Below are 56471 nucleotides of genomic sequence, written 5' to 3' on the forward strand. Positions count from 1 at the left end.
ATCGAACTCCGCCAACCTGGCGGGTTACATGATGATTGACCTTGTTGCGCTATCGCGCCGCAGAACACGGCTAACAGTCGAAGTTTCGGTCAAGCCCAAGACACTGACTGCGCGGCTTTTACTGCAATCGCTGAAGCTTGCGCGCACCAACATGACGCGGCGATTTGCGCTTCGCGTGGCGGAATACGCCAAGGATGTTGAGGATCGCTTCAAGGCAACTGCATAAACAAAAAGGGCCACCCGCAGATGGCCCCCTTAGTTCTTTTTTACCCGTGAGTGGATAACGTTAACCGATCTGCGTATTTCGCACGGTGTCGAACAAAGGCGCGCGCCCTTTCTTCGATTTAGAGCCACCCCTACTCTTCAGCTTGGAAAACTGGTCTTCACGTTCCTGAACGCTCAGTTCGCTCCCTGGGGTGGAGTCGGTCATTACTTTTACGATCGACAAAGCTGCTGCTGGTGTGGCGAGGACGGCTGTTAGAACAATAGCGGTTAGGGTTCGCATGGTATGCTCCTGTTCCTATCTGTTGAGACGGATTTGGTCCGTCGACCATGGACATGAAATGGAGGTTTAAGCGGGGCGGCGTTAGAGGCTGTCCGGTCTTCGTGAACCGCCAATCACGGCAATGCACAGCGCCGTGACCATCGCAGACAGATCACTCACACCTCTACGATCTGATCGCGCTAAAATAAGGCTAAATATCTGAAAAATATCACTTAAAATTGTTATACAACTTGCAGAGCCACGACATTGGAAAACCGCACCATGTCCGAAGAGCTTGTAACAAAAGGCACAATGCGGAGTGGCCCCAGTATATCTCTTACGCCAAGTATCAGTGTCGGCGCGGATCTGCGGGATAAACCCCCAGCATGACCACCTCGGACGTGAAATATTCCAATTCTTCCAAAGCGCGCTTGACCTCTGGATCCTCCGGGTGCCCTTCGATATCCGCATAGAACTGCGTCGCAGAAAAACTGCCTCCGACCATATAGCTTTCCAGTTTGGTCATGTTGACGCCATTCGTGGCAAACCCGCCCATCGCCTTGTAAAGCGCGGCGGGGATGTTGCGCACCTGAAAGACAAAGCTCGTCATCATGCCATCAGACCCGCGGCGCGACAGATCAGGGTCGCGAGACATCACCAAAAACCGAGTCGTGTTGTTGCCTTCATCCTCAATATGACGCGCCAGCACGTCGAGACCGTAAATCTCGCCTGCCAGTTCACTGGCCAAGGCCGCCATTTCCGGATCGCCCGACTGCGATACCTCTCTGGCAGACCCTGCGGTATCCGCCCCAGTGACACGTTGAATGGCGTTCTGCGCAAGAAAGTCACGGCATTGTCCCAACAACATCGTGTGGCTTTTGGCGCGTTTGATCTTTTCGAGCGGCGTACCGGGCAAAGCGAGCAGATTGATGTGAACCCGTACAAACGCCTCATCAATGATATGCAAACCCGAAAATGGAAGCAGGTGGTGAATGTCCGCCACACGCCCGAAAGTGGAATTTTCTACCGGCAACATGGCCAATTCTGCATGGCCTGTTCGCACCGCCTCTATCGCATCCTCAAAGGTGCGGCATGCATGGGGCTCCATGTCTGGATAAGTCTCTTTACAAGCCTGGTGCGAATATGCGCCTGGCTCGCCCTGAAAAGCGATGCGATTGGTCATCTTCTCTTGCCTGTTCTGTCCCATGCCGAAATGCGGTCGATTGGTCGCGGAAACTACACCTTGCGCCCTTCAAGGGGAAGCGGATAGATACGCGACGAGAGATTCACATGGAAAACGGGCCAATGCTTGACACAATGACGTTTACAAAGATCCTTGGCGGCTTTTGCGGCGCGCTGCTGATCTTTCTTTTGGGCAAATGGGTGGCGGAAGAAATGTACGCCATGGGGGGCGGTCATGGGGATGACCATGGCCCGGCCTATGTCATCGACACCGGCGATGGCGGCGCCGAGACCGCCGAAGTAGAGGAAGGCCCAAGTTTTGCGGAACTTTACGCGTCAGCAGATATCGCGGCTGGCGAAAAAGTGTTTGGCAAATGTAAAGCATGTCACGCTGTGGACGGTTCCGACAAGACTGGACCGCATCTTGATGGCGTGGTTGGCCGTGACGTAGACGCGGTGGCAGGGTTTGGCTATTCCGGCGCGCTGAGCGCCGTTGTGGCAAACTGGTCGCCTGAAGAACTGAACGCGTTCATCGAAAACCCAAAAGGCTATGCACCGGGCACAACAATGGGGTTTGCGGGTCTGAAAAAAATTCAGGACCGTGTGAACGTGATTGCCTATCTCGACAACACGGACGGTTCCATGACCGAATTGGTGGTACCTGCTGCCGCCGAGGAAGAAGCGGCGGCGGAAGAAGCCGTTGAGGAACCGGCAGCCGAAGAGGCAGCGACCGAAGAAACAACTGAAGAAGCTGCGACCGAAGAGGCAACCGAGGAACCCGCAGAGGAAGAAGCCGCTCCTGAGGCAACCGAAGAAGAAGCCGCGGCTGAAGAACCTGCCGCGGAAGAAGCAACCGAAGAGGCAGCAGCCGGTGACACCGGCTTTGCTGCCCTGGTCGCTGCAGCCGACATTGACGCAGGCGCTAAGTCGTTCAAGAAATGCGCGGCCTGCCATGTTGCCGACAAAGAGCAAAACCGCGTCGGACCTCATCTTGTTGGTATCGTTGACCGCGAGGTGGCATCGGTAGAAGGCTTCAAGTATTCTGGAGCGATGACTGAAGTAGGCGGCGTCTGGGACCTGGACCGCCTGAGTGCCTGGCTGGAGAACCCACGTGAATTCGCGCCTGGCAACAAGATGAGCTTTCGTGGTGTCTCAGACGAGGCGGAGCGCGCCAACGTCATTGGCTACCTTCGATCACTCAGCCAGTAAACGTTACTCTCACTAGCAAAAAGTTGAACCGCTCGTTCCTGACGGCACGGGCGGTTTTCTTTTGTTTGATAGGGCCGCAGCCTCACAGCGGATGATCTGCGCTTGAATCCCGGCATGGCCCTCCGTTAGCTTGCCAGAGGCGAATAAAATCCCACATCAGGGTGAGTATAAGGAGAATGCGCATGACCCGATCCCGCAGCCGGGCCAAGTCCCGAGCGCTTGACGGCCAAAAACCTCGCTTCGTTGCGACAACCCTGATGGTCCTGTCCATCCTGATCCTCAGCGCATGGACGGCATTTGCCGAAGACCAGAAGATCATCAAAAGCCACGGCTATTCATTCTTTGGCGACCTGAACTACCCCGAGGATTACACGCATTTTGACTATGTGAACCCTGACGCGCCAAAGGGTGGCGAGATTTCCATAGCACTCGCGGGCAGTTTTGACTCCATGAACCCCTACACGCGGAATGGGCGTGCCTCAGCACTTTCCACGGTGATGTATGAAAGCCTTTTGGGCGAGATACTTGCCGGCGCAGGCAGCCTGCCCTCGGATGATTACGACGAAGGGTACGGTCTTTTGGCGCATACGGTCGAATATCCAGAAGACAAGTCCTGGGTCATTTTCCACATGCGCCCAGAAGCTCGGTTTTCCGATGGAACCCCGGTCACAGCGCATGATGTTGCTTTCTCTCACAACCTGCTTCTAGATCAGGGCCTCAAAAGTTATGCCGAAGCGGTGCGCAAGCGCATTCCAAGTGTCGAGGTGATCGACGATCACACCATCAAGTTTACATTCGCTGACGGCATCTCCCGCCGTAGCCTCATTGACCAGGTCGGTGGCGTGCCGGTCTGGTCCAAAAAATGGTACGAAGAGACAGGCGCACGGCTGGACGAACCACGGCTTGAGATTTCGCCGGGATCTGGCCCGTACATTTTGCAAGAAGTAGAGCCAAACCGACGGGTGGTTTTCAAACGAAACCCTGACTACTGGGGTTGGGATTTGCCCATCAACAAAGGGCGGCACAATTTCGATACGATCCGACTTGAGTATTTTGCCGATTCCACGGCCGCCTTTGAAGCCTTCAAGGCCGGAGAAGTAACGTACCGGACGGAGTCTGATCCAAAACTCTGGGCCAGTTCTTATGATTTCCCCGCGGTTCAGCGCGGCTGGGTCAAGTTGGAAGAACTTGCCGACGGCGCGCCGCCTGCAATGTCGGGCATCGTATTCAACCTTGGCTCGGAACCGCTCAAGGACAAGCGGGTGCGCGAGGCTGTTGCACTCTTGTTCAATTTTGAATGGACAAACAAATCACTCCTTTACGGTCTCTATGAGCAACAACGTTCCTTCTCGACAGGCACAGAGTTAGAAGCAACAGGCACACCTGAAGGCCCTGAACTGGAATTTTTGCAGTCCTTGGGAGACTTGGTACCTGCTGAAGTTCTGGAAACAGAGCCGTGGGTACCACATGTAAGTGACGAAGACCGCCTCATCACACGCAAGAACAAGCGCAAAGCGCTGAAACTGCTGGAAGAGGCGGGCTATACTGTCGATGATGCGGGCAAAGTTCGGTCTCAAGACGGAAAGCAGCTGAGCCTCAATTTCTTGCTGAATTCATCTGGCTCACCTACAAACCGCGCAGTTGCCGAAAACTTTGTCTCCAGCCTGAAAGACGCAGGCATCGACGCGACGGTCGAGTCTGTCGACAGCGCCCAATACACGGACCGAGAGCGCGACAGGGATTATGATCTGGTGTTCGATGGCTATCCGTCTTTGCTGGGCACCGGCACGGGTCTGGCACAGCGTTTTGGCTCAGAGGCCGCTGAATTCAGCCTCTTTAATCCTGCGGGGCTTGCCAGCCCTATGGTGGACGAAATCATTGCCAAATCCCTGCTGACCGAAAGCAAAGAAGAAGAAAACATGACAATACGGGCCTTGGACCGGGCATTGCGCCATGAATTCTTCCTCATTCCCGATGGCTACGCCCCCAATCATTGGGTCGCCTATTGGGATCAATATGCCCATCCTGAAGAAATACCGCCTTTTGCGCTGGGGACACTGGATTTCTGGTGGTATGACGCAGATAAGGCACAAAAGCTGAAGGAGGCGGGCGCGCAGTGAGCCAGCACGGGGGCGACAGCACAGGGCCACGTATTTTGCGTGCCTCTCAGAGAGGCGCGTAGCACCGCATGGGCGCCTATATCCTCAGACGTCTGCTCTTGGTGATCCCGACGCTCATTGGGATCATGATCATCAATTTTGCTTTGGTGCAGTTCCTGCCCGGTGGCCCGGTGGAGCAGGCGATTGCCGAAATTCAAGGGCAAGGCGACGTCTTTGGCGGTTTCGCCGGGGCCGAGGATGATGGCGGGTTAGGCACAGATGAGGTCGAGGGTTATGTCGGCGCGCGCGGTCTGCCGCCAGAATTCATTGCTGAGCTTGAACAGCAATTTGGCCTCGATAAACCGCCCCTCGAACGCTTTCTCAATATGCTCTGGAACTACGCGCGGTTTGACTTTGGCGAGAGTTACTTCCGCAAAACCGAGGTCGTGGACCTTGTGCTCGACAAGATGCCGGTCAGTATCACACTGGGCGTCTGGACCCTGCTGATCTCTTACCTCATCTCGATCCCCCTAGGCATCCGCAAGGCGATGCGCGACGGCACGCCGTTTGACACATGGACGAGCGGCATCATCATCGCCGCCTATGCCATCCCCGCCTTCCTCTTTGCCATCATGCTCCTGGTGCTTTTCGCAGGCGGTTCTTACTATCAGATCTTCCCGCTGCGGGGCCTGACCTCGGATGGGTGGGAGGACTTCACCCTTATCGGAAAGGTGCTCGACTATCTTTGGCATATCATCCTGCCCATCACGGCGCTGTCCATTGGCAGCTTCGCGACGCTCACCTTGCTGACCAAGAACTCGTTTCTCGATGAGATCAAGAAACACTATGTCATGACCGCCCGCGCCAAGGGTTTGTCCGAACGCAAAGTGCTGTATGGGCATGTTTTCCGCAACGCGATGCTGATCGTCATTGCCGGTTTCCCGGGTGTTTTCATCGGTGTCTTCTTCACCGGCAGTCTGCTCATCGAGACGATCTTTTCGCTCGATGGTCTGGGGCGGCTCTTCTTTGAGGCGGCGATTGGCCGGGATTACCCCGTGATGTTCGCCACGCTCTACCTCACCACACTGATCGGACTTGTCGTCGCGATCCTTGGGGACCTGATGTATGTCTTCATCGACCCCCGGATCGACTTTGAGAAGAGGGCCGGGTAGCCATGCCAAGCCTTTCGCCCCTCAACCAGCGCCGCTGGCGCAACTTCAAGCGCAACCGTCGGGCCTATTGGTCTCTGATCCTGTTTTCGATCCTGTTTCTGATCACCCTGCCTGCTGAATTCATCGCAAATGACAAGCCCCTGCTGGTGCAATACCGGGGCGAATACTACACACCGATCCTGAAGTTTTACCCTGAGACCGCGTTTGGCGGCGATTTCCGCACCGAGGCACCTTATGGCGACCCCGAAGTGGAATGCCTGATTGTCTCGGGCGGATTGGAAGACTGTTTTGACGATCCCGAGGGCATCATTGAGGATGCGCAGGACGGCGAGGTGAATGGCGAGGCCATCGCCAAAGGTTGGACCTTCTGGCCCCCTGTTCGCTACAGCTATGACACACCCGTAGATCGTCCCGGCGCAGCCCCCTGCCCCCTAATGAACAAAACCTCTTGGGCACGGATGGCACAAAGCGCGATGTCCTGGCGCGCGTGATATACGGGTTCCGGCTTTCGGTGCTCTTCGCCCTGATCGTGACGGCACTCTCGTCAGTTATCGGTGTATTTGCTGGCGCCATTCAGGGCTATTTCGGGGGCAAGACCGACCTGATCTTTCAACGCGTCATCGAAATATGGGCCTCCACACCCCAGCTCTATGTGATCATCATCCTCTTCGCGATCCTGCCGCGAAGTTTCTGGCTTCTGGTCGCCATAACGGTCGCCTTCGGGTGGATGGGACTTGTGGGCGTGGTGCGTGCCGAATTCCTGCGCGCGCGCAACTTCGAATATGTGCGCGCCGCCAAGGCGCTTGGCGTGAGCAACATGACCATCATGTTCCGCCATATGTTGCCCAATGCGATGGTAGCCACGCTCACCTTCCTGCCGTTCATCATCACCGGCACAATCGGCCTTCTGGCCACGCTCGATTTCCTTGGCTTCGGTCTTCCGGCCTCGGCCCCCTCGCTGGGCGAACTCACGCTACAGGCCAAGAACAATCTGCAGGCGCCGTGGCTGGCCTTCACCGCGTTCTTCACCTTTGCCATCATGCTGTCGCTTCTGGTCTTCATCTTTGAGGGGGTACGCGACGCCTTTGACCCAAGGAAGACCTTCGAATGAGCCTTCTGGACGTCAAAGACCTGCGCATCAGTTTCCGTCAGGATGGCGAGGTAAAACCATGCGTGCATGGCGTCTCCTTCACCGTAGACCGTGGAGAAACAGTTGCTCTTGTGGGTGAGTCCGGAAGTGGTAAGTCCATCACCGCACTCAGCACGGTTTCTTTGCTCGGCGGTTCCGCCATGGTCGAAGGCAGTGTGACCTATGACGGCCAGGAAATGATCGGTGCTGATGAAAAACGCCTGATGACTGTGCGCGGCAACGACATTTCCTTCATTTTTCAGGAACCAATGACCTCGCTCAATCCGCTGCACACACTGGAAAAGCAGCTGCGCGAGAGCATTGAGCTGCATCAGGGTCTGACCGGCAACGCGGTCCGCACGCGCATTCTGGAGCTTCTGACACGCGTTGGCATTCGAGACCCCGAAACCCGATTGGGCGCTTATCCGCATCAGCTTTCCGGTGGGCAAAGACAGCGCGTTATGATCGCCATGGCCCTGTCAAACAAGCCCGATATTCTAATCGCGGATGAACCGACCACCGCGCTTGACGTCACCATTCAGGCGCAAATCCTAGAGCTATTGGCCGAGCTGAAGCGCGAAGAGCAGATGGGACTCCTGTTCATCACCCATGATCTGGCCGTCGTGGAAAAAATCGCTGACCGGGTTTGCGTGATGAAAGATGGTCTTATCGTTGAGACAGGCCCGACCAAGGACATTTTCGCCAACCCCCAGCATGACTATACCAAGAAACTGCTGAGCGCGGCCCCGTCCGGCGCGCCTGATCCGGTAGAGGAAAAGGCGCCGGTTCTAGTAGAGACCGACAAGCTGAAAATCTGGTTTCCCATTCAAAAGGGATTTCTCAAACGCACCGTCGGGCATGTAAAGGCCGTCAATGAGGCGACAATCTCGGTGCGTGCTGGCGAGACGCTGGGCATTGTTGGCGAAAGCGGATCAGGCAAGACCACATTGGCGCTGGCACTCATGCGGCTCATCGAATCTGAGGGCGTGATGCGTTTTGACGGGCAAGACATGCGCGACTGGTCCACCAAGGAACTGCGCCGCCGCCGCTCGGACATTCAGATCGTCTTTCAGGACCCATTTGGAAGCCTCAGTCCGCGCATGACCTGTGAACAGATCATTGCCGAGGGGCTGAGCGTACATGGCAATCCTGATGGCCGCCCGGTACGTGAACTTGTGGCCGAAGTGCTTGGGGAGGTCGATCTGGACCCTGACATGATGGACCGCTACCCGCATGAATTTTCCGGCGGACAGCGTCAGCGTATCGCAATTGCCCGCGCCATGATCCTACGCCCCAAACTGGTGGTTCTGGACGAACCGACCTCTGCCCTTGATATGACGGTGCAGGTTCAGATCGTAGACCTGCTGCGCCGCCTGCAGGTCAAATACGGGCTGGCATATCTTTTCATAAGCCACGACCTCGCTGTGGTGCGCGCCATGAGTCATAAGGTCATTGTCATGAAACAGGGCGATATTGTCGAATACGGCTCGGCGCAGGATATCTTTAACAACCCGCAAACCGAATATGCCAAGACACTTTTGAGTGCGGCCTTGGATCTGGCGGTTTAACCCACCCAACATTTCTGAACACAGCTGTATTGATCTGCGTTAGGCTGCGACTCTGACAAAGGAGAGGGCGATGTCTAACGCTTTGAATGGATTTTTCGACGCATGGTCAGAAACTGACCCGGCAGGGCAACTCATCTTGATTGCCAAGGCCGTTGCCAAAAATGCACGCTATGCCGATCCCAGAACCGATGGCGTTGAAGGCGTGGAAGACATCGCTGCCTATGTGGCGCAGTTTGCACAGATGGCTCCGGGAGCAACGGCCGAGGTGATCGCCTCAGAAACACGTGACGGCGTTACGCGCGCCACAGTGCGGTTCGCCATGCCCGGAGGCATGGAACAGCTGGGCCAATATTTCGCAGAAACGGACGCAGCGCGCCTGTTGACCCGGATTGTGGGCTTCAAGGGGACCGGCGGCGAGTGACGGATCTTCTTGTCTATCTGCCTGGCATTCTGGCGGCCTATGCCATTCTGGTGGTTGGTGCGTCCTCTCCGGGGCCATCCGTCGCCTTACTGATCGGTATCGCGACATCACAAGGCCGCGCCCCGGCCATGGTCGCCACACTTGGAATTGCGACGGGCAGCATGGCGATCAATCTGCTGACGATGCTCGGGGTTGGATTGCTCATCTCCCAAGCGGCATGGGCCATGACAGTGTTGCGCATCGTGGGTGCCACCTACCTGCTTTATCTGGCCTATGGCGCATTCCGAAAGGCGCTTGACCCACCAACTCTGACGTCCATGGAAACGCAAGCCAAGTCGATGAGACGACACTTCGTAACCGGCTTCCTGTTGCAGGTGACCAATCCCAAGGCCATTGCCTTCTGGCTGTCTATTGCCTCAATCGGCGCAGTTGAGGGGGCAACCCTCGATGTCGTGACGCTCTTTGTATTGGGCGCTTTCACGATTTCCTTTACCTGCCACGGGGCCTGGGCGCTGGCGATGTCAACCCGTCATATCCGGGCAGCCTATGCCAAAGGGCGGCGCTGGATCGAAGCGGGGCTTGGCGTTTTCTTTGTCTTTGCGGCATGGAAACTGGCCAGTTCAGAGCGGTGACAACACCTCCAACCGGTACAGCCAACCAATCACGCGCTGTAAGACCAGTTCACATAAATTGATCAGGCCTGACGCGATCTAGGCGTTTGCTTGGGTTGATTATCCCAAAGGCACAGGTCTATGACGTGCCATGCAAATCTACCTTCCCATCGCCGAGGTTTCGGTTAACGCGTTTCTCCTGCTTGGACTGGGTGGGTTGGTTGGCGTGTTATCAGGCATGTTCGGCGTCGGTGGCGGCTTTCTCATGACGCCGCTTTTGTTCTTTATCGGCATCCCCCCGCTGTTGCCGTGGCCACCGAGGCCAATCAGATCGTGGCTTCCTCTTTTTCAGGTGTCCTGGCACATCTGCGGCGAAAGACGGTGGATCTCCGAATGGGCACGGTCCTTCTGATTGGCGGCCTCATCGGTGCCGCCCTTGGGGTTGTGGTCTTTAACTATTTGAAATCCCTCGGGCAAGTCGATCTGCTGGTCAAGCTTTGCTATGTGGTTTTCCTCGGCATCATCGGTGCGATGATGTTCGTCGAAAGCCTCAACGCCATTCGGCGCAGCAAGTCGGGCACGCCCCCCAAGCGCAAGAAACACAACTGGATTCACAAGCTGCCCTTCAAGATGCGCTTCCGCACATCGGGTCTCTATATCAGTGTCATTCCCCCCGTTATCGTCGGTATTTGCGTCGGTATCCTTGCCGCGATCATGGGGGTTGGTGGCGGGTTCATCATGGTCCCGGCTATGATCTACCTGCTGGGCATGCCAACCAAGGTTGTTGTGGGCACGTCGCTTTTCCAGATCATCTTTGTGACAGGCTTCACCACCTTGCTGCACGCAACAACAAACTTCACGGTCGATGTCGCGCTTGCGGTTCTGTTGCTGGTGGGCGGCGTCATTGGCGCGCAGATCGGCACGACAATCGGCACCAAGCTGAAGGCCGAACAGCTTCGTATTCTGCTGGCCATCATGGTGCTGGCAGTGTGCTTTAAACTAGCGCTCGACCTTCTGATCATGCCCTCCGAGCTCTACTCTATTGGCGCAGTGGAGGGGCATTGATGCGCAGGCTGATGACCCTTCTTTTCCTGGTGCTTGCGCTGCCTGCTACAAGCGAAGAAGTGGTGCTTGGCCTCAGCAAAGACAAGGTGGCCATCACCGCCACGTTTGATGGCTCAGAGATCCTCGTCTTTGGCGCTGTAAAGCGCGAGGCCCCGATCTCCGAGGAGCCGCTTGATGTCATCGTCGCCATTGCCGGGCCAACCGAACCTGTGGTCGTTCGCCGCAAGGAAAAGCGGTTCGGTATTTGGGTCAATACAGAGGCTCTTGAGGTGGATGAAGCCCCAAGTTTTTATGCGATTGCGACCACCGGGCCCTTGGATCAGGTGCTGTCGAATGTTGAGGATTTGCGGCACAAGGTGACGATCCCGCGGGCTATCCGGTCGGTGGGGGCACCCAGAAGCGTGGCGGATGCGCAATCCTTTACCGACGCGATCATTCGTATCCGATCCGACAATGGGACTTACGCACTTCAAGAAGGGTCCGTGGCGCTTGACGAGCAGACGTTGTTTCGCACGTCCATCAAACTTCCGTCTAACCTGACCGAGGGGATCTATCCGACGCGTATCTTTCTGACTCGACAGGGAAAGGTGGTCTCTCTCTTCGAGACCACGATTGACGTGCAGAAAGTCGGGCTGGAGCGCTGGCTTTATAATCTCTCGCGTGAAATGCCTTTGATCTACGGCTTGATGTCCCTGGCCATCGCCATTGCCGCAGGTTGGGGCGCGTCGGCGGCGTTTCAGGTTTTGAGACAGCGCTGAACAAAGACCGCCGCGTCCGAACTTCTTCAAGTTACAGCCTCTCTTGAGATAAGCGTGATCCCGCAGTCTTTTTGACCTTTTCAAGCAACTCATTGACTCAAATCTCAAAACTCGAACCGATATGCGGACGTTTTGGGCAAGAGAAAGCAACGTGTGGACTACGAAATACTCCGAGCACTGAATGCGTGGGCGGCTTCGAATTCAGGCGTGTCATGGACCTTCTTCCTGTTCACACGTGAAGTGCTCAAGAACCTTCTGCCGATCGTGCTGTTCTGGGGACTTTGGTTTTCCTTTGACGCCGAGACGCGCCAGACCGCGCGTGAGAAACTGGTAGGTGTCCTGCTCATCGGGGCAATTGCCATTGGAGTGGCACGTGGGCTGGCGACGGTTCTGCCCTTTCGCACCCGGCCCATGCATGACCCGGAGGCTGGCATTTCGATCATGGGATGGCTCAACACCAGCTTGCTGGAAGAATGGAGCGCTTTTCCATCGGATCATGCCGTACTGTTCTTTGCCCTTGCCGTTGGGTTATTCCAGGTCTCGAAGCGTGCAGGTGTTGTGGCGCTTTTGCATGCGGGGTTGATCGTGTGCCTGCCAAGGGTCGCGGTGGGCCTGCACTGGCCTAGCGACATTGCTGTTGGCATTCTGATTGGTATTGCCCTGTCAGTTCTGTTGTTTCGTCCTGTGCAAGCGTTGGTCCACAAATCGGGACTTGTCCCGTTCTTTGAAGCGCGCGAGGCAATTGGGTATCCGCTTTTGTTTCTGGCCACCTATGAACTGTCACGGATGTTTCATTCCGTGCGGCAGGTGATGCAATTTGTCTGGGAGTAAGGCGGGATTTCACTCGCCCGGTCTTGCGCCATGCGGCTCAGTAATTTCGAATGAACGCAGTGCCCATCTCGCAGGCCTTTTTACAATCTGTAGCATCGCGGCCAAGTTCATCAGGCAGCATAACAGAGTCTGTCCCAGGACCTTCAAATCGCGGGTCGTCGCAGGTGCCGTCCCGTGCATAGTCTGATGTGTCGTTGCCATAGCTAATGGCACTGCACTGGGTCGCGGCGCTTGCTTTGGACTGGTTCCACAGCTTTATCGTTCCAAGTTCATAGGCATGGCGGCAATCGGTTGCATCGTGACCGGCATCGTCCCAATCAAGACCGGTTGCCATGCCGTTGCCTACAAATCGCCGGTCATCGCATTCAAAATCGTTGGCATATTCCGAACTGTCGTCGCCGAAATCGATAGATTGCGCCATGGCCGGGGAGATAAAACGAGTGCAAGGAAAAGACAGCACTGCATCTTCATTAGGTGTTCCCCTCTCGTCGGCTTTGTGGCCCAGGTTGACCACCCAGCGATGTTACATCGCTGGGTGTCACATTGTCTCAGGCCGCTTTCGCAAGATTGCGCAGCACGTAATGCAGCACGCCACCATGTTCGATATATTCGATCTCAATTGCCGTATCGATCCGGCATTTGAGCTGGATCGTCTTCTCGCTGCCATCGGCCATGGTGATCGTACAGGGCACCTCTTGCAGCGGCTCGATTGTATCCAAACCAGAGATCGACACCGTTTCCTGACCCGTGAGGCCCAGTGACTTACGGCTGTCTCCACCGGTGAACTCAAACGGAATCACCCCCATGCCCACAAGGTTGGAGCGGTGAATACGCTCAAAGCTTTCCGCGATCACAGCTTTCACACCCAGAAGTGCTGTACCCTTGGCCGCCCAGTCGCGGGATGAGCCTGCGCCGTATTGCTCACCGCCAAAGACCACCAACGGCGTGCCATTGGCCTGATGCGCCATGGCCGCTTCAAAGATTGAAGTCTGCGCGCCATCGGGTCCTTTGGTATAGCCGCCTTCGACGCCGTCCAGCATTTCGTTCTTGATGCGGATATTGGCGAAGGTGCCGCGCATCATGACCTCGTGATTGCCCCGGCGAGAGCCGTAGGAGTTAAACTCGCGCACCGGCACCTGACGCTCGGTCAGGTATTGACCGGCTGGCGTGGTGTCTTTGAAGGAACCGGCAGGCGAAATGTGGTCGGTGGTGACCATATCGCCCAAGAGTGCGAGTACTTTGGCACCCTCGATATTCGTGATGGTGCCCGGCTCTTTGCCCATGCCCTGAAAGTAAGGAGGGTTTTGCACATAGGTCGATTGCGGAGGCCAGTCGTAAGTCTCCTCCGAAGAGGTTTCCACTCCCTGCCATTTCTCGTCGCCCTTAAAGACATCGGCGTATTTTTCGATGAACGCCTCGCGGGTCACTGTTTTCTCGACCAGTTCTGCAATCTCTTGCTGAGTGGGCCAAATGTCTTTCAGGTACACATCCTTTCCATCCGGCGTTTGCGCCAGTGGTTCAGTTGTCAGATCAATATCCATGGTTCCGGCCAGCGCATAGGCCACGACAAGCGGCGGCGACGCAAGATAGTTGGCACGGACATCAGGTGAGATACGCCCTTCGAAGTTACGGTTACCCGACAGAACCGACGTGGCCACAAGATCACCCTCAGCGATCGCCTCTGACAGTTCCTTTTGGATTGGACCAGAGTTACCGATGCAGGTGGTGCAGCCGTAGCCGACCAAGTTGAACCCGATCTTGTCCAGATCCTCCTGCAGGCCAGCCGCCTCAAGGTAGTGCGAGACAACTTGTGATCCCGGTGCCAGCGAAGTTTTGACCCATGGTTTACGGTCGAGACCCAAAGCAGCGGCTTTGCGCGCCACAAGGCCCGCGCCGATCATCACATACGGGTTCGATGTGTTGGTGCACGACGTGATCGAGGCGATTACGACGTCACCGGAAGACAGGGTGTAATCTTCGCCTGCGACAGGAACTTCTTTGTCCATTGGACGCTTGAAGGTCTCCTTCATCTCGCGTGTGAAGGCCGACTTTGCATCGGTCAGGGCCACGTAATCCTGCGGGCGTTTCGGACCAGAGATGGCCGGAACGATTGTGTTCATGTCCAGATGCAGAGTGTCTGTGTAGATTGGGGCGTAATCGTCCCCACGCCAGAATCCGTTTTCCTTGGCATAGGCCTCAACAAGCGCAATGCGCGCCTCATCACGACCCGTCTGACGCAGGTAGCGCAGAGTTTCGCCATCGATTGGGAAGAACCCACAGGTGGCGCCGTATTCGGGTGCCATGTTGGCAATCGTGGCACGGTCGGCCAGGGGCAACGTGTCAAGGCCAGCGCCATAGAATTCAACGAATTTGCCGACGACACCTTTCTCGCGCAACATCTCCACAACCTTGAGAACAAGGTCTGTGCCGGTGGTGCCTTCGACCATTTTTCCGGTGAGTTCAAAGCCCACCACTTCGGGGATCAACATAGAGATTGGCTGACCCAGCATGGCAGCCTCGGCTTCGATGCCGCCCACGCCCCAGCCGAGGACAGCTGCGCCATTGACCATGGTAGTGTGGCTGTCGGTGCCCACTAGCGTATCGGGATAGGCGACTTCCTCGCCATTCTGGTCCTTGTCGGTCCAGACAGTTTGCGCCAGATACTCCAGGTTCACCTGATGGCAAATACCTGTTCCGGGCGGCACCACGCGGAAGTTATTGAACGCGCCCTGCCCCCATTTTAGGAACTGGTAGCGCTCCATGTTGCGCTCATACTCGCGGTCCACATTCATCTGGAACGCACGCGGATTGCCGAACTCGTCGATCATCACCGAGTGGTCGATCACAAGGTCCACAGGGTTGAGCGGATTGATCTGCTGCGGATCACCGCCCAGCGCCTTGATCCCGTCCCGCATTGCGGCAAGGTCGACAACAGCGGGCACGCCCGTAAAATCCTGCATCAACACTCGTGCCGGGCGATAGGCGATCTCACGCGGGTTCTTCCCGCCTTTGTCGGCCCAATCCGAAAACGCCTTGATGTCATCGGTGCTGACGGTCTTGCCATCTTCAAAGCGCAGCATGTTCTCCAGCACAACCCGCAAGGCAGCCGGCAGTTTAGAGAAGTCACCCAGCCCAGCCGCCTCGGCGGCGGCAATGGAGTAATACGCAACCGTCTGATCCCCAACCTTCAGGGTTTTCCGGGTTTTGGCAGTGTCGTGACCAACAGTAACGGGCATAGGGCGATCCTTTCGCTAGCGGTGCAGTCGTGGTTTGAAATTCTTCTGAACCAAAAGAAACATGCGTTCAAGAGTGGCGATGCAATATTTGTATACCGTTGTACACAAAATTTCAATGTAACGAAGTTCACATATTTCTCTCAATTCGTTGATTGGTTATTTTGATCGTTTCGTCTTAGATGGGGTTTAGGGTGACAATCTAAACCTTTGAGGTAGACAGATGCGTCGTATCATAGCTTTTGCAATTGCGGTTGGTCTATGGGCCGTTCCAGCGTTTTCGCAGTCCAAGGCCGTTGTTGTGGAACTGTTCACGTCGCAAGGTTGTTCGTCTTGTCCGCCAGCTGATGAATTCTTGCATGAACTCGCAAAAAGAGATGATGTTGTCGCTCTCGCTTTGCATGTTGATTACTGGGATTATATCGGCTGGAAAGACAGTTTTGCCCATCCCGGGCACGCAGATCGACAGCGCGCCTATGCCGCGGAAAACGGACGTCGCATGATCTACACACCTCAGATGGTGATCAACGGACGTGAACATGTGGTTGGCAATAGCCCCATAGACGTGAGCGACATGATCAACCGGCACCTGCAAACGCCGTCGACGGTTCATATAGATCTGAGCCGCGTTGGTGATGATGTGCTGATCGAGGCAGAGCCTATGACACAGTTCGAGGAACCATTGGCGGTGCGCGTGGTGCGCTACATGCCTGAGAGCTCCGTGAACATCACGCGTGGCGAAAATGCGGGCCACACGATCAACTACGCCAATGTGGTGACCGACATGGCGCAAGTCGGAAGTTGGACCGGTGAAGAAGCGCTTCGCCTGACTGTGCCCGCTCAGGGCGATCAGCCAATCGTTGTTGTCTTGCAACGGCGAGACGGTATCGGCCTTGTTGAGGCGGCGGCACAGCTCAAGTAGCTTACCTGCAAGACATCATTCGCGACCAATCGGACGTTTTGCACAGCCACGACAGGCAAGAATCGGCGACTTGCGGTCGATTCAACGACCTGCGCCCCTTTTCACACGCTCTGCGAAAGTTATATACCTGCTGCACGAGCGTGCTGTCACAGCGTAGGTTAACGGGATCAATGACGGATCTGGTCATCATGGCTGGGCCAGGGGATGAGGACGACGGTACAGACGCTGCCGTGGTTGTTGACACCAAGCCCAAAACAAAGCGGCCACCTTTGTACAAGGTGCTGCTTTTGAATGATGACTATACACCTATGGAATTTGTTGTCGCAGTGCTGGAGCGGTTCTTTGGCATGTCGCACAGCCAGGCCTTTGAGATCATGCTGACCGTGCACAAGAAAGGCGTCGCAGTTGTTGGCGTCTTCAGCCACGAGATCGCCGAAACCAAAGTGGCGCAGGTGATGGATTTCGCCCGCCGCCACCAGCACCCGCTGCAATGCACAATGGAAAAAGAATAGCGTGAGCACGACCTCGCGGCTGTCTCTGGTGCTGTCTTCGGGCGACCTGCCATGGCCTGACACAGGACGAATTGCTGTCTTTCGCCCCACTCGGGATACCGATCTGTCCGCTTTGGATCGTGACAGATGTCATGTACTCACGGGGTTCCGACCAGCCTTTGACGCATTCGATGCGCTTGGGTTTGACTGTGGCACAGAACCCAACGGGCCCTATGCCGCAGCCATTGTGTTCGCCGCCCGCGCCAAACCACTCACATTGGCCCTGATCGCGCAGGCCTCATCCCTCACCGATGGACCGGTGGTCGTAGATGGGGCCAAAACGGACGGCATTGAATCAGTGCTCAAGCTTTGTCGTGCACGGTGCGAGGTGTCTCCAGCCTTGTCAAAATCCCATGGCAAACTTTTCTGGTTCCATGGTGGTCTGGAGTTGACCGACTGGCAATTGGACGACCAAACGCAAATTGAGGGCGGCTTTGTCACGGCACCGGGAGTCTTTTCCGCCGATGGGATTGATCCCGGCTCACAGTTTCTGGCGGATCACTTGCCGCAAAAACTCGGGGCAGTGCTGGCCGACCTGGGCGCGGGCTGGGGGTATCTCAGCGCCGAAGCGCTTCAACGGGACGCCATCACACGCCTTCATCTTGTAGAGGCCGAGAAATCCGCACTGGACTGCGCGCGAACCAATGTCACCGACACACGCGCCGCGTTTCACTGGTCTGATGCAACGCGCTGGCAGTCGCCCGAGCCGCTCGATGCGGTGATCATGAACCCCCTTTTCATACCGGCCGGGCCAGTGACCCGGACCTTGGCCGCGCGTTCATTCGCGCCGCCGCAGCAGCACTCAAACCAAAGGGCCAGCTTTGGATGGTGGCCAACCGTCACCTGCCCTATGAAGCAGAACTCGGCGTCAACTTTCGCGATGTGAAAACGCATGCAAGCGACAATCGGTTCAAAATCCTATGGGCATCAAATCCGGCTCGAAAAGGCAGATAAGTTGAATTAGGCTGCGCAGAATGCGATCTGAGATGCGCAGGCCATAACGGGAGAGACAGGTCAGATGTCATTTTCCATTTCCGGTAAGACCGCCATTGTCACCGGGGGGGCCAACGGCGTTGGCCTCGCCATCGGGCGGCATTTTGTCGACAAGGGCGCGAACGTGATGTTCGCCGATATGGACGAAAAACAGCTTGCGCATGAGTTGGGCGATAACGAGGATGGCAGCGCGCAACGGTATTTTGCTGGGGATTTGCGCGAAAAGCTGACCTTGGCCAACCTTCTTTCCGCAACGATCGATGCCTTTGAGCAGGTTGATATCTTGGTCAATGCCTCGCGTCAGGTGGTGCCGTCCGATCCGCTCAATCCGGATGATGACGCGGTGGAGTTGTCGCTCAATCAGAACCTTCTGACCCCTCTGCGCCTGAGCCAGCTTGTGGCCAAGCGGATGATCAAACAGGCCGATGGCGATGAAGACGGAACAGTGGGCACCATTGTGAACCTATCCTCGATTGCCGCACGGCGTACACATCCCGACTTGCTGGGCTATTCGGTGTCGACGGCAGCTCTCGATCAGATGACACGGAACCTGGCGGTGTCGCTGGCCCCACATCGGATCCGGGTCAACGGTGTGGCCATCGGATCCGTTATGAGCGCCTCATTGCAGAACACATTGCGCGACAACACCGACTACCGCGCCGACATTGAAGATCACACACCGCTTGGCCGGATTGCTTCGGCCAGCGAGCTTGTCTCGGCGGTGCAATATCTGTCGAGCGAGGCGTCTGGTTTTATGACCGGGCAGATCATGACCATCGATGGCGGCCGAACACTGCTTGACCCTGTCGCCGCACCTGCGCATTGATGGGCGCATGAGCAAGATGCAAGACGAAAAATCCCGCGCGGCGAGTTGGTTCCGGCAGCTGCGCGACGATATTGTAGCCGCCTTTGAGGGGCTCGAAGACAGTCATGACAACGGGCCGATGGCTGACGCCGCACCGGGCCGGTTTGACGTCTCGGAAACCAAACGCGCCAGCGATGATGGCTCTGACGCAGGCGGCGGCTTGATGAGTGTCATGCGCGGCGGCCGTGTCTTTGAAAAGGTCGGCGTCAATGTCTCAGAAGTCTATGGCAGCCTCGGTGTCCAAGCCCAGAAAGCCATGGCTGCACGCGGCGTGCCTGGCATGGAAGATGACCCGCGCTTTTGGGCTTCAGGCATCAGCCTCGTGGCGCATATGCAAAACCCGCATGTGCCGGCAGTGCATATGAACACACGCATGTTCTGGACGCCGGGGGCCTGGTGGTTTGGCGGCGGCTCAGATCTCAATCCTTGCATTGAGTATGACGAGGACACAGCGCATTTCCACGCCACGCAAAAGGCCCATCTCGATCCGCATGGGACCGACCATTATCCGCATCTCAAGAAATGGGCGGATGAGTATTTCTACATCCCGCACCGCCACCGCGCACGCGGCGTGGGCGGCATCTTCATGGATGACCAGAATTCCGGCGACTGGGAAGCCGATTTTGCCCTGACACAGGATATTGGCCGCGCGTTTCTCAAAGCCTATGTGCCGCTGGTCGAAAAACGCCGGGGGCAGAATTGGTCTGACGCGGACAAGGAAACCCAACTTGTGCATCGCGGTCTCTATGCCGAATACAACCTCGTTTATGATCGCGGCACCAAGTTTGGCCTGGCGACAGGACATGACGCCGATGCGGTGTTGATGAGCCTGCCTCCGGTCGCGAAATGGACCTGATGTAGCCCACCATGTGACCCGGCGGGCATGGGTATTTGCAACAAGAAAGAAGCAGGTGCGTCCAGCTTCTTTCTTGTCAGAAATACCCAAATAAACCTGTCAGACGTTTTCTTCCATGTCTGCCAAAACCTTGGCGCCACGATCCGCCAAGGCACCGGTACCATCCTTCCAGCGGCGGTGAATCCAGAACCATTGATGCATGTTCTCGCGAATGGAGGCCTCCAGACGCGCATTGAACTCGCGGGTCATGGTGACCGGGTCGGAATGGGCAATGGGCGTCTCGGTGTGGATGGTGAAATGCAGGCCATCGGGATCACGCAGACCCCAGACCGGCACCAAAAGGGCGTCAAACTTGAGCGCCATCTCGGCAGTGGCAAGCGAGGTCAGCGCGGGATGACCAAAGAACTCAAGCGGCACGCCGTCATGGGCGTTAAGATCATTTAGGATCGCGAGCACACCCCCGGAGCGCAGGTGTTTGACCATCTGGATCATGCCTTTGCGCCCTTGTTCGAACATCGGCTCAGACAAGGATGCCATGGCCTTGACGTAATGTTCGTTAAAGGGACGATTGGCCATCGGGCGATAAAACACGCCCATGTTGAAGCCTTGCTCCATCATTGCCAGACGCGCAGCATTGAACGAGCCAAAATGGCCGGTCACAAAGATCACCGGGCGCCCGGCTTCTCGCGCAGCACGGACATCGGGAAGACCGGGGCCAATTACGGGCGACTTGCGCGCATAGTCCGCGAACTCGGGTGAATAGAGTTCGACCATATTTCGCCCTGCATTGTCAGGCACACGGCGCATAAGGTCGCGCACGGTCTCTTCGTCCAGGTCAGGCCTGGCGAATGCGAGATTCTCGCGTACGCGGCGACGGTATCCAGCCAGCGTGCCAAAGAGCCGGGATGCGGCCCAACCTACGAAAGGTACACGCATGCGGTAAGGTAACAGCCGCGACAGCCGGATGGGCGCCACAAGCAATGCGCCAATCAGACGTTCGGTCAGAGGAATGGTTTCAGTTTTCTGCTCGTCGCTCATGCGCGGCCTTTCTAGAGAGACCTCTGACGACCAGCATTACGCATTCGTCCTTGCGATCTCAAGCCACCCCAGGGGCGCGCGCCAGCCCGGTTCCGATCATGGAATCGCGTGTGACAAGTTTGGCAAGCGTCGCCTCGTTCATTCCCTCTGTTCCATCAGGGCGTGCCGGAATGACTACATAACGCATATCAGCGGTGCTGTCATGGACGCGGATTTGGCTGGTGTCTGGCAGGTCCACACCGAACTCCCGCAGAACCTTGCGGGGCTCTTTCACCGCCCGCGAGCGATAGGCGCGGGTTTTGTACCAATCAGGCGGTAGTCCCAGAAGGTTGCGCGGATAGCACGAGCACAGCGTGCAGACGATGAGGTTGTGAACTGTGGCGGTATTCTCCACCGCAATCAGGTTGAGCGGGCCAATGTCAAAGCCCATCTCGCGTGTCGCGGCGGCGGCATTGTCCAAAAGCCGCGACTTGAACTCAGGATCAACCCAGGCACGTGCCACGACGGCCGCGCCGTCAGCAGGGCTGCGCGCATCCATGGCCTCAATCTGAGCATTGATCTCAACAGGCGTCAGGTGGCCTTTTTCCACCAACAATTCGCGCACGGCGATCTCCATCTGCTGCCAATACGTGAGGGCTGTGTCATTGTCGGCGCGAAACGGATGGCCTGAAGGGCTAAGGTGATCATGATCGTGATGGTCATGCGGCATATCAGACCTCCTCCAGCCAATGAGCGTAGACCTCGACATCGACGGTGTCGGTCGGGTTTTCTGCGGTCTCTCCCCAAAGCTCTTGCATGGAAAAGCGCACGCGGTAGAGCGTTTTCTTTTCTGCTGTCAACCCATAGGCGAGCTGTTCAGGGTTGCCAAACGGGCCGATTTCGCGCTCGACTTCTCCGGTTTTGCCACGCACGTAGAAGGGCGCGCGCACGTGTCCGGGGGGAACATGGATTTGACACGTACCCTAGTCACCTTGCGCCTCGCCATAGGTCGGGCCGCGGGCGGCGATCTCTTCCATGCGCTGACCGAGTTCTTCCAGCGTGTAGACGCCTGCCTCAATCAGGTTCTGATTGGTGGCTGCAATCCAGCGTTCGTAATAGCTGTATTTTTCAAACGCCTCTTCGCCCATATCCTCCAGGGCACGTCGCAAGCCATCGACGGTAAACAACCCCTTGCCGCCACACAGAACCATCAGCGCATCGATGCGTTTCTCCCAAAGGGCAAAGTCATGCCCCTCCATCGGAACAGGCCCTGCAGCCTGCCCGCCCATATCATGCCAACGGCGTTGTGGTGTATCGGTCATGCCGCAAGGTTAGGATGAGGCAGCGTGAGAGGCAATGGGGTTTGGGAGCGTGCTGAAAGAGTTAGAGCGTTTCGCCTTTCACGGATGTCTCAGGCTAAAGTCGAAACGCTCTAGTAAAAGAGTGGTTTTTTGTTTTTCAAATGCCGCTCCACAAGCTGTTTCTGAAGCTTTCCTGTCGGTATGTGACGCGCAGGATCGGGCGTGTATTTCAGATTGGCCAGCTCGGGGAAAATCGTCAGGATCTCCTCACGCGCCTCGGAGCTGATTGATTTGAGGGTTTCAGGCCCAGTATAGAGGCTTTCGGTCGGCGCATCTTCTGCATAAATCACCTCATGTTGATCAAACAGAAGATGGTAGTAGGACACGTGGTCAATCTCTTCATCGACAAAGATACCGGGCAACGCAGTCAGTTTAATCGCTGGCACCAGAACTTCGTCTACGCCAAACATACGTTGGACAATTTTTGAGCGCACCAGCATGCGGTGCTGGCGTGACACGAGAAGATCACGTTTGGGCAATCCACCCCCCAGAGCGTGTGCCATAATGCGCACCGGACGCAGCTTGGGATTTGCAGTGATCTCAGAGGCCGTCAGCTTGCGGCAGAACACGCGTAAAATAGTTGCAAACTGTGGAGTACTATCGCTTGGCGCATAACGCAAAAGCGTATCTCCTGGCACAAGGTCATCCACACATTTGTCACCGTTTTGCGTTACCAACTTAGTGCCATTCACAAAACAAGGCACAAAGCTTGAGACCGGCAGCCCGTCCGTCGGATCGGCAAAGGCACCATCTCCCAGGCTGGTTATTGTCAGCGTGGTATTGAGCGGTGGCACGTCTCCGATAAAACCAAGGAAAAACCCCTGTTCGCCGCCAAGCTCGAAGGCTGTATTGCCGCTCAGATCATAGTCAAACACGCCAATTGTGTAGGTGTTGGTGCCGTCCGTTACATTGTAGTTGTAATCCCAGGCAATTGCTTCTCCCAAAAAGGTCTGAGTTGAATCATCCGGATTTTCATTTGTGACCAAATCGCCTGTGATCGTGTCAGTGTCGGCTCCAAGATCGATATCAATTGTACTGAACGCGGAGATCTCAAACGAGGTTCCTACACCACCAAACGCGGCCTGACCCGCTGTCAGTGTGGTATCTGATCTGAAGGCACCGAATACTCTGGCCATAACCCGCTCTCCTTATCAGTCGAGCTGGGCAGCGGGACAAACATTCCTGACACAACGTTAGACATGATTATCATGTGTGTTCAGCCAGTTGCGCGAACAACTGGGACTTTCCTGCCTGACCTCAACTCGTGTCTGCGCTTCGAGCGCGCAAACTTATCATTGCTGCGACGATAGCAGATTTGCCACAACTCCGCCACATTGTTCCGTGGAAAGGTTTGGGATTTGGCGCAACTTCACGTGATATTGATCTGTATTCAAACAAACCAACCGTGCAGGGCGCGTCCGGCTTTCTGGTTTGCGCTCTGGGATAAACCATCAGGGCGGGGGTGCCTTTGACACGCCCGCCCGGTGCACCATCGCAATGGATTGCTACGCTTTATCTGGCCAGCACTCTGACGCTGTTTAATCCATCCGCTTCCGTCACCGAACAGCAAATGCTCTTCAAGGTCCGCGGTTCCTCGTAATTCCATGGCCTGCCGCGATGCAGAACCGCGCGCTCGTCCCAGATGAGCACATCGCCAGGGGTCCAGTCATGCGTATAGACGTATTCCTCCTGCGTGCAGAAGGCGATGGCACTGTCAATCAGATCCTGCGCTTGCGCACCGCCCATGCCCTCAATCGCAAAGGAATGCGAGGCGATGTAAAGCGCCTCTTCCCCGGTCACAGGGTTGGGCCAGATGGCGCGCCAGGGGCGGTCAGGCCAGCGGGTCATTTTCGGCTGTTGCGCCAGTTCCGCCGAGAGCCGTGCGCGGGAATGCGAGAGCCTGTGCCAGATGATGGCGTTTTGCAAAGGCGCGCGTAGGTCTTCCGGCATGTCCGCCCATGCGGCTCGGGTGGAGGCCAGTTCGGTCTCACCCCCGCTTAAAGGCACAATGCGCGCTGTCAGAATGTTGATAAGCGCCGGGGTGGGCAGGAACGTGCTGTCCGTGTGCCAGAGCATGTTGGCTTGCAAATCCAGCGTATGAAGGCTCTTGGCGTCGGCGACACCATCTTTGGTCTCATTGGAGACAGCCGAGACTTTGAAATCCGCATCGTGACCGGCCATCGCCTCACGATTTTCCAGCGGACCAAAGAGCTCAGCCAGACGCGTATGCGCCGCATCGTCAAGCTCTTGCGCCGGAAAGAGCAAGGCAGAATGGCGCTCAAAAGCATCACGGATTTCGGGATATAGATGCGTGGCTGTGACGTCGCGCAGGTCCACGTTGTCGATGATCTGGCCGAAGCGGGGGTGCAGGGGTTTGGTGCGCATTAGCTTGCTCCGTTTTCGCCTTCGGCATCTGGTTTGCCAGTGTAGAGCAAAAGCCCAACGGAGATCACAAGCACAACCGCGACAAAGAGGGACGGTGATCCGATGCAGCCCTCAGCCGTGGCTTGGGCACGTTGCCCGCCGGTGGGGTCCCAGAAGGTAAAAGCGCCGACAAGAAAGCTCCACCCGACAAAAACCGCCAACGCGCCCCAGCTGTTTTTAAACCGCCACACAAGAGCCGAGCAGAAAAGCAGAAAGAGCGCCGCGGGGCTGCCGAAAAGCCAGAGTGTTTCCTGCCAGATGCTGACAGGCGCGCCATCCCAGCCCGGCCGCACCTTGTCGCAGACCTCTGCCAAGGCGGGCAGTGGCAGGCACGTCAGCGCAAGGAAAAAGATCAGTCCTCTTCGAAAGGATCCCATTCGTCTTCCACTTCGGGCAAGGCATCAACTTGCGCATCCTGCGCGATGTCTTCCAGCGTCTTGATTGATTTGATTTCCGCCTCAGGAAAGGCGTCGAACACAGCCTGCACCAGCGGGTGCTGGCGCGCCTCGGCTTCCAGTGCGTTTTGCGCAGCGTCGCGGCGTTCGGCGATGGTCTCTGCCCCGCCTTCGTTCACGACCGAGACGGCCCAGCGGTTGCCGGTCCAGCTTTGCAGCCGCGCGCCGAGGCGTTGCGCGAAATCATTCGGCGCGGCCTCCGTGGGCACGAATTCGATGCGCCCCGGCTGATAGGCCGCCAGACGCAGGCAGGTTTCCACCTCGACCAGCAGCTTCACGTCGCGATGCACACGGATGAGTTCGACCACATGGTCAAATGTTGGGTAATGCGCCAATGCCGTCTCGGACTGCGTGGCAAGCGCTGTGGTGGCCCCGGAAGGCTGCATCTGTCCCTGAGTCACTGGCGCCTTGGTCTGCGGTGCCGCTGCCGGGCTTGCTGGTGCGGATGCCACGGGCGCAGAGGATCTCGCGTGACCGCCCCCGTTTGGCCCGCCTGGCGCTGCACCGGCGGGTGGCGCGTCACGCAGCTTGCGAACCAGCTCTTCGGGGCTGGGCAGGTCGGCCACGTGGGTGAGCCGAATGACAGCCATCTCTGCGGCCATCATGGAATTGGGCGCGCTGGCCACTTCTTCCAGCGCTTTCAAGAGCATCTGCCACATGCGGGTCAGCACACGCATTGGCAAGGCTTCGGCCATCGCCGCGCCGCGCGTGCGTTCATCGGGGCTTATCGTGGGATCCTCAGTGGCTTCCGGCGTGATTTTGACCACGCTGACCCAATGGGTGATCTCAGCCAGATCGCGCAGCACGGCCATAGGATCGGCCCCTTCGGCATATTGTGCCGACAACTCCGTGAGCGCGCCCGCCGCGTCGCCTTTCATGATCAAATCAAAGAGGTCCATCACCCGACCCCGGTCGGCCAAACCGAGCATGGCGCGCACCTGGGTGGCGGTGGTCTCTCCCGCCCCATGGCTGATCGCCTGGTCCAGAAGCGAGGTGGCGTCGCGTGCAGAGCCTTCGGCAGCGCGGGTGATCAAAGCCAGCGCGTCTTCGGCAATTTCCGCCTTTTCCGCATCAGCAATCTTACGCAGAAGTGCGATCATCACTTCCGGTTCAATCCGGCGCAGATCGAACCGCTGACAACGGCTCAGGACCGTGACAGGAACCTTGCGGATTTCCGTGGTCGCAAAGATGAATTTCACATGCGCCGGTGGCTCTTCAAGCGTCTTCAGAAGTGCGTTGAAGGCGCTGGTCGAGAGCATGTGTACTTCGTCGATGATGTAAATCTTGTAGCGTGCCGAGGCGGCGCGGTAATGCACGCTGTCGATGATTTCGCGAATGTCATTCACACCCGTCCGGCTCGCGGCGTCCATTTCCAGCACATCGACATGACGGCCTTCCATGATCGCCGTGCAATGCTCGCACTGACCACAAGGATCCGTCGTCGGGCCGCCCTGCCCATCCGGCCCGATGCAGTTCATCCCCTTGGCAATGATCCGCGCCGTTGTGGTTTTGCCGGTGCCGCGAATGCCCGTCATGATAAAGGCCTGCGCGATACGGTCGGCCTCAAACGCGTTGCGCAACGTGCGCACCATGGCGTCCTGCCCCACCAGATCGGCAAAGGTTTCAGGCCGGTATTTCCTGGCCAGAACCTGATAGGTGGTGTCGGGGGTTTCGGTCATGATGTATCTTTAACGGATTCGGTCGAGTGCCAGCCTAGAATGCGCGCCGATGATGGTCCACCGTCGAAGTCCTTCAAAGACTCCAAAGTATGGCCCCGGTGGCGAGCGTGGCGATGGTCATCACCGTTGCAAGTAACGTGAAATTGCGAACAGGCATCGGTTCGGCGTCTTTTTCCTTCAACCGCATCAAGGTTTTCCGGGCCTGAGTGCGTGCGGACCAGTAGATCAGGATGGCGATCAGCAAAAACAGCGATGCCACCATTTTGGCCGCCCAGGTCGGTTCGAACGCACCAAAGACCGCCTTAAGACCAATTGCCACGCCAACCGCGCCAAGGCCGGTGCCCATCCAGGCACTGAACGTCCGTTCATTTGCCATAATCGTACGATCAGCAGCCCATTCCGTGCGGACCCTGGCCTTTTCTTCTGGTTCACTGTCTTCTGCCATGCAGCCAGCGTACAGCCTCCAAGACACCGCTGCGCGGGCTGATTTCTTTCTCTAGGCAGGTCCGTTCTGACCTGTTTTAATGATCCCAGCATTTGTAGGGGGATGTTGGAATGCGGTTACGAGGGATCAGGCGCAGTCGCAATGTGGAAGATCGAAGACGGTCAGGTGGAGCGCGACGCGGTGCTGGTGTCGGCGGTATTGGATTGTTGGTGATTGTGGCCGTGGCTTATTTTGCCGGTGTCGATGTTACACCGCTATTGCAAAACGGTGGCTTGCAGCAAGAAAGCTCTGAACCACGTCAGCTGAGCGCTGAAGAAGAGCGAGCGGCTGAATTTACCTCGCAAGTTCTGGCGACGACAGAAGACGTCTGGTCGCAGATCTTTCCCGCTCAGGTGGGGCGTGACTATGCCCCGCCGGTGCTGGTGCTGTACTCGGGTGTCACCCAAAGCCCTTGCGGCGGCGCGTCTGGGGCAACCGGTCCATTCTATTGCCCTGCGGATCGCAAGGCTTATCTGGACACTGAATTTTTCACGACAATGTCGCGGCAACTGGGCGCCTCAGGCGATTTTGCCGCCGCTTATGTGATTGCCCATGAGGTGGCACATCATGTGCAGAATGAGCTTGGCATCCTGCCTGAGGTGAACCGTGCCCGGCAAGCGGCGGGCCAGACCGAAGCCAATGCGCTGACCGTGCGGCTTGAGCTGCAGGCGGATTGCCTGTCCGGCATCTGGGCCAAGGCGGTTGGGGGGTTGATGGAGCCCGGTGATCTGGAGGAGGCGCTCAATGCGGCGCGGATGATCGGAGATGACCACCTGCAGAAACGTGCAGGCAAGGTGCCCCAGCCGCATACGTTCACCCATGGCACGTCTGAACAACGCTCGCGCTGGTTTGCAACGGGGTTTCAGACAGGCGACATGCGCAGCTGCGATACGTTTTCCACTGACCGGCTCTGAGTGCTACCAAGTGTCTGACTTTGTCATATATGCCTTGCCGGTTGCTGGTGGTATCCTGGGTATTGCACCCTTGCCGGGGCGGAGTGGACGGTGGACCGATGATCTGGCCCATCTGAGGGATTGGAAACCGGCGCTTGTGATCACGATGACCACACCCTCGGAGCAGGTCAGTCATGGTTTGGGCGACATGGGCGTGGATATCCAGGATTCCGGCACACGCTGGATTCACTTCCCGGTCGAGGACCTGAGCATACCTGCGCCGGAACAGATCGAAGACTGGCACGTGGCCAGCAAGACGGCCTTGTCAGCGTTGCAGGGCGGCGGTCGCGTTCTGATCCATTGCTTTGGCGGATGTGGACGCTCCGGAATGGCCGCACTCAGATTGATGATCGAGGCCGGAGATGCCGCGGAAGACGCGCTCAATCGGCTGCGCGCGGTGCGGTCCTGCGCGGTGGAGACAGATGAGCAAATGGCGTGGGCGCTTGAGGGGGTATGACCCCCTAAATGCTCCGCGCACGAAACGCTTTAACGACTTGGTAAGGTCTTCTTTTTTGCCCCGATTTTGCTAAATTGATGCCTAGAAAAGCGGTCTTCATTCCCGTGTCGCACCGCGTTGCGACGGTAGGTTACCCACAGGACAGTGCGTCCAAGTCACCTTTGCAAACAGGGCGCACGCGCCCGCGACGCCAAAAACAGGAGTTGAGGAGGACATCTTCCTGCAAACAATCGGCGCAGACCCCACAGCAGCCCCCCGAGACTTGCGATGATTCAAATAAAGCGGCAATTGAAGGATTTTGCACAATCGGGCCTTGAGCTGTTTTGGCAGCGGCAGGCAACTCTTGCCGGTGCGACTCTTCTTGCCGCTTATTACATCAATATCCGCTCCGCTCTGATCTGCTACGCCCTATGCCAGATATGCGAGTTTCTGGATTACAGCGTGGCCAGACGGGTTCTGAAATGGGACGGCAAGAACAGGGGCGACGCGGTCCAGTATCTGCACAAGCTCTCCATCACGTCTGCGCTATGTGCATCGTCGATTGTCCTCTACATTGTCCTGATGGCGCTCGCAGAAGGTCCCTCCTTGCATACGGGGCCCTTGTTCTTTCTGTTTGCAGCCGCGCTCTATTCGGCGATGAACACCTGTCAGATCCCAAGAATTCTGATCATCCGGCTATGCGTGTTTTCAGCCGCGTTTGTGTTCATTCCTGTTTACGATATCTGGGTCGTTCGTCCGCCCTTGGACTCAGATCTTTGGAAGCAACTCGGTATTGTCCTGTTCGTGCTCTACTTTCTGATCGAATGCTCGCGAAAGTTTCTCGAAAACTACATGACACGTCTAAAGCATCTTCGAGAGCTACGTATTGAGCGTGACCGGGTGACAGATGCCTATAAAGTGCAATCGCAGTTCATTGCGATTGTCAGCCATGAGCTGCGGACGCCGCTGACATCCGTCAAAGCCTCGCTTGATCTGCTGAACAACGAAAAACTGGGCCGCCTTCCAGGTGAGCTGAAGTCGATTGCCAAGCTTGGGCAGGCGGGCGGCAACCGTCTGGCTGTGCTGATCAATGACCTTCTGTATTTCCAGGCTTTGAAATCCGGAGAAGTGTCTCTGGACCTTTCGCAGATCGAACTTGGTCAATTCGTGCGCACCGCCGTGGCAGAACATAGCGCCCTCGGGGACGATCGGGATGTTTCTGTCAGGGCAGACACGGCTGATACCGCGGTGATCGTGGAAGGCGATGCGCGCCGACTGATGCAGGTGATGTCCAATGTTTTGTCAAATGCGATCAAGTTCTCGTCCGACGGTGGCGTGGTAGATGTGCGCATCGAGACATCGGAGACCAAAGCGAAAGTTCTCATCCGGGACAGCGGTATTGGCATTCCCGAAAACTCCAAGACCATCGTCTTCGCCCCTTTTCAGCAAGTCGCCTGCCCCGACAAACGCGACCATGGCGGCACGGGCCTTGGCATGAGCATCTCCAAAAAGATCCTGGAAGCCCATGGTGGAACGATTGACTACACAAGTAAGGTGGGCGTTGGGACCACGTTCACGATTGAATTGAACCGGCTTGCAGTCAACACCACAACGCAGCCATTGATACCCAATAAGTCGATGAGCCACGCGGCGGAATAGGCGTTGGCATGGCTCAAATGTTTCGCGCGCGAAACATTCTATTTAACAACGGGTTAACAAGGGTAAACACCTGTTTGACCGGGAGGTCCCGGAGCGGGTCCGGGACTGCGGACACCCCGCGCCGCGCTACACAACGCATTTCCGACATGGCGGGGTGAAACCCCGCCCTACGGCGTGCATCAAAGTCGTGAGAGGTGAGAGGCTGGACAACGACCCAAGCGGGGCTCGTTACGGCTGCTTCCTTCCGGACCTGACCGGGTTGGCGAGGCGCTCGCCCGCGCCAACCTCTCGGGCCTTATCTAGGCGGTCAGGACGAGATTCGCAAGATCAGCTGTCTTTGGTGAGTTTGACCACCGTTTCATCGGTGTCCGGAGCCAGTTCCTCAAAATCAAAGTTATCCAAGCGGCGGGCGCGGCGTCCGGCTTTGTCGGCGGAAATCTTGATGTCCGAGATATCCTTGGCCGCCTGCCCGAAATGCCGGTCGAGGTTTTCCACCCGCGTACCCAGTCGTTCGACATCCGCAAAGAGCAGGCCCAGTTCACGGCGGATGGCCCCAGCCTGTTCGCGCATGCGGGCATCCTTGAGGATGGCGCGCATGGTGTTCAATGTGGCCATGCAGGTGGTGGGCGAGACGATCCAGACGCGCGCGGCAAAGCCTTCGCGCACAAGATCGGGGAAGTTGGCGTGCAGCTCGGCATAGACCGCCTCCGAGGGCAGGAACATCAGCGCGCCATCCGCAGTTTCGCCATCGAGGATGTATTTCTCGGAAATGTCCTTGATGTGCTTTTTGACGGAGGTGCGCAGGAACTTGGCGGCCTCGTTGACCTCCCAGTCATTGGTAGCATTGCGCAGGGCCTCGTAGGCCTCCAATGGGAACTTGCTGTCGACACAGATTGGCCCGGGGGGATTGGGCAGATGGATGAGGCAGTCGGCCCGCTTGCCGTTTGAGAGCGTGGCCTGCAGCGTGTAGCTGTCCTTGGGCAATGCTTTGGAGACAATGTCGGTGAGTTGGATTTCCCCAAACGCCCCCCGCGTTTGCTTGTTCGACAGGATGTCCTGCAGGGTGAGCACATCACCCGAGAGCTTGGTGATGTTGTCCTGCGCTTTGTCGATGGCGGTGAGGCGCTGTTGCAGCTCGCCCAAGGTTTGCGCCGTGCGCCGGGCGGAGCCTTGCAAGTTCTCGTTCATCTGCCCCGAAACCTCGGACAGGCGTTTTTCCATCAGTTGCAGCATGGCTGTCTGGCTTTGGGCCTGCGCCTCAGAGACGTGATGCAGACCCCCGGCGAGACGTTCCTGCCCGTCGCCAAGGCTTTGGACGCGCTGGCCGAGTTGGCCCATCTGCATCGCCAGTGGGGCCATAGCGCGGGCGGATCGTCCGGCTGCGCGGGCCGACAGGAATAGAAGAATGAGCATCAAGAGCACCACGGCCAGCCCCCCCAGAGCGGCCAGGACGAGCGGATCGTTTAACGCATAAGGGGTGCCCCCGATGGTGATCATGTGCGTCCAAACAGGCGTTCAATGTCGCTGAGTTTCAGCTCGATATAGGTGGGGCGGCCATGGTTGCATTGCCCGGAATGAGGTGTGGCCTCCATCTCGCGCAGAAGGGCGTTCATCTCGTCGGCCTGCATGCGGCGGCCCGCGCGGACCGAGCCGTGACAGGCCACACGGCTGAGGATGGCATCAATGCGGGTTTTGAGCGCCTCACTGCTGCCGGTATCAGTGATCTCGTCAAGGATGTCGCGCAAGATGGCTTCGGCATCACAGGTGCCAAGAATGGCGGGGGTTTCGCGCACGGCGATGCTGCCCGGCCCAAAGGCTTCGATGATGAGACCAAAACGCGCCAGATCGTCGGCCAGATCTAGTAGTGTCGCGGCCTCATCGGGGTTCAATTCGACAATCTCAGGGATGAGCAATGCCTGCGTCGCGACGCCGCTTTCGGTCATCTGACGTTTAAGCTTTTCATAGACGAGCCGTTCATGGGCGGCGTGCTGATCCACGATGACCATGCCGGTTTCGGTCTGGGCGATGATGTAATTCTCATGCACCTGGGCGCGGGCCGCACCAAGGGGGAGCGATTGCGGAGAGATATGTTGCGGGTCTTGAGGCGCGTCCGTCACGACCGGCTCGACCCGTGCGGAGTAGTCCGTTTGCATTTCGGCAAAACCGGTGGCCTGTTGTGGCGCTTGCGCCTGATAACTGGCGGCGCGTCCGGCCGGTCCGGGGCGGTCCATCTGGTAGACTCTTGCGCCGGCGGGTTCAGGCTTCATCGCGCCCAAAGCAGCCCCTGCCACGGTGGATGACGCGCGATGCCCGGCCTCGGCCAAGGCATGGCGCAGGCCAGAAACGATCAGGCCCCGTGCGAGTCCAGGATCGCGAAAGCGGACTTCGGATTTGGCGGGGTGCACATTCACATCCACCAGGGTCGGATCACAGTCGATAAAGAGCGCCGCCACGGGATGCCTGTCACGGCTGAGCACGTCCATATAGGCCGCGCGCAAGGCGCCATAGACCATCTTGTCCCGCACGGGGCGGCCATTGACGAACATGTATTGCGCCACAGCCGCGCCGCGTGAATATGTCGGCAGAGCAGCGTAGCCCGTCATGTGCAGGCTATCGCGCGTGGCATCGATGCGCAGGGCGTTTTCGGCAAATTCCCGTCCCAACACCTGTGCCAGCCGTCTGTGCAGGGCATCAAAGAGATCTCCCGTCTCGGCATCAGCCCGAAAGACCACGCGTGGCTCGCGCCCCTCCGAGACATCACGCAGGGTAAAGGCCACAAACGGCTCAGCCATGGCCAGACGTTTGATCACATCCGCGGTCGCCTGCGCCTCAGCCCGATCTGTGCGCATGAATTTGAGCCGTGCTGGCGTGGCGAAGAAGAGATCGCGCAACGTGACCACTGTGCCCTGATTGAGGGCAGCTGGCTTGACCGGACTTGTGACACCACCAGCCACGTTGATCTCGTTCGCATCTGCTTTACCGGCGCGTGATGCAATGCTTAAACGGCCCACAGCTCCGAGCGACGGCAGGGCCTCTCCGCGAAAGCCAAAGCTCTGGATGTTGAGAAGATCAGACCCGTCGATCTTCGAAGTCGCATGGCGGCTTAGCGCCAGCGGCAAGTCATCTTCGGTCATGCCGCAGCCATCATCTGTGACGCGAATGAGGGTCTTGCCACCGTCGGCGATATCAACTGAGATACGAGCCGCACCCGCATCCAGAGCGTTTTCAACAAGTTCCTTGACCGCGGAGGCCGGGCGCTCAACCACTTCACCGGCGGCAATCCGGTTGATCGCGGACTCATCCAACTGTCGGATTTGAGGGCGGTTTTCGCCTATATGGGGTTTTATCTGCTCCATACCACAAGACTTAGCATGGTATGGCGCGATTCGGAAATGGCAATGGGATGGGTATTTCCTTGCCAAGCAGCGCGCAATTTCCTTGATGCAGCGGCCTGCCTCGCCTATCTGGGCGGGAACAGGAATTTCCGGAATGGACCCCCAATGCCTGCGCTTCAACGAATAGATCAAGCCCTTATGGCACTCATCGGCCTCGTGCTGGTGCTTTCCGTTGCGATTTACTTTGTCAGTACGGATTATTTTTCGCTGCGCTTTGCGGCCGAGGACGGACCTGTGGAATACGGCACGGCGATCTGTCTGTTTGTGGCATGTTTGATCCTACTGCGGAACGGGTTTGCCCTTCGCGGAAAAGCAACCAAGCTGGCGGTGGGGCTGACCTTTTTCTACGCCTTCGCATTTTTCTTTGGAGCCGGGGAAGAAATCTCTTGGGGGCAGCGCATTTTTGGTTGGGAAACGAGCGAGGCTATGAAGGCCATAAACCGGCAAGATGAGACCACGCTGCACAATATTGAAATCGGTGGCGTGGCCATGACCAAACACCTATTCGGCCCGGTTTTAACGGCGGCCATTTTGATATACCTTGTGGTGTTACCACTGCTTTATTCGCGCGTCACATGGGTGACAAATTTTGTCAACCGTATCGCGTTGCCGGTGCCCGGAATGCGCCATGCGATTATGGCTGTGTTGGCAAGCCTCGTGATTACGTTCATTGATGTCGATCGGAAATGGGAGGTCTACGAGTTGATTTTTGGCCTGCTTGTGGTCTCGATTTTCCTGCTGCCGCAGAACCGCGAGCACACAAGCTAACCTTATCCGGGGCGAAGTCCCGTCAATTTCCCCGTTACGCACTCCCCTGCGATACAGATAGTCGCACGCATATACTGCCATTTCTGGCAGAGATATTGCGTAACGGGAGGGACACGCATGAACAAACTCTTAGCCGAGTTCATCGGCACATTCACTCTGGTCCTGTTTGGATGCGGGGCCGCCGTAATTGCAGGCGCTGACATCGGCCTCACTGGCATCAGCTTTGCCTTTGGTCTGGCCTTGATCGGCATGGCTTACGGGATCGGTCCGGTCTCGGGCTGTCATATCAACCCCGCGGTGTCGCTGGGTGCGGTGGCTGCAGGTCGAATGGAAATAGGCGTAGCCGTCGGCTATATCATTGCACAAGTTGCCGGGGCCATTGTTGCCTCTCTGGTTCTCTTGACGATTGCCAGCGGCAAGGCGGATTATTCTGTTGCCGAGAATGGTCTTGGTCAGAATGGCTGGGGCGCGGGATACCTCGGGGAATACACCATGATGGCGGCGTTCCTGTTTGAGGTGGTTGCCACCTTCCTCTTCGTTGTTGTCATTCTGGGGGCGACGGGCGCTGGTGCGCCATCGGCCATGGCCGGCCTGGCCATTGGTCTGACGCTGGTTGTCATTCACCTGGTCGGTATCAACATCACCGGTGTCTCGGTCAATCCGGCGCGCTCTTTTGGACCAGCCCTGTTTGCTGGCGCCACAGCATTGAGCCAGGTTTGGCTTTTCATCATCGCCCCGATCATCGGTGGCGTTCTGGCTGGTATCGTCTTCCGCTCAGGTGTTTTGGATAGTGAGACCTAAATCACACTCTCCAAAACCGGGCCTGCCATCGCATCCTGGCAGGCCCATTTTCTGTTTCAGAGTATTTCGTCTTCGTCATAGAGCGGCGCCGCCTCAAGATGCGCGGCCACACCTTCGGCGGCCGCTTCGGCCTTGGGGGTTTCGGCGATATGGAACAACGCCTCACCTTCGTAGACCGCTGGCATATTTGAGCGGCCAATGACGATGCCTTGTTCTTCACAATGGACTTCGCAATCTGTCTCGCCCATGGGGTCAGACACCACACCCAGCACGGTGCCGGGTTCGACTGTATCGCCAATGGTGACATAGGCGCGAAACACGCCGCCGACTGGCGCGCGATACCAGCGCGATGTGGCGGCCTGCACAGGTTTGGTCTTGACCTTGGGCACGCCTTTGACCCCGATCATGCCCAGCGCATGCATCACCCTCAAACAGCCGCTCACCCCCGCGCGGACAGTGAGCTCGTCGAACCGAAGACCTTCACCGCCCTCATAGAGAAGCACGTCAACGCCTTCTTCCTCAGCCGCCATGCGCAGGCTGCCTTCGCGAAGCTTGGATTGCATCATCACCGGCGCGCCAAAGACTTCGCCCAGATGGCGCAGGCGGTCATTGTCCGGGGTCAAACGAATTTGCGGCAGGTTGATGCGGTGTATAGCGGCAGAATGCAGGTCAATTCCAACATCGGACCGGCGCACCACTTCTTCCATGAAGATATGCGCCAGCCGCGAGGCCATAGACCCACCCGGCCCTCCGGGGAAACACCGGTTGAGATCACGGCGGTCGGGCAGATACCGCGAGTGGTTGTGAAATCCGAAGCTGTTCACAATGGGCACGGCCAGCAACGTTCCAGCCAGCCGATCGAGCATCCGCGCTTTGAGAAGCCTGCGCACGATCTCAACGCCAATCACCTCGTCGCCATGGACGGCTGCAGAAACAAACAGAACCGGGCCGGGCCGACGCCCGTGAATGACATGCACCGCCAAATTGACCGGAGTGTGATCGGATAGGGTGCTGACCGGCACATCTATGGTGTTGCGCGTACCGGGCGCTACGGACTGGCCGCCGATGTCAAATACTGCACGAGGTGTCATGTCGCGGAGCGATAAGCAAAAAATGAGGCCCTGTCCATCGCCGACAGGGCCTGCTTCTTTCTTGTCCTAAACACCCCGGGGAGCGCGAGGGGCTGGCCCCTCGCCTGACCCGTTTTGATCAGCTGGGGAGTTTGGTCATACGCAGATACGGCAGAACCGTATCATACTCTCCAAACTTCGCTGCCGCGTCTTCATTGCTCACGCTTGGTGGGATCACCACGTCCTGTCCCACGGTCCAGTCGGCGGGGGTTGCAACACCGTGGTTCATAGTTGTCTGCAAGGCGTCAAGCGCGCGCACCACTTCACCAAAATTACGTCCCACGGTCATGGGGTAAGTCATGGTCAGTTTGAGCTGTTTGTCTGGTCCGATGATAAAGACCGAGCGCACGGTGGCGCTGTCGGCAGGCGTGCGGCCGTCCGGCAGGTACGCTTCGGCAGGCAGCATGTCGAAGGCCTTGGAAATCTCAAGGCCGTCATCCGCGATGATTGGAAACCCAGGGTGCGCGCCCCCGGCTTTTTCGATGTCGCCTTTCCATTTCTTGTGATCTTCAACGCCATCGACGCTCACGCCAATAACCTTGGTGCCACGTTTCTCCCATTCGTCGGCCAACCGGGCCACGGCACCGAATTCGGTTGTGCAAACCGGTGTGAAATCCTTGGGGTGGGAAAACAGGATAGCCCAGCTGTCGCCGATCCAGTCGTGCAGGTCAAAACTGCCCTGATCGGTGGTGACGTTGAGGTTGGGGATGGTGTCATTGATGCGCAGAGCCATGGCTTTACTCTCCTTTGGCAGTCGGGGATTCGGTCGCGCCAGCATACGCCGTGCATATCAATTTGCCACCCGTCCTCTTGCAGAGCTTTGCCGCCAGTGATTAGGTGCGCGAAAAAGCTACAACATGCAGCGTAGCCCATATCGTTTCAAAGGAGTCCGACATGATTGAGAAGCGGCAATTCTACATTGGCGGAGCATGGGTGGACCCGGTTTCCGGCACGGATCATCAGGTGATCAACCCTTCAAACGAAGAAGCTTGCGCGGTGATCTCTCTCGCCGGGCAGGCGGATGCCGATGCGGCGGTGGCGGCAGCAAAAGCAGCCTTTCCATCCTGGATGCAAACTCCGGTCGAAGATCGCGTCGCGTATGTGGAAAAGCTTGGAGAGATTTACAAGGCACGCGGCGAGGAAATGGCACAGGCCATTAGCCTTGAGATGGGCGCACCCATCGACATGGCGCGCAGCCAGCAGGTTGGCGCAGGCAGCTGGCATCTCAAAGCGCTGGTGAAGGCGGCAAGTGAATTTCACTGGATCGAACCACTGGGCGATCACGCCCCGAATGACCGGATCATTCATGAAGCGGTCGGGGTCGTGGCGATGATCACCCCGTGGAACTGGCCGATGAACCAGATTTCGCTCAAGGTGATTGCAGGGCTCATTGCAGGGTGCACCATGGTGCTGAAACCGTCAGAAGAGTCACCACTATCCGCGATGCTCTTTGCCGAGATGGTGGATGAGGCGGGTTTGCCGCCGGGCGTGTTCAACCTCATCAATGGCGATGGCGTAGGTGCGGGCACAGCGTTGACCGGGCATCCGGATGTGGACATGGTGTCTTTCACCGGATCGAGCCGCGCAGGAAAACTGATCTCCAAAAATGCAGCGGACACGCTCAAGCGCGTTAGCCTGGAGTTGGGCGGTAAGGGCGCAAATCTGATCTTTGCAGATGCCGATGAGAAGGCTGTCAAACGCGGCGTGCTGCATTGCATGAACAACACCGGTCAGAGTTGCAACGCCCCCACACGCATGCTGGTGCAGCGCGAGGTCTATGACCAAGCGGTCGAGACAGCGGCGGAGGTCGCCGCCAAAGTGACCGTTGGAGCGGCATCCGAAGAAGGCCGCCATGTTGGCCCAGTGGTCAACGAGGTGCAGTTCAACAAGATCCAGGATCTCATCCAGAAGGGCATCGACGAAGGCGCGCGCCTTGTGGCTGGTGGCACGGGGCGACCCGATGGGCTTAATCGAGGCTTCTATGTCAAACCCACGGTGTTCGCGGATGTGACCAACGACATGACGATTGCGCGGGAAGAGATCTTCGGCCCCGTTCTTTCGATCATCCCATTTGACACTGAAGAAGAAGGGCTTGAGATCGCCAATGACACGCCTTACGGGCTGACCAATTACGTGCAGACAACCGATCCGGCACGCGCCAATCGTGCGGCGCGCGCATTGCGCTCGGGCATGGTCGAAATGAACGGTCAGGGACGCGGTCTGGGCTCGCCCTTTGGCGGGATGAAGCAATCGGGCAACGGGCGCGAAGGTGGCAAATGGGGGCTGGAAGACTTCCTCGAGGTCAAAGCCGTCTCGGGTTGGACCGAGGGCGCGTGACCTCATGACGATTCACGTCTTTGTGCTACATCTCGTTCGCGCCACCGCGCGGCGGGAAAATGCGCAGGGGCTTTTGCAGGATGCCAAGGACATCGGCGGGTTCGACGGAGAGATTTGGCCCGCCGTCGATGGCAGCGCGCTTTCAGATACGGATCTGGAGGGGGCACTGGGGGTCGAGCGGTTTGAGCCTTCCTATCCGTTCACCTTGAAGACCGGCGAAATCGGATGCTTTTTGTCACACCGACAGATCTGGGCCGAGATGCAAACCAGAGACGAGGATGCGGCCCTGATTATTGAGGATGACGCCGACATTGACGCGGCCTCTTTCTCCAAGGCTGTTGACCTGGCAAAGCAGCACATCCAGACGCTGGGATACATTCAATTTCAGACCCGCCCGCCCAAGGGCCATGCGCATCTGATCGACACGGTTGGTGAGGCGCGTCTCGTGGTGCCACGACAAGCTGGTCTGAGGACAACCGCGCAGATGGTCAGCAAAGCAACCGCACGGCATTTGCTTGATCGCTCTGTTGCCTTTGACCGGCCTGTAGACACATTTGTGCAATCGCATTGGCACACAGGGCTCCGGCCTGCGATAATTTACCCTTCTGGCATTCAGGACATTGCGGACAGGCTGGACGGCTCAACCATTCAGTCCGGCAAGAAGCCGTTGATGGAAAAACTGGGACGGGAACTATCGCGCAAGCGCTATAGGTCCGCTGTTGCGCGCTTGTCGCGTCAGAGCATGGCGCCAAGCGAAGGTGGTCTCAAAGATGGCGCGTGACAGGATCATCACCCGTCTTTTTGGCGGGGCGGGAAATCAGCTGTTCCAATATGCTGCCGCGCGCGCATTGGCGGACAGGCTTCACTGCCCCCTGCAACTTGACGCGCGCTATGTGGCAGGATCGGAAGATCGCGGAGATTGTTTTGGCCATTTTGCAAATGCGCGATTTTTGCGCGAAGGTCCTTTGCCGCCGGCAAAGACTGATGGCTGGTTGCGCTACGGGCTATGGCGTGGGTTCGGCCGCTCACCTCGGCTTTACCGCGAAAAGGGGTTGCAGTTTGACACTGCAGTCGCTGATCTGGGGCCGGGGACATATCTGCACGGGTATTGGCAATCCGAGCGGTATTTCACCACCAGCATTGATCAAATTCGGGCGGATTTGAGGTTCACCACGCCTTTGGATGCCGAAAATGCGAAGGTGGCAAAACAGATCACGGACGCGCCGCATCCGGTTGCCCTGCACGTGCGGCGCGGCGACTATGTTGCCACCGGCGCCTATGCGACAATGACGCCAGACTACTACCGGACGGCAGCAAATCATATTGCCGAAAAGCTAGGTGAAAAAATCACCTGTTTTGTCTTTTCCAACGATCCTGCCTGGGCCAGGGAGAACCTGAACCTTGAGCATGACACCGTTGTTGTGGACATCAATGATGAGACAACCGGCCATTTCGATCTGCATCTGCAAACGCTTTGCGCGCATAATGTCATCGCGAACTCAACTTTTTCATGGTGGGGGGCGTGGTTGAATGCGAGCCCGGACAAGATCGTGATCGCGCCAAAGACCTGGTTCAACGATCCCAAACTGTCCAACCCGGATCTGATCCCGGATGGGTGGACACGGCTCTGATGCGTGCGGCGCACCACCTTTCGCATTTGTCCCAAAGCCTCTAAAGAGCGGCTTATGAAGATCACCCCGGATATGACCAAAGCCCGGTTCCTGCCTGAGACCGTGCATAAGCGCGATGTCTTTTCCGAAACCATTTCGGGCAAGCTGGAAGGCTATCCTGAGTTTCCGGTGGTGCTGCGCAAACTGGACGGTGTTCCGATCTACGCGCGGCCCTTGGCTTGGTGGCTGGCGCGCAAGGAGATCCGTGGCTTGAAAGCCGTTCAGGGTATTGAGGGATGTCCGGTTCTGGTGCGCGCCGATCACGTGGGGCTTTTACGAAGCTGGACGCAGGGCACGCCTTTGCAACTGGCCAAACCGAGTGATCCGGTGTGGTATCGCGACGCCAAGCGGCTGTTGCGCGAGATGCGCCGCGCCGGGGTGACGCATAACGACATTGCCAAGCCGCAGAACTGGCTGATGACGCCCGATGGACGCGCGGCGGTGATCGACTTTCAACTGGCCTCTGTTCATGCCCATCGCGGCAAGCTTTTTCGCATCAAGGCGCGAGAAGATTTGCGTCATCTGCTCAAACAAAAGCGCGCCTATGCGCCGGACTTGCTGACGCCTGCAGAGACACGGATGCTGGCGCATAAAGCTCTGCCCTCGCGGATCTGGATGGCCACAGGCAAACGGCTTTACAATTTCATCACCCGCCGCTTAATGAACTGGTCAGATGGCGAAGGCACCGAGGACCGGATCGAGCGCGATGGCCCTGCCTTGCGCAAAGCGCTTCTGGCCCAGCCCGAGGTCAGTGACCTGGCGCTCTGCACCTATGCGTTGCCGGCCAAGGGCGTGGGGCTTTATGCGTTTGTTGAAACACAAGAACCGGCTGAGGCCATTGCCAAACACGCGCCTGCGCCAAAGCCCGAGTTGATCCAGCCGGTAGCCTCTTTGCCGCGCCACGCGGATGGAACGCCGCGGCTTGACGTATTGCAATTGATTGCGACCAACCGTTTGGATGAGCTTGAGATTGTTCTAAAGTCCGATCCCGAACTTGGCACGACGCTTGCACCCATTATCGCCGGGCGGCTCAATCTCACCGACCGGGTTTTGCGGAGCTCTTAAAACGGTGCAGGCGCGCGAAAACGCATTCCCAAACCGCCATCGGGATGACGCAGGCGCAATTCTTCAGAATGCAGCATCATGCGCTCAAATGCGGCGGCTCTACCTTCGGCATAAAGCGGGTCGCCCAGGATCGGATGCCCAAGCGCCAACATGTGCACCCGAAGCTGATGGCTACGCCCTGTTTTGGGCATCAATCGCACGCGGGTGTCATCAGGCCCATAGCGCTGCACGCGCCAATCCGTGATCGCGGGCTTGCCTGTCTCGTGGCACACCATCTGCTTTGGCCGGTTCGGCCAATCCACTATGAGCGGCAAGTCCACGGTTCCGGTCTTGGGTTCCAACCGGCCCCAAATCCGCGCCACATAGGTCTTTTTCACCTGCCGCTTTTCAAATTGCAGCCCCAGATGCCGCTGTGCATGCGGGGTTTGCGCAAATACCATCACACCGGACGTATCCCGATCAAGCCGGTGCACCAGCAAAGCCGTTGGAAACGCCTCTTGAATACGGGAGAGCAAACAATCCGCCAGATGCGCCCCTTTGCCCGGCACAGACAAAAGGCCATGCGGTTTGTTCACCACAAGGATCTCATGATCTTCATGGAGCACATCAAGAGGCGTATCGGGTGGGCTGTAGTCTGTCATGAAGCCGGAGCTACACGAATGGTGCGCAAATGACACCCCGGCTTCTTTCTTGTCTGAAATACCCAATTCCTGCGGCCTACACCTTCACGCGTTCGGATTTGGGATCATACATCGGACGCAAGGACGCTTCGGCTTTGACCCGCGTGCCTGCCACGTCGATTTCATACGACGACCCCAGAACCTGATCCGCTGTTTCGCCTTTGCTAGGGACATAGCCCAGCCCCATGGCCCCACCAAGGTGGTGGCCGTAATTGCCGGAGCTGAGATATCCCACAATCTCGCCATCGCGTACAATTGGTTCGTTGTGATAGAGGAGTGGTTCCGGGTCGGTGAGTTTGAACTGCACAAGGCGGTTTTCCAAGCCGGTTTCCTTCTTCTTCAGAACCGCGTCGCGCCCAATGAAATCCGGTTTCGCAGTTTTCACCGCAAAGCCAAGCCCGGCCTCCAGGACATGATCCTCACAGGTGATGTCATGGCCAAAGTGGCGGAAGCCTTTCTCGATGCGGCAACTGTCCATCATGTGCATACCGCACAGTCGAAGGCCGAAATCAAAGCCAGCTTCTGCAATGGTTTCAAACACATGGCCACACATATCGGCGGAAACATAGACCTCCCAGCCAAGCTCACCGACATAGGTCACGCGGTGCACCCTTGCGAGGCCCATCCCGATCTCTACCTCTTGAGCCGTGCCGAACGGGTTGACCTCATTGGAGAAATCCCCGGAAGAGACCGTGTTCAGCAAATCACGCGAGCGCGGGCCCATTACGGCCAAGACACCTTCGCCTGCTGTCACATCGGTGATCACCACGTTGAAGTCGCCCTTGTGACGCATCATCCAGGTTTGATCGGCCAGACGCGTGGCTGCCGGAGTGACCACAAGAAAGGCGGTTTCACTCAGGCGCGTGACAGTCACATCTGCCTCAATCCCGCCGGTCTTGTTGAGGAACTGGGTATAGACAATCTTTCCATTCGTAACCGAATAGTCACCGCCGCCCACATAGTTCATGAAGGCTTCAGCATCCGGGCCTTCGACGCGGATTTTGCCAAAGGACGACATGTCGTAAAGGCCCACATTCTGGCGCACGGCCATGTGCTCTTCGCGGACGTTGTCGAAGAAGTTCTGGCGGCTCCAGCTATATTGATACTCAGGCTCCTGATTTTCTCGCGCAAACCAGTTGGCGCGTTCCCATCCGGCCAGCTCGCCCATGACAGCGCCGCGTTCGAGCAGGTGGTGATGGAATGGTGTGCGCCGGACGCCGCGCGCGGTGGCTTTCTGGCGGTAAGGGAAGTGGTCGGCATAGAGCAGGCCCAAAGTCTCTTTGGAGCGCTCAAATAAGTAGTGCTTGTTGCCCTGGAACGGCTGCATGCGGCTGATATCGACGTCCCCAAGATCAAAGGGCTTTTCCCCTGCATCCATCCATTGCGACAACGCCATGCCAGCGCCACCGGCGGATTGAATGCCAATCGAGTTAAAGCCTGCAGCGACCCAGACATTGTCCATCTCGGGCGCGAGACCGAGGTGATAAGCATCATCAGGCGTAAAGCTTTCCGGGCCATTGAAGAAGGTATGAATGCCAGCCTCCGCCAGCATGGGAAGACGCTCCACAGCAGCCTCTAAGATCGGCTCGAAATGGTCGAAATCTTCAGGCAGCTGGTCGAACTCAAAGCTCTTGGGGATGCCGTCCATGCCCCAGGGTTTGGCGTTTGGCTCAAATGCACCCAAAAGCATTTTGCCCGCGTCTTCCTTGTAATAGGCGCATTCATCGGGCACGCGCAGGACCGGCAGTTGCGTGAGGCCGGGAATGGCTTCGGTCACAATGTAGAAATGCTCGCATGCTTGCAGCGGCACGTTCACACCCGCCATGCGGCCTACTTCGTGGCCCCACATGCCGGCGCAGTTCACGATCATGTCGGCCTTGATGTGGCCTTGCTCTTTGCCATCGTCGCTGGCCCAATCGACCCCCGTGACCCGACGGCCTTCCTTGGCAATGCCCGTGACGCAGATGCGTTCCTTGACCAACGCGCCACCTTGGCGCGCGCCCTTGGCGAGGGCGAGCGCGATATTGGCCGGATCGCCCTGACCGTCCTTGTCGAGATAGACGGCCCCGGCAACATCATCAACATTGAGGTGCTCGTATTTGGCCTTCACCTCGGCCGCGCTGATCTCTTCGACATCCACACCAAAGGCACGGGCCATTCCGGCCTGGCGGTATATCTCTTCGCGGCGTTCCTCTGTGAGAGCCACGGTGATCGACCCGCAGCGCTTGAACCCGGTGGCGACGCCGGTTTCGGCTTCGAGATTGCCGTAAAGCTCCTGGCTGTATTTCGCCAGCTTGGTCATGTTGGCCGTCGCGCGCAGTTGCGCGATCAGGCCCGCCGCGTGCCATGTGGTGCCGCAAGTCAATTGTTTGCGCTCCAGCAAGACCACATCTTTCCAACCCAGTTTTGTCAGGTGGTAGGCCACCGAACAGCCGATCACGCCGCCTCCGATGATCACGACGCGGGCTTGTTCAGGAACTGCGCTCATTCTCTTTGTCTCCGGGTAGGGATTCGCACCGTCGCAGACGATGCCATGTGGGCGTTTTCAAGCATAGCTGAAATCCGTCAAGATGTGGCGCAAATCAATCTTTTTGGCGCGATTGTAGAGGCTGTCGGCTGCGCCGCATCTGAAGCGGCGTCACACCAAAAAAGCTTTTGTAAAGTACGGAAAAGCCGCCAGAAAACCCACAGGCCAAACCGATCTCACGGACTGACATCGCGGTGTTCAAGAGAAGGTTATTGGCTCGCGCAAGCCGCATCTCACGGTAATAGGTGTTAGGTGTCGTCCCAAGACGTGATTGAAACCGCCTTTCAAGCGACCTGCTGGACAGACCCAAGCGCTTGGTGATCTCGGCAACGGATAGCGGTTCTTCGATATTGTCCTGCATGATCTCAATTGCCCGGTCGAGCACCTTGTCTCCCGTAGCGGTGCCAGCCGTGCCACCAAAAGGCTGCCGTGTGCCGAAATCGCGGATGCGTTCGTGCAGGAACACATTGGCCACGGTCATGAGAACAGCCGATGAGACATGCCGTCCGATGACGGACAAAACCACATCCAGGGTCGCGCCCATACCTGCGCATGTCACCACCTGACCATCTTCGCTGGCCAGCGCGTTGTCGGCGTCAAAAAGCCCGGTGCGTTCTTTCAAGACCGCTGAGTTTTCCCAATGCGTGGTCAGGTGCGCTGATTTGGGCCCGCGCTCTTTGATGTACCGGCTGGCCGCTTCTGAGAGCAGAAACACCTGAATGTTGCGGTTGGTGTAACGGTCGATCACATGACCAAGCGACAGGTTTGGGCTGTCCTGATCACCGTTGCCCAGCACAAAAAGGTAGTCGGCATCCGACTTCTGCGCAAAAGGTTGTGTCTCAACGCTTGCGCCACTCAGGCTTGTCACTGTCCCTCCCTTGGCGGATCGGCAGGTCCAGGAAAACTGCGTTTGAGCACTGACTCGATTGGCGATGCGCAAAGCATCTGTGAGCGCGGCATATTCCGTCAGGACAAATCCGTCAGATAACACGATGTCGAATTGCCGTGCTGTTTGATCTGCCTCGTGCCCTTGGCGACCGTGTCGGGATTGCGCGCGTGCGTTCATGTCTAGACGATCCTGTGACCTGCGGACGATAGTTGCCGCGCCAGTTCTGCGATATGAGCAGGCCCGACTTCGCAACATCCGCCGACGATGCTGGCTCCTTGTGCGACCCAGCTCATAGCAAATTCTGCGTATACCTCGGGTCCAAGATCGGCTCGCTGCTCCAAAGCATCCACAGTGGGAAACTCCTCCAAAAACCCGCTGCTGATCATAGTGAAGCCATTGGCATAGGCCCCAAACGGGACATCAAACGCTTTGATGAGATCCAAGGCCGGTCCAATCGCCTCTGGTCTTGAGCAGTTCACCAAAACAGCGTCAGGCGCGTATTGAGCGATGACGTCTGCCAATTCCGAGACGTGTTCACCGGACCTTAAGCGCGTGCCATCAAAGTCATCAACGGACACCGCAAGCCAGACAGGTACCCCCTGCCCTGAAGAGGCGGCCAGCGCCGCCCTGGCATGGTCCACAGACGACGCTGTTTCGATGAGAAAGAGGTCCACGTGGTCTTTCATATGCGCCACAGGTTCGGAGTAGGTCGCGATCGCGTCTTCGAAGGGTGGGAAGATGTCGGGACGGTAGGATGCAATCAGAGGTCCGAGAGACCCCGCTACACGGCCCTTGCCGCCAGACGCGGCCCGTGCTTTGCGGGCGGCACGCACCGCTGTGTCTGTTAGGAACTCTGTTTTGTCCTCAAGCTTCACACGTTTCAGCCGGTCGCGAAGCACGGCATAGGTGTTTGTCGTGGCAACCGTCGCCCCAGCCTCAAAATAGTCCAGATGCACTTCGCCGACCAATTTGGGATGATCAATCATCACCTGTGTGGACCAGAGCGGTGTCGCCCGGTCGCCAGAGCGCTTGACCAGCTCCTGACCAATGGATCCGTCGAGTAATGTGATATCAGCCATGCGTGTCCCTCCTTTTCATGCTCCATCGCCAGCTTTGCCCGGTATGAGTACCAGCTTGCCGGGATAGCGTTTTGACATGAAATCTTCTTGTGCTTTTCGAATATCTTTAAGTGGGTATGTTTTTGAAATCAGCGGCTTGACCTGACCATCCTGTAGCTTTTCCACCAATGCGGCGAAAACCTGTGGCGATTGGTAGGTGCAGCCATGAATGGTGATGTCGCGCAGGTAGATGCGCCGCAAATCCGCTTTGATCATCGGTCCGGCGATGGCGCCTGCTACGGCGTAGTGGCCACCCGGCTTCAGCGCATCTATGAGCGTGGCCCAGGCTGGTCCCGCGACCAGATCAATAACCGCATCAAAGACCTCAAAAGGGGGTACGTCATCACGAGCCAAAACCCCTTTGGCACCGGCTTCACGCACCACATCGGCCTTGGCCGGAGAGCAGATGCCTGTCACATGGGCGCCCAAAACGGTTGCCAATTGCACCGCGGCCAACCCCACCCCGCCTGACGCGCCGGTGATCAAAATCTTCTGCCCCGCATTAACGCCAGCCCGATCCAGCAAGCCAGCCGCTGTGCCAAAGGCACACGGGATTGCAGCCAGTTCGATGTCACTAAGCGGCGCATCTGTGACGTCATAGAGGTCCGCTTCGGGAACCACGCAATACTCCGCGAACGCGCCGTTGTACTCAGATCCAATGGCCACAAAACCCACAGGATTCTCCGCGGTGGGGCGCGGCTGGTTGATAGGGCAAATGACGCGCTGGCCCAGACTGAGGCGTGATACGCCTTCGCCCAAGGCAACCACCTCGCCACAAAGATCACCCCCTGGATCAGCGGAAAGTTCAACGCGCCGGACCAGCCACCCGACTCGACATTGCCCTGCAGGTCACCTGTGGCTCCGGTCACGTCCGCCGAATACCATCCTTCGCGCGTATTGATGTCCGTGTTGTTCACCCCCGCAGCCAAAACACGCACCAGAACCTCTCCGGGCCCGGGCTGCGGCACCGGGATGTCCTCGCGCCATTCCAGCGCCTCTGGCCCGCCGTGACGGGTTAGAAACACACCAGACATGACGCTGGGCAAAGTCATTTTTGATCCGCCCTTTCGATGTCTTTCAGACCCAGGAGCAGTGCGGCCCCGATCATCAATGCGCCTGAGATGCGGTTGATCCACACACCCGTCAGTGCCTTAAGCCGACCCAACGTGCGTTGCGCGGCCCAACCCCACAACAGCAGCACCACGCCGTCGACCACCAAATAGGTGACCCCAAGGACCAAGAGCTGAGGAAGGATCGGCAGGCTAGGGTCAATGAATTGCGGGAAGAGCGCACCAAAAAACACCACCGCGTAAGGATTGGCCGACGACGTGACAAACCCTTGCCGGAAGAGCCGCCCCGGTGCAGCGGCCTGCGGTGTGTCCACGCCGCCTTTGGACAGCATGAGACGCAGGCCGATCCACAGCAGATAGGCGACACCAGCCCACTTGATCACCCAAAGTGCGTTGGCGTTTGCCGCGACGATTGCCGTGAGGCCAAACGCGGCCAGCGTCATTTGTATGCTGTTGGCGGTCAGGTCCCCGGCCACGGTTGCCAGGGATTTGCGCATCCCGTGGCGCAGGCTGTTGGAGATGATCAACAGCTGGCTTGTGTCTGGCGGCGTCGCAAAAAACGCCGCCAAAACCCCAAGATACAGCAGATAGGTCTCTATACTCATGCTCTCTCCTTTTCGGTGTCACGTCCCGGGCTTGACCCGGGACCTCTACCCTCAGTGGAAGAGGCCCCGGATCAAAGTCCGGGGCTGCGCTTCACTTAAGCCCGAATGCGCTCGTTTTCAGGATCCCAGAGCGGCTGGTCCGCCTGCACCACGGCCTTGCGGCGTTCGCCGAAGATCTCGACCTCAAGCTCGGTTCCGGCATCGGCCAGATCGGCGCGGATCGTAGCCAGCGCAACGCTGGCATTCACCCGGTAGCCCCAAGCGCCAGAGGTGGTCTCACCGACCACATCGCCATTGAGCCAAACCGTTGACATGTAGGGCGCATCGGCAAACCCGGCATCCACGATGAGCGGCACAAAGGCTTTCTTCCGCCCGCGCTGCTTTTCAGCCAAGAGGGCCGCCTTGCCGTTGAAGTCCTGTGGCTTGTCAAACTTGACGAACCGTTCCAACCCGCCTTCGAGCAGGGTGTAATCGGTGCTGAGATCGCCTTTCCACGCGCGATAGCCTTTTTCAATGCGCAAGGAGTTCAACGCATACATGCCAAAGGGTTTGACACCCGCTTCAAGGATGGCCTCGAAGATCGCTGGCATATCCTCGTTGGCGGCGTGCACTTCCCAGCCTAGCTCGCCAGTAAAGCTGACGCGGATGAGGAAGGCTGGTTTGCCCGCGACTGTGGCGTGCTGATGTGTGAGCCACCCGGTCGAGAGATCGGCATCGGTCAGAGGCGCGAGCATGTCGCGGCTCTTTGGACCTGCGACCAGCAGCGCGGAACGCTCGGTCGTCGTCTCTGTCACGGTGATGCAATCCGGGACGTTCTGACGGATGAGGTCCCCATCATGCCATTGTGCCGGAGCTGCTGTGATCAGGACAAAGTCATCCTCTTCCAAACGGATACAGGAAAACTCGGTCAGGATCCGGCCGCGACTGTCGGCGCGGTAGACAAGGTTGATGCGACCGATCTTGGGCAGACCGCCAGTGACAAAGCCACGCAGCCATTCATCGGCCCCGGCACCCTGAACGCGGAACCGCGAGAAGCCCGGCAAATCCAGAACACCGCACGCATCGCGCACGGCTTCGCACTCTTCGCGAACGCGCGGCTCCCACGGGCCTTCACGGCCCCAGGTCTGCGTGCTTTCCTCGGATGTGTCATCACCCGGTTTGGCGTACCAGTTGGCCCGCTCCCACCCGTTATAGGCCCCCATGACGCCACCCAGCTCACGGATTTTGGCGTCATTCGGCCCAAGCTTCTTGTCACGTCCAGCTGGCCATTCGTGCCAGGGGAAATGCATCGCGTATTCGTGGCCGTAGGTTTCCAGCGCTTTTTGCAGACAATAGTCGTGGTCGCAATAATCGGTATAGCGACGCGGATCGACCGCCCACATGTCATCTTCGGTCTCGCCATGCATGATCCATTCGCTAAGGACCTTGCCTGCACCGCCGCCTTGCGCGATGCCAAAGGTGAAAGAATGACCTTCAAAGGCGTTTTTGACACCTGGCATTGGACCAATCATTGGCAGGCCATCTGGCGCGTAAGGAATAGGTCCATTGATATTCCGGCCCACACCTGCTTCGGCCAAAAGCGGCATCCGGCCCATGGCGTCTTCAATATACCACTCCAACCGATCCAGATCGTCAGGGTAGAGTTGGAATGAGAAATCTTCCGGCATCGGATCGTCGGGTGTGACCCAATGCGCCTTACAGTTGCGCTCATAGGGCCCAAGGTTCAGACCGGTCTTTTCCTGCCGCAGGTAGTAGGACGTGTCCACGTCGCGGATCATCGCAACCTTTTTGCCATGCTCCTTGGTCCAGGCTTCCAGCTCGGCAATCGGCTCGGTCAGGAAATACTGGTGCGACATGACCACCATCGGCACGGTGCGTCCGCCGAAGGGCTTGAACATCTCGCCCACGCGCTGTGCGTAATACCCTGCGCAGTTCGCCACATATTCACAGCGAATCTCGCCCTTCTCGGTTTTAACGATCCACTCGTCGCCGTCTTTGTCGATGCCAACAACCGGGCAGAAGCGTTCAATCCGACCGCCGGCATCGCGCGCACCCTTGGCCAGCGCCTGAGTCAACTGAGCGGGGTCAATGTCACCGTCCAGCGGATCCCAAAGGCCGCCTTCAAGGTCATGGGTTTCCATGAACGGGTTATATTGCTGAAGCTCCTGTGGTGTGCAGATATCCATCTGCAAACCCTGATACCGGCCCATGCCTGCCACACGTTCAAATTCCTGCATCCGCTCTTTGGTATGCGCCAAGCGGATTGCCCCGGTGACGTGGTAGTTCATGGGGTAATCCACGTCCTCACCCAAAGTGCGGTACATTGCGGCACCATAACGCTGCATGTTCATAACAGCCCAGCTGCCGGCAAAGTTGGGCACGTTGCCTGCGGCATGCCATGTGGACCCCGCGGTCAGTTCGTTCTTTTCGAGAAGGATACAGTCTTTCCATCCCGCCTTCGCCAGATGGTAAAGCGTTGACGTGCCCACCACGCCTCCGCCAATGATCACAACCCGTGCGGTTGTCGGTAAGTCAGCCATTTTGTCGTCTCCCTAATCTCGCGGCCCGCCTCAGGCGCCCACAAAGTTCATACATTCAGTCCCACACCAACCGGGCCGCGAGGCCGCCAAACATGACGGCAGAGACCCGGTTGAGAATTCTTGTTTTCGCCTTCAGAGCATGTGCAAACATCCCCGCTGCCGCGCCGAGGCAGAGCGAGAAGGCAGCGCCAAACACCATGAAAATCACTCCCAGGATCAGAATCTGCATCCAGATTGGCCCAATTGCCGGGTCGGTGAACTGCGGAATAAAGGCAAAGATAAAGAACGCTGTTTTGGGATTCAGGACGTTGGTCACGAACCCCCGACGTACCGCGCGCCAAACGCTCCGCGCTGCGCGCCCTTCGTCCAACTCGCCGCTGGCGCGCCAGGCTTGTACAGCCAGCCACAAAAGATAGGCCGCACCAGCATATCGGATTGCGTCATACGTCCACGGAAACGCAAGGATCAACGCAGAAACACCCGCTGCGGCCATCGCCACATGCACCGCTATGCCGAGGTTGACGCCTATCGCAGCAGCCATGCCAATCTTTGGGCCGCCAGAGATACCGCTGGCCGATACGAACACGAAATCCGCGCCCGGCGTGATGTTGAGAAGCAGACCTGCCGCAATAAACGCAACGAGGACGCTTGGGTCAAATCCGGTCAGAACCTCCCACATTACAGATACGCCTCCTGTGGTAAGCTGTCTGATATGGTGTAGTAGTCCCCTTTGTTAGCGACAAAGATGTGCCCCGCCATCTGTCCGCCCGTTGGCGCATCCAGCACTCCGGCTTCCAGACTGAACCAGCCATCTGCCCCTTCAAACCAAAGTTTCGTGCCGCAACACGCGCAAAACATGCGACGTGCGCCGCTGGGGTGTTGAAACTCTTTGATGTGTCCCTGTTTCACCCAGCGCACCGCGTCACGATCCACGTCCAGGCTGGCCGCGTGGTGCCCGGAATACTTTCTGCATTGCGTGCAATGGCAGGCCGTGACCGGGCCTGCAGGCGCATCAAGCTCCAGAACATTCGCACCACAAAGACAGGAGCCTCGGATCATGACTGCGGCACCTCGTCATCGATCTCGTAGTAGTCGCCCTTATCCGCCGTGAAGATGTGTTTCTCCAGCTTCAAGCCAGTTTTCCCGTCGAGCGCTCCAAGAGCAAAACTCATCGTGTTTTCGTCATGTGCCTTCCAGAAGAGGAACGACCCGCAGCGGGCGCAAAAGCCACGTTTTGCAGCCGGGCTTGCTTCGTACCAATGCACGGGGCCTGCAATGTGAATCGCCGTTTCGGCAGCGTGGGCCGAAGACCAAACATGACCCGATTGCTTTCGGCATTGCCCGCAGTGACACACAGACGCACCTTCTGCCGGGGCATTCACCTCAAACGTCACGTCGCCGCAAAGACAGCTTCCTTTAAACACTTTCTTCTCCACTCAAGGCTTCAAATTGAGGCAGGCCATCTGACAGATCGTAATAGTCGCCCTTGTCTGCCACATGCACATGTTTGGTGATCTCCAGACCAGACCCCGGACCAAGACTGCCTGCCGATATCACTGTTCTGTCTTCGCCAGCAGGTTTCCAGAAGAGCGTCGAACCACACAGTTTGCAAAATCCACGGCGGGCCGTCGGGCTGGCGTCAAACCAGGTCAATCCTTCATCCTTTGTGAGACAAAGGCCGATATCTGCCACCGATGTCGCGGCCCAATAATGCCCCGACTGTTTGCGACATTGGCCGCAATGACAGGCCGTGACGGACCGAAGCTTCCCACTCAGCTCAAAACTGACCGCACCGCATAAACAAGAACCACGTTGTGTCATATCACGCCCTCCCTGGTGTCGCCGCACTTCCCAGAAGTACGCCATATACAATGAAGCAGCTTGCCAATATGCGCCGCAGCCAGACGTTGAAAACAGCCCCGAGGGCAGCACGTCCAAGCCCTGCGCCCAGCGCAGTATAGCTCATGTAGCTCAGTGCGGTGAGGGCCAGCGCTGTGGGGAAGATCACCCACATTTGCCCCCAGATCGGGACGTCGGGTTGAACGAACTGACTGAACGCAGCCAGGTAGCCGGCGACACTCTTGGGATTGATCGTAGCAATGGCAAAGGCGCGCCAGTAAATACTGCGCCCATCAGGCTCAGCGGCTACAATCGGGCGGCGTGCCATGATCCACCCGCGGACACCCAAGTAGATTAGAAAGCCAGCGCCAACAAACTTTGCCACCTGAAACGCATCTGGTGACGCCGCAATGAGCGCGGTGACGCCCGCGGCAGACAGGATCAGGAACAGGCTCGCTTGCGTCAGAATGGCCGCAACGGCCCAAAGGCTGCGCCGAAAGCCCAGTGTCATGCCATTGGTGATACAGTTGACTGCATTCGGCCCCGGCGTCGTGACGAAAACAATCCAGAAGAGGGCGAAAATGGTCCAGGCTTCAAAACTCATCCAACCCCCTCAATAGACCGGTGGCGCGATCACCCAGATCGCAACGCAAGGGTCATCATAGGGGTTGGACCAATGGTAAAGCTCCTGTCGCACGCGGAAACTGTCACCGGGTCCAACGGTGAAGTCCCGTCCTGAGATCGTCAGGTCCAGATGTCCTGACACGATATATCCGACCTCTTGGGTCGGCCGGTTGGCCGGGGTCTGCATGCGTGAGTGCGGCTGAAAGGTCGAGTGGATCATCTCGAACTCGTCCGTCAGATCAGGCGACAGAAGTTCCTCGATCAATCCTTCTTCGCCTGAGCCCATCGGTCTGCGTGTTCCGGCGCGAACAATCGTTCCCTGTTCCTCGACCGGGGCACTGGAATGCGCAAAGAGAAACGACATCGGAACATCCAGCCGCTCGGCCATGCCGCGCAGATCGGAAATGGATGGTTCAGAGAGATCGCGTTCCACCTGGCTTAGCCAACCCACAGACCGGCCCAGCCCCTCGGCCAGTTCGGTCAGCGTCAGACCCCGTGCCTTGCGCAAAGCGCGCAAATCGGCCCCAAGGCTGCGCATCGCGGCAATCTGGCTTTGCTCCATGTTTCCGCCTGACGGTGAAAATTCTCCCTATTTTTTCACGGTGCGTGATTCTCGTGAAAAAATCAAACGAAATTTCATCACCACACGTACTGCGCAACTTTACGGCAGTCGTCCGAATACCGATTGCAGGATGGACGCCAACCCACTGGCATCTTCGGAGGTGAACGCCTCTGGCTGATCGCTGTCGATGTCCAGAACACCCAGCAACTTTCCCTGGCCCGTTGTAACCGGCAGAACAATCTCAGAGCGCGTAGAACTGGCGCAGGCGATGTGCCCTGGGAACGCATCGACGTCATCCACGATCTGCACCTTACCTGTCCGCGCCGCCGCGCCGCAGACACCACGGTCAAATGGAATGACAAGACAACCATGGCCACCCTGATAAGGCCCGATCTTCAACAGTTCCGGCGCGACCACGCGGTAGAACCCTGTCCAGTCAAAGCGGTCGTCGGAGTGATGCAATTCGCAAACGACCGTGGCCATGAGTGCCACTTCGTCCATCTCACCCTCGGTCAAGGCAGCGATGATTTTGGAAACTTCTTCATAGTCTATGCGCATTGTTATCCCCCAAGCCCAAAAGCTTTCAGAAAGCTTTTGGCAAGTCTTTTCAAAAAAGACTTGCCTCTAAATCCGTTCAATCGCAATCGCCGTACCTTCACCGCCGCCAATGCAAATGGCAGCAACACCACGCTTGAGCTCATGGGTTTCCAAAGCGTTCAGCAATGTCACCATAATCCGCGCGCCAGAGGCACCAATCGGATGGCCCAGCGCACAAGCTCCGCCATGCACATTCACCTTCTCGCGCGGCAGGCCCATTTCATGCATGAACGCCATTGGCACAACTGCAAAGGCCTCGTTGACCTCCCAAAGGTCCACGTCGTCCTTGTCCCATCCGATGGCCGCCAAAAGCTTTTGCGCTGCGGGAACCGGGGCCGTTGTGAACCACCCCGGTGCTTGCGCATGGCTGGCATGGCCCACGATGCGTGCACGTATGTTCAAACCCTGGGCTTTGGCTGCATCCTCTGACGCCAGGACAAGAGCGGCAGCGCCATCACTGATTGAACTGGAATTGGCCGGAGTCACTGTGCCCTCTTTGCGAAAGGCCGGTTTGAGATGAGGTATTTTCTCGGGTCGGGCTTTGCCGGGTTGTTCGTCCTGATCGACGGTGACGTCGCCCTTGCGCGTGCTCAGAGTCACCGGTGCGATTTCGCGCGCGAAGGCGCCGGATTTCTGTGCCGCCAAAGCCCCCTCTAGCGAGCCGATTGCATAAGCGTCCTGCGCCTCGCGCGTGAACTGAAACTTCTCCGCACAATCCTCGGCAAATGTGCCCATCAACCGGCCCTTATCATAGGCATCTTCCAGGCCATCAAGGAACATGTGATCGATGACCTGCCCATGCCCGATGCGCGCACCGCCTCGCATTTTTGGCAACAAATACGGGGCATTAGACATGCTCTCCATGCCGCCTGCGATCATTGCATCAGTGTGGCCAAGTTTGATCTGATCATAGGCGATCATGGCCGCCTTCATGCCTGAGCCACACATCTTGTTGAGGGTCGTGGCAGGCACCTCTTCCCCAAGCCCGCCATGAAACGCAGCCTGCCTAGCCGGGGCCTGTCCCTGACCGGCGGGGAGCACACACCCCATCAGAACTTCGTCAACGCTTTGTGCGCCAGCACCTGAGAGTGCCGCCTCTATCGCCGCACCACCAAGAACCGAGGCGTCCACACCGTCAAAATCACCCTGAAACCCGCCCATTGGCGTTCTGGCCGCTCCGGCAATCACCACATCCGTCATTTTGCGCGCTCCCACAAATTTACCTCTGCATACCGAATGGTAACGATTGAGGTCTAGCCTTCGCGATGAATCATTTCGATCGGAGACGCCATATGGAGCTCAACACTGTTTTTGAAAACGGAACACAGATTGTCAGTGTCGCCGCCTCTCGTATTGATGCTGCATCGGCAATACAGTTCAAAGATGCTATGCGCGCCGCGACAGCCACAGATGCGACCCGAATTGTTTTGGACCTGTCGCGCGTAAAGTTTGTCGATTCAAGTGGTCTTGGTGCCATCGTGGCGTCCATGAAACAAATGGGGGACGGACGGCAGCTTGATTTGGCCAGCTTGAGCCCGGATGTCGCGAAAGTGTTTCGTCTCACCAGGATGGACTCGATTTTTTCTATTTACATGACCGTTCATCAGGCTGTGCTTGGCAAAGCCGGTTAATCGTTTTCCATTCTCAACATACCCTGTTCATTCTCGGAGTGTTTTATGCCACCCAGACGTGTCGTGCGGCCCCGCGAAAAACCAGTTCGGATCATTGCCCTCACAGTCAAGGCACAGAAAAGCGCCGTTTCAGAAAGTTTGCAAAACCTGCGGACGGGCCTGGCTGATGGCGGAATCGAAGAGGAAACCCTTGGGCGGGTCGAAAT

Annotated in this window: 56 protein-coding genes, 1 other RNA gene and 4 pseudogenes (2 of these 61 cut by a window edge); 27 read left to right on the forward strand and 34 right to left on the reverse strand. The window is 57.6% G+C overall.

Annotated elements, in window-relative coordinates; translation table 11 throughout:
- Nucleotides 1–226 carry the end of an SRPBCC family protein gene (locus RZS32_RS04930; RefSeq protein ID WP_317055917.1) on the forward strand. 242 nt of this gene lie to the left of the window's left edge, so only the last 226 of its 468 coding nucleotides appear in the window; its start codon lies off the left edge, out of view; it ends in the stop codon at nucleotides 224–226.
- A 60-nt stretch (nucleotides 227–286) separates the two neighbouring features.
- Here RZS32_RS04930 and RZS32_RS04935 read toward each other — a convergent pair whose 3' ends face one another.
- Nucleotides 287–505: a hypothetical protein gene (locus RZS32_RS04935; protein ID WP_317055918.1), complete on the reverse strand. Its 219-nt coding sequence runs from the start codon at nucleotides 503–505 to the stop codon at nucleotides 287–289.
- A gap of 328 nt (nucleotides 506–833) precedes the next feature.
- The gene (locus tag RZS32_RS04940) at nucleotides 834–1667 is read right to left on the reverse strand and encodes a prephenate dehydratase (RefSeq protein ID WP_317055919.1); all 834 of its coding nucleotides are present in this window, start codon (nucleotides 1665–1667) and stop codon (nucleotides 834–836) included.
- Nucleotides 1668–1789: 122 nt separating this feature from the next.
- Here RZS32_RS04940 and RZS32_RS04945 point away from each other — a divergent pair, with 122 nt between their 5' ends.
- From RZS32_RS04945 to RZS32_RS04990, 10 genes and pseudogenes are all read left to right on the forward strand, one after another.
- Entirely contained in the window at nucleotides 1790–2875 is a 1086-nt protein-coding gene (locus tag RZS32_RS04945) for a c-type cytochrome (protein ID WP_339106824.1), read from the forward strand.
- A 182-nt stretch (nucleotides 2876–3057) separates the two neighbouring features.
- Nucleotides 3058–4995 carry an extracellular solute-binding protein gene (locus RZS32_RS04950; RefSeq protein ID WP_317055921.1) on the forward strand — a complete coding sequence of 646 codons (1938 nt, stop codon included), beginning with the start codon at nucleotides 3058–3060 and terminating at the stop codon, nucleotides 4993–4995.
- A 68-nt stretch (nucleotides 4996–5063) separates the two neighbouring features.
- A complete protein-coding gene (locus RZS32_RS04955; RefSeq protein WP_317055922.1) occupies nucleotides 5064–6146 on the forward strand; it encodes a microcin C ABC transporter permease YejB in 1083 nt (360 codons plus the stop codon).
- A gap of 2 nt (nucleotides 6147–6148) precedes the next feature.
- Nucleotides 6149–7257, forward strand: a pseudogene (locus tag RZS32_RS04960) (ABC transporter permease).
- Nucleotides 7254–8843, forward strand: coding sequence for an ABC transporter ATP-binding protein (locus RZS32_RS04965; protein ID WP_317055923.1), 1590 nt, complete (start codon nucleotides 7254–7256; stop codon nucleotides 8841–8843). Before RZS32_RS04960 ends, RZS32_RS04965 begins: the two are co-directional and overlap by 4 nt.
- Nucleotides 8844–8913: 70 nt before the next feature.
- A complete protein-coding gene (locus RZS32_RS04970; RefSeq protein ID WP_339106825.1) occupies nucleotides 8914–9264 on the forward strand; it encodes a molecular chaperone GroEL in 351 nt (116 codons plus the stop codon).
- Nucleotides 9261–9896, forward strand: coding sequence for a LysE family translocator (locus RZS32_RS04975; RefSeq protein ID WP_317055925.1), 636 nt, complete (start codon nucleotides 9261–9263; stop codon nucleotides 9894–9896). Before RZS32_RS04970 ends, RZS32_RS04975 begins: the two co-directional genes overlap by 4 nt.
- A 130-nt stretch (nucleotides 9897–10026) precedes the next feature.
- Nucleotides 10027–10940, forward strand: a pseudogene (locus tag RZS32_RS04980) (sulfite exporter TauE/SafE family protein).
- A gap of 11 nt (nucleotides 10941–10951) precedes the next feature.
- Nucleotides 10952–11698 (forward strand): TIGR02186 family protein, encoded by a 747-nt coding sequence (locus RZS32_RS04985; RefSeq protein ID WP_422395937.1) that lies wholly within the window; start codon nucleotides 10952–10954, stop codon nucleotides 11696–11698.
- A 207-nt stretch (nucleotides 11699–11905) separates the two neighbouring features.
- Nucleotides 11906–12529, forward strand: coding sequence for a phosphatase PAP2 family protein (locus tag RZS32_RS04990; RefSeq protein WP_339106826.1), 624 nt, complete (start codon nucleotides 11906–11908; stop codon nucleotides 12527–12529).
- A 37-nt stretch (nucleotides 12530–12566) separates the two neighbouring features.
- On the opposite strand, the gene RZS32_RS04995 is transcribed toward RZS32_RS04990, so the two are convergent.
- Nucleotides 12567–13043 (reverse strand): hypothetical protein, encoded by a 477-nt coding sequence (locus RZS32_RS04995; protein ID WP_339106827.1) that lies wholly within the window; start codon nucleotides 13041–13043, stop codon nucleotides 12567–12569.
- A 34-nt stretch (nucleotides 13044–13077) separates the two neighbouring features.
- The gene (gene acnA, locus RZS32_RS05000) at nucleotides 13078–15765 is read right to left on the reverse strand and encodes an aconitate hydratase AcnA (RefSeq protein ID WP_317055930.1); all 2688 of its coding nucleotides are present in this window, start codon (nucleotides 15763–15765) and stop codon (nucleotides 13078–13080) included.
- Between the two features lie 220 nt (nucleotides 15766–15985).
- Here acnA and RZS32_RS05005 point away from each other — a divergent pair, with 220 nt between their 5' ends.
- The 5 genes and pseudogenes from RZS32_RS05005 to hemF all read left to right on the forward strand — a co-directional run bounded on the left by RZS32_RS05005 (nucleotide 15986) and on the right by hemF (nucleotide 19949).
- Nucleotides 15986–16684, forward strand: coding sequence for a DUF1223 domain-containing protein (locus tag RZS32_RS05005; RefSeq protein ID WP_317055931.1), 699 nt, complete (start codon nucleotides 15986–15988; stop codon nucleotides 16682–16684).
- A 170-nt stretch (nucleotides 16685–16854) separates the two neighbouring features.
- Nucleotides 16855–17196 carry an ATP-dependent Clp protease adapter ClpS gene (gene clpS / locus RZS32_RS05010; protein WP_317055932.1) on the forward strand — a complete coding sequence of 114 codons (342 nt, stop codon included), beginning with the start codon at nucleotides 16855–16857 and terminating at the stop codon, nucleotides 17194–17196.
- 367 nt (nucleotides 17197–17563) lie between these two features.
- Nucleotides 17564–18189: pseudogene (locus RZS32_RS05015) on the forward strand (class I SAM-dependent methyltransferase).
- A 64-nt stretch (nucleotides 18190–18253) separates the two neighbouring features.
- Nucleotides 18254–19054 (forward strand): SDR family NAD(P)-dependent oxidoreductase, encoded by an 801-nt coding sequence (locus RZS32_RS05020; RefSeq protein WP_317055933.1) that lies wholly within the window; start codon nucleotides 18254–18256, stop codon nucleotides 19052–19054.
- Between the two features lie 16 nt (nucleotides 19055–19070).
- Nucleotides 19071–19949 carry an oxygen-dependent coproporphyrinogen oxidase gene (hemF, locus tag RZS32_RS05025; protein ID WP_317057845.1) on the forward strand — a complete coding sequence of 293 codons (879 nt, stop codon included), beginning with the start codon at nucleotides 19071–19073 and terminating at the stop codon, nucleotides 19947–19949.
- Nucleotides 19950–20048: 99 nt separating this feature from the next.
- On the opposite strand, the gene RZS32_RS05030 is transcribed toward hemF, so the two are convergent.
- The 9 genes from RZS32_RS05030 to RZS32_RS05070 form a co-directional block, all read right to left on the reverse strand.
- Nucleotides 20049–20987: a lysophospholipid acyltransferase family protein gene (locus RZS32_RS05030; RefSeq protein WP_317055934.1), complete on the reverse strand. Its 939-nt coding sequence runs from the start codon at nucleotides 20985–20987 to the stop codon at nucleotides 20049–20051.
- Between the two features lie 58 nt (nucleotides 20988–21045).
- Nucleotides 21046–21696, reverse strand: a complete 651-nt coding sequence (gene nthA / locus RZS32_RS05035) for a nitrile hydratase subunit alpha (RefSeq protein WP_317055935.1) — start codon at nucleotides 21694–21696, stop codon at nucleotides 21046–21048.
- Between the two features lies 1 nt (nucleotide 21697).
- Nucleotides 21698–21916 (reverse strand): SH3-like domain-containing protein, encoded by a 219-nt coding sequence (locus RZS32_RS05040; RefSeq protein ID WP_339106828.1) that lies wholly within the window; start codon nucleotides 21914–21916, stop codon nucleotides 21698–21700.
- A gap of 33 nt (nucleotides 21917–21949) precedes the next feature.
- The gene (locus RZS32_RS05045; RefSeq protein WP_317055937.1) at nucleotides 21950–22288 is read right to left on the reverse strand and encodes an SH3-like domain-containing protein; all 339 of its coding nucleotides are present in this window, start codon (nucleotides 22286–22288) and stop codon (nucleotides 21950–21952) included.
- Nucleotides 22289–22398: 110 nt separating this feature from the next.
- Nucleotides 22399–23463, reverse strand: a complete 1065-nt coding sequence (locus RZS32_RS05050; RefSeq protein ID WP_317055938.1) for a Hint domain-containing protein — start codon at nucleotides 23461–23463, stop codon at nucleotides 22399–22401.
- 376 nt (nucleotides 23464–23839) lie between these two features.
- On the reverse strand, nucleotides 23840–24712 hold the full coding sequence (locus tag RZS32_RS05055) for a TauD/TfdA dioxygenase family protein (protein ID WP_317055939.1): 873 nt from the start codon (nucleotides 24710–24712) through the stop codon (nucleotides 23840–23842).
- Entirely contained in the window at nucleotides 24712–25128 is a 417-nt protein-coding gene (locus tag RZS32_RS05060) for a hypothetical protein (RefSeq protein ID WP_339106829.1), read from the reverse strand. The genes RZS32_RS05055 and RZS32_RS05060 overlap by 1 nt, the downstream gene beginning before the upstream one ends.
- Complete coding sequence (locus RZS32_RS05065; RefSeq protein WP_317055941.1) at nucleotides 25104–26885, reverse strand: DNA polymerase III subunit gamma/tau; 1782 nt, start codon at nucleotides 26883–26885, stop codon at nucleotides 25104–25106. Before RZS32_RS05065 ends, RZS32_RS05060 begins: the two co-directional genes overlap by 25 nt.
- Before the next feature lie 73 nt (nucleotides 26886–26958).
- Complete coding sequence (locus tag RZS32_RS05070) at nucleotides 26959–27330, reverse strand: YidH family protein (RefSeq protein WP_317055942.1); 372 nt, start codon at nucleotides 27328–27330, stop codon at nucleotides 26959–26961.
- 110 nt (nucleotides 27331–27440) lie between these two features.
- On the opposite strand from RZS32_RS05070, the gene RZS32_RS05075 reads away from it, so the two are divergent.
- From RZS32_RS05075 to RZS32_RS05085, 3 genes are all read left to right on the forward strand, one after another.
- Nucleotides 27441–28283: a KPN_02809 family neutral zinc metallopeptidase gene (locus RZS32_RS05075; RefSeq protein ID WP_317055943.1), complete on the forward strand. Its 843-nt coding sequence runs from the start codon at nucleotides 27441–27443 to the stop codon at nucleotides 28281–28283.
- Between the two features lie 10 nt (nucleotides 28284–28293).
- On the forward strand, nucleotides 28294–28779 hold the full coding sequence (locus RZS32_RS05080; RefSeq protein ID WP_317055944.1) for a protein phosphatase: 486 nt from the start codon (nucleotides 28294–28296) through the stop codon (nucleotides 28777–28779).
- Between the two features lie 267 nt (nucleotides 28780–29046).
- Complete coding sequence (locus RZS32_RS05085) at nucleotides 29047–30417, forward strand: sensor histidine kinase (RefSeq protein WP_317055945.1); 1371 nt, start codon at nucleotides 29047–29049, stop codon at nucleotides 30415–30417.
- A gap of 193 nt (nucleotides 30418–30610) precedes the next feature.
- On the opposite strand, the gene ffs is transcribed toward RZS32_RS05085, so the two are convergent.
- From ffs to mutL, 3 genes are all read right to left on the reverse strand, one after another.
- An RNA gene (ffs, locus tag RZS32_RS05090) (signal recognition particle sRNA small type) lies at nucleotides 30611–30707 on the reverse strand.
- Between the two features lie 37 nt (nucleotides 30708–30744).
- The gene (locus RZS32_RS05095) at nucleotides 30745–31914 is read right to left on the reverse strand and encodes a DNA recombination protein RmuC (protein WP_317055946.1); all 1170 of its coding nucleotides are present in this window, start codon (nucleotides 31912–31914) and stop codon (nucleotides 30745–30747) included.
- A complete protein-coding gene (mutL, locus tag RZS32_RS05100) occupies nucleotides 31911–33773 on the reverse strand; it encodes a DNA mismatch repair endonuclease MutL (protein ID WP_317055947.1) in 1863 nt (620 codons plus the stop codon). The genes RZS32_RS05095 and mutL overlap by 4 nt, the downstream gene beginning before the upstream one ends.
- On the opposite strand from mutL, the gene RZS32_RS05105 reads away from it, so the two are divergent.
- Both RZS32_RS05105 and RZS32_RS05110 read left to right on the forward strand, forming a co-directional pair.
- Entirely contained in the window at nucleotides 33753–34580 is an 828-nt protein-coding gene (locus RZS32_RS05105) for a hypothetical protein (protein ID WP_317055948.1), read from the forward strand. The two genes, mutL and RZS32_RS05105, sit on opposite strands and share 21 nt — an antisense overlap.
- 117 nt (nucleotides 34581–34697) lie before the next feature.
- A complete protein-coding gene (locus RZS32_RS05110) occupies nucleotides 34698–35381 on the forward strand; it encodes an aquaporin (protein ID WP_317055949.1) in 684 nt (227 codons plus the stop codon).
- A gap of 56 nt (nucleotides 35382–35437) precedes the next feature.
- Here the strand turns inward: RZS32_RS05110 and RZS32_RS05115 are convergent, their stop codons facing one another.
- On the reverse strand, nucleotides 35438–36472 hold the full coding sequence (locus tag RZS32_RS05115) for a succinylglutamate desuccinylase/aspartoacylase family protein (protein ID WP_317055950.1): 1035 nt from the start codon (nucleotides 36470–36472) through the stop codon (nucleotides 35438–35440).
- 118 nt (nucleotides 36473–36590) lie between these two features.
- The gene (locus RZS32_RS05120) at nucleotides 36591–37244 is read right to left on the reverse strand and encodes a peroxiredoxin (RefSeq protein ID WP_317055951.1); all 654 of its coding nucleotides are present in this window, start codon (nucleotides 37242–37244) and stop codon (nucleotides 36591–36593) included.
- A gap of 161 nt (nucleotides 37245–37405) precedes the next feature.
- Here RZS32_RS05120 and RZS32_RS05125 point away from each other — a divergent pair, with 161 nt between their 5' ends.
- Genes RZS32_RS05125 through RZS32_RS05140 form a run of 4 tightly spaced genes read left to right on the forward strand, consistent with a single transcriptional unit; the run spans nucleotide 37406 to nucleotide 41583 of the window.
- A complete protein-coding gene (locus RZS32_RS05125; protein WP_317055952.1) occupies nucleotides 37406–38848 on the forward strand; it encodes an aldehyde dehydrogenase family protein in 1443 nt (480 codons plus the stop codon).
- Between the two features lie 4 nt (nucleotides 38849–38852).
- Entirely contained in the window at nucleotides 38853–39629 is a 777-nt protein-coding gene (locus tag RZS32_RS05130) for a glycosyltransferase family 25 protein (protein WP_317055953.1), read from the forward strand.
- Nucleotides 39619–40479: an alpha-1,2-fucosyltransferase gene (locus tag RZS32_RS05135; protein WP_317055954.1), complete on the forward strand. Its 861-nt coding sequence runs from the start codon at nucleotides 39619–39621 to the stop codon at nucleotides 40477–40479. Before RZS32_RS05130 ends, RZS32_RS05135 begins: the two co-directional genes overlap by 11 nt.
- Before the next feature lie 54 nt (nucleotides 40480–40533).
- On the forward strand, nucleotides 40534–41583 hold the full coding sequence (locus RZS32_RS05140) for a serine/threonine protein kinase (RefSeq protein WP_317055955.1): 1050 nt from the start codon (nucleotides 40534–40536) through the stop codon (nucleotides 41581–41583).
- On the opposite strand, the gene RZS32_RS05145 is transcribed toward RZS32_RS05140, so the two are convergent.
- From RZS32_RS05145 to RZS32_RS05220, 16 genes and pseudogenes are all read right to left on the reverse strand, one after another.
- Nucleotides 41580–42224, reverse strand: a complete 645-nt coding sequence (locus RZS32_RS05145) for an RluA family pseudouridine synthase (RefSeq protein ID WP_317055956.1) — start codon at nucleotides 42222–42224, stop codon at nucleotides 41580–41582. The two genes, RZS32_RS05140 and RZS32_RS05145, sit on opposite strands and share 4 nt — an antisense overlap.
- Nucleotides 42225–42300: 76 nt before the next feature.
- Entirely contained in the window at nucleotides 42301–44793 is a 2493-nt protein-coding gene (locus RZS32_RS05150; protein ID WP_336623557.1) for a GcvT family protein, read from the reverse strand.
- A gap of 52 nt (nucleotides 44794–44845) precedes the next feature.
- On the reverse strand, nucleotides 44846–45856 hold the full coding sequence (locus RZS32_RS05155) for a GlxA family transcriptional regulator (RefSeq protein WP_317055958.1): 1011 nt from the start codon (nucleotides 45854–45856) through the stop codon (nucleotides 44846–44848).
- Nucleotides 45857–45858: 2 nt separating this feature from the next.
- Nucleotides 45859–46758, reverse strand: coding sequence for a homocysteine S-methyltransferase family protein (locus RZS32_RS05160; RefSeq protein ID WP_317055959.1), 900 nt, complete (start codon nucleotides 46756–46758; stop codon nucleotides 45859–45861).
- 15 nt (nucleotides 46759–46773) lie between these two features.
- Nucleotides 46774–47322 carry a zinc-binding dehydrogenase gene (locus RZS32_RS05165; protein WP_339106903.1) on the reverse strand — a complete coding sequence of 183 codons (549 nt, stop codon included), beginning with the start codon at nucleotides 47320–47322 and terminating at the stop codon, nucleotides 46774–46776.
- Between the two features lie 123 nt (nucleotides 47323–47445).
- Nucleotides 47446–47565: pseudogene (locus tag RZS32_RS05170) on the reverse strand (alcohol dehydrogenase); the annotation flags it as partial.
- 280 nt (nucleotides 47566–47845) lie between these two features.
- Nucleotides 47846–48472 carry a LysE family translocator gene (locus RZS32_RS05175; RefSeq protein ID WP_317055961.1) on the reverse strand — a complete coding sequence of 209 codons (627 nt, stop codon included), beginning with the start codon at nucleotides 48470–48472 and terminating at the stop codon, nucleotides 47846–47848.
- A gap of 95 nt (nucleotides 48473–48567) precedes the next feature.
- Nucleotides 48568–51012: a GcvT family protein gene (locus RZS32_RS05180; RefSeq protein WP_317055962.1), complete on the reverse strand. Its 2445-nt coding sequence runs from the start codon at nucleotides 51010–51012 to the stop codon at nucleotides 48568–48570.
- Between the two features lie 55 nt (nucleotides 51013–51067).
- Nucleotides 51068–51691, reverse strand: coding sequence for a LysE family translocator (locus tag RZS32_RS05185; protein ID WP_317055963.1), 624 nt, complete (start codon nucleotides 51689–51691; stop codon nucleotides 51068–51070).
- Nucleotides 51691–52071 (reverse strand): GFA family protein, encoded by a 381-nt coding sequence (locus RZS32_RS05190; protein WP_317055964.1) that lies wholly within the window; start codon nucleotides 52069–52071, stop codon nucleotides 51691–51693. Before RZS32_RS05190 ends, RZS32_RS05185 begins: the two co-directional genes overlap by 1 nt.
- Nucleotides 52068–52436, reverse strand: coding sequence for a GFA family protein (locus RZS32_RS05195; RefSeq protein ID WP_317055965.1), 369 nt, complete (start codon nucleotides 52434–52436; stop codon nucleotides 52068–52070). The genes RZS32_RS05190 and RZS32_RS05195 overlap by 4 nt, the downstream gene beginning before the upstream one ends.
- Nucleotides 52429–52833 (reverse strand): GFA family protein, encoded by a 405-nt coding sequence (locus tag RZS32_RS05200; protein WP_317055966.1) that lies wholly within the window; start codon nucleotides 52831–52833, stop codon nucleotides 52429–52431. The genes RZS32_RS05195 and RZS32_RS05200 overlap by 8 nt, the downstream gene beginning before the upstream one ends.
- Before the next feature lies 1 nt (nucleotide 52834).
- A complete protein-coding gene (locus tag RZS32_RS05205; protein ID WP_317055967.1) occupies nucleotides 52835–53455 on the reverse strand; it encodes a LysE family translocator in 621 nt (206 codons plus the stop codon).
- 9 nt (nucleotides 53456–53464) lie between these two features.
- Entirely contained in the window at nucleotides 53465–54037 is a 573-nt protein-coding gene (locus RZS32_RS05210; protein WP_317055968.1) for a helix-turn-helix domain-containing protein, read from the reverse strand.
- A 99-nt stretch (nucleotides 54038–54136) separates the two neighbouring features.
- Nucleotides 54137–54595 (reverse strand): GAF domain-containing protein, encoded by a 459-nt coding sequence (locus RZS32_RS05215; protein ID WP_317055969.1) that lies wholly within the window; start codon nucleotides 54593–54595, stop codon nucleotides 54137–54139.
- A gap of 66 nt (nucleotides 54596–54661) precedes the next feature.
- Nucleotides 54662–55834: an acetyl-CoA C-acyltransferase gene (locus RZS32_RS05220; protein ID WP_317055970.1), complete on the reverse strand. Its 1173-nt coding sequence runs from the start codon at nucleotides 55832–55834 to the stop codon at nucleotides 54662–54664.
- Between the two features lie 92 nt (nucleotides 55835–55926).
- Between RZS32_RS05220 and RZS32_RS05225 the strand changes: the two genes are divergently transcribed.
- Nucleotides 55927–56265, forward strand: coding sequence for an STAS domain-containing protein (locus RZS32_RS05225; RefSeq protein ID WP_317055971.1), 339 nt, complete (start codon nucleotides 55927–55929; stop codon nucleotides 56263–56265).
- Between the two features lie 45 nt (nucleotides 56266–56310).
- On the forward strand, nucleotides 56311–56471 hold the start of the coding sequence (locus tag RZS32_RS05230; protein ID WP_317055972.1) for an ATP-binding protein. It continues 301 nt past the right edge of the window; only the first 161 of its 462 coding nucleotides appear in the window; it begins with the start codon at nucleotides 56311–56313; its stop codon lies off the right edge, out of view.

The organism is Roseovarius sp. W115, from assembly GCF_032842945.2.
GTDB lineage: Bacteria > Pseudomonadota > Alphaproteobacteria > Rhodobacterales > Rhodobacteraceae > Roseovarius > Roseovarius rhodophyticola.

Excerpts from the sequence above, each read along its gene's own strand:
- RZS32_RS05160 (WP_317055959.1), bottom strand. The coding sequence starts at position 46,758 with ATGGCTGATATCACATTACTCGACGGATCCATTGGTCAGGAGCTGGTC.
- RZS32_RS04950 (WP_317055921.1), top strand. The coding sequence starts at position 3,058 with ATGACCCGATCCCGCAGCCGGGCCAAGTCCCGAGCGCTTGACGGCCAA.
- RZS32_RS05105 (WP_317055948.1), top strand. The coding sequence starts at position 33,753 with ATGGGGTTTTATCTGCTCCATACCACAAGACTTAGCATGGTATGGCGC.
- RZS32_RS04955 (WP_317055922.1), top strand. The coding sequence starts at position 5,064 with ATGGGCGCCTATATCCTCAGACGTCTGCTCTTGGTGATCCCGACGCTC.
- clpS (WP_317055932.1), top strand. The coding sequence starts at position 16,855 with ATGACGGATCTGGTCATCATGGCTGGGCCAGGGGATGAGGACGACGGT.
- RZS32_RS04940 (WP_317055919.1), bottom strand. The coding sequence starts at position 1,667 with ATGACCAATCGCATCGCTTTTCAGGGCGAGCCAGGCGCATATTCGCAC.
- mutL (WP_317055947.1), bottom strand. The coding sequence starts at position 33,773 with ATGGAGCAGATAAAACCCCATATAGGCGAAAACCGCCCTCAAATCCGA.
- RZS32_RS05065 (WP_317055941.1), bottom strand. The coding sequence starts at position 26,885 with ATGACCGAAACCCCCGACACCACCTATCAGGTTCTGGCCAGGAAATAC.
- RZS32_RS05060 (WP_339106829.1), bottom strand. The coding sequence starts at position 25,128 with ATGGGATCCTTTCGAAGAGGACTGATCTTTTTCCTTGCGCTGACGTGC.
- RZS32_RS05020 (WP_317055933.1), top strand. The coding sequence starts at position 18,254 with ATGTCATTTTCCATTTCCGGTAAGACCGCCATTGTCACCGGGGGGGCC.
- RZS32_RS05075 (WP_317055943.1), top strand. The coding sequence starts at position 27,441 with ATGCGGTTACGAGGGATCAGGCGCAGTCGCAATGTGGAAGATCGAAGA.
- RZS32_RS05085 (WP_317055945.1), top strand. The coding sequence starts at position 29,047 with ATGATTCAAATAAAGCGGCAATTGAAGGATTTTGCACAATCGGGCCTT.
- acnA (WP_317055930.1), bottom strand. The coding sequence starts at position 15,765 with ATGCCCGTTACTGTTGGTCACGACACTGCCAAAACCCGGAAAACCCTG.
- RZS32_RS05030 (WP_317055934.1), bottom strand. The coding sequence starts at position 20,987 with ATGAGCGACGAGCAGAAAACTGAAACCATTCCTCTGACCGAACGTCTG.
- RZS32_RS05140 (WP_317055955.1), top strand. The coding sequence starts at position 40,534 with ATGAAGATCACCCCGGATATGACCAAAGCCCGGTTCCTGCCTGAGACC.
- RZS32_RS05190 (WP_317055964.1), bottom strand. The coding sequence starts at position 52,071 with ATGATCCGAGGCTCCTGTCTTTGTGGTGCGAATGTTCTGGAGCTTGAT.
- RZS32_RS05055 (WP_317055939.1), bottom strand. The coding sequence starts at position 24,712 with ATGCGCACCAAACCCCTGCACCCCCGCTTCGGCCAGATCATCGACAAC.
- RZS32_RS05180 (WP_317055962.1), bottom strand. The coding sequence starts at position 51,012 with ATGGCTGACTTACCGACAACCGCACGGGTTGTGATCATTGGCGGAGGC.
- RZS32_RS04985 (WP_422395937.1), top strand. The coding sequence starts at position 10,952 with ATGACCCTTCTTTTCCTGGTGCTTGCGCTGCCTGCTACAAGCGAAGAA.
- RZS32_RS05110 (WP_317055949.1), top strand. The coding sequence starts at position 34,698 with ATGAACAAACTCTTAGCCGAGTTCATCGGCACATTCACTCTGGTCCTG.
- RZS32_RS05145 (WP_317055956.1), bottom strand. The coding sequence starts at position 42,224 with ATGACAGACTACAGCCCACCCGATACGCCTCTTGATGTGCTCCATGAA.
- RZS32_RS04970 (WP_339106825.1), top strand. The coding sequence starts at position 8,914 with ATGTCTAACGCTTTGAATGGATTTTTCGACGCATGGTCAGAAACTGAC.
- RZS32_RS04935 (WP_317055918.1), bottom strand. The coding sequence starts at position 505 with ATGCGAACCCTAACCGCTATTGTTCTAACAGCCGTCCTCGCCACACCA.
- RZS32_RS05200 (WP_317055966.1), bottom strand. The coding sequence starts at position 52,833 with ATGACACAACGTGGTTCTTGTTTATGCGGTGCGGTCAGTTTTGAGCTG.
- RZS32_RS04945 (WP_339106824.1), top strand. The coding sequence starts at position 1,790 with ATGCTTGACACAATGACGTTTACAAAGATCCTTGGCGGCTTTTGCGGC.
- RZS32_RS05210 (WP_317055968.1), bottom strand. The coding sequence starts at position 54,037 with ATGGAGCAAAGCCAGATTGCCGCGATGCGCAGCCTTGGGGCCGATTTG.
- RZS32_RS05175 (WP_317055961.1), bottom strand. The coding sequence starts at position 48,472 with ATGAGTATAGAGACCTATCTGCTGTATCTTGGGGTTTTGGCGGCGTTT.
- RZS32_RS05050 (WP_317055938.1), bottom strand. The coding sequence starts at position 23,463 with ATGGCCAGAGTATTCGGTGCCTTCAGATCAGATACCACACTGACAGCG.
- RZS32_RS05045 (WP_317055937.1), bottom strand. The coding sequence starts at position 22,288 with ATGACCGATACACCACAACGCCGTTGGCATGATATGGGCGGGCAGGCT.
- RZS32_RS05125 (WP_317055952.1), top strand. The coding sequence starts at position 37,406 with ATGATTGAGAAGCGGCAATTCTACATTGGCGGAGCATGGGTGGACCCG.
- hemF (WP_317057845.1), top strand. The coding sequence starts at position 19,071 with ATGCAAGACGAAAAATCCCGCGCGGCGAGTTGGTTCCGGCAGCTGCGC.
- RZS32_RS05130 (WP_317055953.1), top strand. The coding sequence starts at position 38,853 with ATGACGATTCACGTCTTTGTGCTACATCTCGTTCGCGCCACCGCGCGG.
- RZS32_RS05205 (WP_317055967.1), bottom strand. The coding sequence starts at position 53,455 with ATGAGTTTTGAAGCCTGGACCATTTTCGCCCTCTTCTGGATTGTTTTC.
- RZS32_RS05225 (WP_317055971.1), top strand. The coding sequence starts at position 55,927 with ATGGAGCTCAACACTGTTTTTGAAAACGGAACACAGATTGTCAGTGTC.
- RZS32_RS05215 (WP_317055969.1), bottom strand. The coding sequence starts at position 54,595 with ATGCGCATAGACTATGAAGAAGTTTCCAAAATCATCGCTGCCTTGACC.
- RZS32_RS05220 (WP_317055970.1), bottom strand. The coding sequence starts at position 55,834 with ATGACGGATGTGGTGATTGCCGGAGCGGCCAGAACGCCAATGGGCGGG.
- nthA (WP_317055935.1), bottom strand. The coding sequence starts at position 21,696 with ATGCCGCATGACCATCACGATCATGATCACCTTAGCCCTTCAGGCCAT.
- RZS32_RS05135 (WP_317055954.1), top strand. The coding sequence starts at position 39,619 with ATGGCGCGTGACAGGATCATCACCCGTCTTTTTGGCGGGGCGGGAAAT.
- RZS32_RS05005 (WP_317055931.1), top strand. The coding sequence starts at position 15,986 with ATGCGTCGTATCATAGCTTTTGCAATTGCGGTTGGTCTATGGGCCGTT.
- RZS32_RS05095 (WP_317055946.1), bottom strand. The coding sequence starts at position 31,914 with ATGATCACCATCGGGGGCACCCCTTATGCGTTAAACGATCCGCTCGTC.
- RZS32_RS05070 (WP_317055942.1), bottom strand. The coding sequence starts at position 27,330 with ATGGCAGAAGACAGTGAACCAGAAGAAAAGGCCAGGGTCCGCACGGAA.
- RZS32_RS05155 (WP_317055958.1), bottom strand. The coding sequence starts at position 45,856 with ATGAACGCACGCGCGCAATCCCGACACGGTCGCCAAGGGCACGAGGCA.
- RZS32_RS05120 (WP_317055951.1), bottom strand. The coding sequence starts at position 37,244 with ATGGCTCTGCGCATCAATGACACCATCCCCAACCTCAACGTCACCACC.
- RZS32_RS05115 (WP_317055950.1), bottom strand. The coding sequence starts at position 36,472 with ATGACACCTCGTGCAGTATTTGACATCGGCGGCCAGTCCGTAGCGCCC.
- RZS32_RS05185 (WP_317055963.1), bottom strand. The coding sequence starts at position 51,691 with ATGTGGGAGGTTCTGACCGGATTTGACCCAAGCGTCCTCGTTGCGTTT.
- RZS32_RS04965 (WP_317055923.1), top strand. The coding sequence starts at position 7,254 with ATGAGCCTTCTGGACGTCAAAGACCTGCGCATCAGTTTCCGTCAGGAT.